General features: G+C 50.7%; 56 protein-coding genes (1 of these 56 only partly in view). 40 read left to right on the forward strand and 16 right to left on the reverse strand.

The window, feature by feature from the left end; translation table 11 throughout:
• Positions 1 to 87 precede the first annotated feature (87 nt).
• Positions 88 to 1,434 carry a glutamine synthetase family protein gene (locus JW499_RS03585; protein ID WP_205209310.1) on the reverse strand — a complete coding sequence of 449 codons (1,347 nt, stop codon included), beginning with the start codon at positions 1,432 to 1,434 and terminating at the stop codon, positions 88 to 90.
• 328 nt (positions 1,435 to 1,762) lie between these two features.
• On the opposite strand from JW499_RS03585, the gene JW499_RS03590 reads away from it, so the two are divergent.
• The 3 genes from JW499_RS03590 (at position 1,763) to JW499_RS03600 (ending at position 4,317) form a co-directional block, all read left to right on the forward strand.
• Positions 1,763 to 3,046, forward strand: coding sequence for an NAD(P)/FAD-dependent oxidoreductase (locus JW499_RS03590; RefSeq protein WP_205209312.1), 1,284 nt, complete (start codon positions 1,763 to 1,765; stop codon positions 3,044 to 3,046).
• Between the two features lie 145 nt (positions 3,047 to 3,191).
• The gene (locus JW499_RS03595; RefSeq protein WP_232846218.1) at positions 3,192 to 3,842 is read left to right on the forward strand and encodes a TetR/AcrR family transcriptional regulator; all 651 of its coding nucleotides are present in this window, start codon (positions 3,192 to 3,194) and stop codon (positions 3,840 to 3,842) included.
• Between the two features lie 166 nt (positions 3,843 to 4,008).
• Positions 4,009 to 4,317, forward strand: coding sequence for a YciI family protein (locus tag JW499_RS03600; RefSeq protein ID WP_205209315.1), 309 nt, complete (start codon positions 4,009 to 4,011; stop codon positions 4,315 to 4,317).
• 4 nt (positions 4,318 to 4,321) lie between these two features.
• Here the strand turns inward: JW499_RS03600 and JW499_RS03605 are convergent, their stop codons facing one another.
• From JW499_RS03605 to JW499_RS03615, 3 genes are all read right to left on the reverse strand, one after another.
• A complete protein-coding gene (locus JW499_RS03605; RefSeq protein ID WP_205209316.1) occupies positions 4,322 to 5,080 on the reverse strand; it encodes an alpha/beta fold hydrolase in 759 nt (252 codons plus the stop codon).
• A gap of 170 nt (positions 5,081 to 5,250) precedes the next feature.
• On the reverse strand, positions 5,251 to 5,469 hold the full coding sequence (locus JW499_RS03610; protein ID WP_205209317.1) for a Nif11-like leader peptide family natural product precursor: 219 nt from the start codon (positions 5,467 to 5,469) through the stop codon (positions 5,251 to 5,253).
• A gap of 300 nt (positions 5,470 to 5,769) precedes the next feature.
• Positions 5,770 to 5,994: a Nif11-like leader peptide family natural product precursor gene (locus tag JW499_RS03615; RefSeq protein WP_205209318.1), complete on the reverse strand. Its 225-nt coding sequence runs from the start codon at positions 5,992 to 5,994 to the stop codon at positions 5,770 to 5,772.
• A gap of 523 nt (positions 5,995 to 6,517) precedes the next feature.
• On the opposite strand from JW499_RS03615, the gene JW499_RS03620 reads away from it, so the two are divergent.
• The 3 genes from JW499_RS03620 to JW499_RS03630 all read left to right on the forward strand — a co-directional run bounded on the left by JW499_RS03620 (position 6,518) and on the right by JW499_RS03630 (position 7,695).
• Complete coding sequence (locus tag JW499_RS03620) at positions 6,518 to 6,757, forward strand: cysteine-rich CWC family protein (RefSeq protein ID WP_332874410.1); 240 nt, start codon at positions 6,518 to 6,520, stop codon at positions 6,755 to 6,757.
• Between the two features lie 96 nt (positions 6,758 to 6,853).
• A complete protein-coding gene (locus JW499_RS03625) occupies positions 6,854 to 7,117 on the forward strand; it encodes a hypothetical protein (RefSeq protein ID WP_205209319.1) in 264 nt (87 codons plus the stop codon).
• A gap of 77 nt (positions 7,118 to 7,194) precedes the next feature.
• On the forward strand, positions 7,195 to 7,695 hold the full coding sequence (locus tag JW499_RS03630) for a GNAT family N-acetyltransferase (RefSeq protein ID WP_205209320.1): 501 nt from the start codon (positions 7,195 to 7,197) through the stop codon (positions 7,693 to 7,695).
• A 30-nt stretch (positions 7,696 to 7,725) separates the two neighbouring features.
• Here JW499_RS03630 and JW499_RS03635 read toward each other — a convergent pair whose 3' ends face one another.
• Positions 7,726 to 8,199, reverse strand: coding sequence for a LabA-like NYN domain-containing protein (locus JW499_RS03635; protein WP_205209321.1), 474 nt, complete (start codon positions 8,197 to 8,199; stop codon positions 7,726 to 7,728).
• Between the two features lie 302 nt (positions 8,200 to 8,501).
• The gene (locus tag JW499_RS03640; RefSeq protein ID WP_205209322.1) at positions 8,502 to 9,422 is read right to left on the reverse strand and encodes a LysR family transcriptional regulator; all 921 of its coding nucleotides are present in this window, start codon (positions 9,420 to 9,422) and stop codon (positions 8,502 to 8,504) included.
• Positions 9,423 to 9,526: 104 nt separating this feature from the next.
• Between JW499_RS03640 and aptA the strand changes: the two genes are divergently transcribed.
• From aptA to JW499_RS03665, 5 genes are all read left to right on the forward strand, one after another.
• Positions 9,527 to 10,864 (forward strand): omega-aminotransferase AptA, encoded by a 1,338-nt coding sequence (gene aptA / locus JW499_RS03645; RefSeq protein ID WP_205209402.1) that lies wholly within the window; start codon positions 9,527 to 9,529, stop codon positions 10,862 to 10,864.
• A 104-nt stretch (positions 10,865 to 10,968) separates the two neighbouring features.
• Positions 10,969 to 12,459 (forward strand): CoA-acylating methylmalonate-semialdehyde dehydrogenase, encoded by a 1,491-nt coding sequence (locus JW499_RS03650; protein WP_205209323.1) that lies wholly within the window; start codon positions 10,969 to 10,971, stop codon positions 12,457 to 12,459.
• Positions 12,460 to 12,627: 168 nt separating this feature from the next.
• Entirely contained in the window at positions 12,628 to 13,497 is an 870-nt protein-coding gene (locus JW499_RS03655) for a DNA ligase (RefSeq protein ID WP_232846220.1), read from the forward strand.
• 237 nt (positions 13,498 to 13,734) lie between these two features.
• Positions 13,735 to 14,217, forward strand: a complete 483-nt coding sequence (locus tag JW499_RS03660) for a Crp/Fnr family transcriptional regulator (protein WP_205209324.1) — start codon at positions 13,735 to 13,737, stop codon at positions 14,215 to 14,217.
• 238 nt (positions 14,218 to 14,455) lie between these two features.
• Positions 14,456 to 14,914 (forward strand): DUF4231 domain-containing protein, encoded by a 459-nt coding sequence (locus tag JW499_RS03665; protein ID WP_205209325.1) that lies wholly within the window; start codon positions 14,456 to 14,458, stop codon positions 14,912 to 14,914.
• A 16-nt stretch (positions 14,915 to 14,930) separates the two neighbouring features.
• Here JW499_RS03665 and JW499_RS03670 read toward each other — a convergent pair whose 3' ends face one another.
• The 4 genes from JW499_RS03670 to JW499_RS03685 form a co-directional block, all read right to left on the reverse strand.
• Positions 14,931 to 15,890 (reverse strand): DMT family transporter, encoded by a 960-nt coding sequence (locus JW499_RS03670; protein WP_205209326.1) that lies wholly within the window; start codon positions 15,888 to 15,890, stop codon positions 14,931 to 14,933.
• A 77-nt stretch (positions 15,891 to 15,967) separates the two neighbouring features.
• Positions 15,968 to 17,476, reverse strand: coding sequence for a Na+/H+ antiporter NhaC family protein (locus JW499_RS03675; protein ID WP_205209327.1), 1,509 nt, complete (start codon positions 17,474 to 17,476; stop codon positions 15,968 to 15,970).
• A 160-nt stretch (positions 17,477 to 17,636) separates the two neighbouring features.
• The gene (locus JW499_RS03680; protein WP_205209328.1) at positions 17,637 to 18,920 is read right to left on the reverse strand and encodes an NAD(P)/FAD-dependent oxidoreductase; all 1,284 of its coding nucleotides are present in this window, start codon (positions 18,918 to 18,920) and stop codon (positions 17,637 to 17,639) included.
• A gap of 180 nt (positions 18,921 to 19,100) precedes the next feature.
• On the reverse strand, positions 19,101 to 20,039 hold the full coding sequence (locus tag JW499_RS03685) for a LysR family transcriptional regulator (RefSeq protein ID WP_205209329.1): 939 nt from the start codon (positions 20,037 to 20,039) through the stop codon (positions 19,101 to 19,103).
• Positions 20,040 to 20,243: 204 nt separating this feature from the next.
• Between JW499_RS03685 and JW499_RS03690 the strand changes: the two genes are divergently transcribed.
• Genes JW499_RS03690 through JW499_RS03705 form a run of 4 tightly spaced genes read left to right on the forward strand, consistent with a single transcriptional unit; the run spans position 20,244 to position 23,622 of the window.
• Positions 20,244 to 21,260, forward strand: coding sequence for a TRAP transporter substrate-binding protein (locus tag JW499_RS03690; RefSeq protein ID WP_091353070.1), 1,017 nt, complete (start codon positions 20,244 to 20,246; stop codon positions 21,258 to 21,260).
• 59 nt (positions 21,261 to 21,319) lie between these two features.
• The gene (locus JW499_RS03695) at positions 21,320 to 21,859 is read left to right on the forward strand and encodes a TRAP transporter small permease subunit (protein ID WP_205209330.1); all 540 of its coding nucleotides are present in this window, start codon (positions 21,320 to 21,322) and stop codon (positions 21,857 to 21,859) included.
• A complete protein-coding gene (locus JW499_RS03700; RefSeq protein WP_205209331.1) occupies positions 21,849 to 23,171 on the forward strand; it encodes a TRAP transporter large permease in 1,323 nt (440 codons plus the stop codon). Before JW499_RS03695 ends, JW499_RS03700 begins: the two co-directional genes overlap by 11 nt.
• Positions 23,172 to 23,181: 10 nt before the next feature.
• Positions 23,182 to 23,622, forward strand: a complete 441-nt coding sequence (locus JW499_RS03705) for a universal stress protein (RefSeq protein ID WP_205209332.1) — start codon at positions 23,182 to 23,184, stop codon at positions 23,620 to 23,622.
• Here the strand turns inward: JW499_RS03705 and JW499_RS03710 are convergent.
• The gene (locus JW499_RS03710; protein WP_205209333.1) at positions 23,611 to 24,531 is read right to left on the reverse strand and encodes a LysR family transcriptional regulator; all 921 of its coding nucleotides are present in this window, start codon (positions 24,529 to 24,531) and stop codon (positions 23,611 to 23,613) included. The two genes, JW499_RS03705 and JW499_RS03710, sit on opposite strands and share 12 nt — an antisense overlap.
• Positions 24,532 to 24,687: 156 nt before the next feature.
• Here JW499_RS03710 and JW499_RS03715 point away from each other — a divergent pair, with 156 nt between their 5' ends.
• From JW499_RS03715 to JW499_RS03725, 3 genes are all read left to right on the forward strand, one after another.
• Positions 24,688 to 26,154: an NAD-dependent succinate-semialdehyde dehydrogenase gene (locus JW499_RS03715; RefSeq protein ID WP_205209334.1), complete on the forward strand. Its 1,467-nt coding sequence runs from the start codon at positions 24,688 to 24,690 to the stop codon at positions 26,152 to 26,154.
• 23 nt (positions 26,155 to 26,177) lie between these two features.
• The gene (locus tag JW499_RS03720; protein ID WP_205209335.1) at positions 26,178 to 27,530 is read left to right on the forward strand and encodes an aminotransferase; all 1,353 of its coding nucleotides are present in this window, start codon (positions 26,178 to 26,180) and stop codon (positions 27,528 to 27,530) included.
• A 315-nt stretch (positions 27,531 to 27,845) separates the two neighbouring features.
• Positions 27,846 to 29,780, forward strand: a complete 1,935-nt coding sequence (locus JW499_RS03725) for a RecQ family ATP-dependent DNA helicase (protein WP_205209336.1) — start codon at positions 27,846 to 27,848, stop codon at positions 29,778 to 29,780.
• Here the strand turns inward: JW499_RS03725 and JW499_RS22615 are convergent.
• Positions 29,769 to 29,981: a DUF1289 domain-containing protein gene (locus JW499_RS22615; RefSeq protein ID WP_205209337.1), complete on the reverse strand. Its 213-nt coding sequence runs from the start codon at positions 29,979 to 29,981 to the stop codon at positions 29,769 to 29,771. The two genes, JW499_RS03725 and JW499_RS22615, sit on opposite strands and share 12 nt — an antisense overlap.
• A gap of 264 nt (positions 29,982 to 30,245) precedes the next feature.
• Between JW499_RS22615 and JW499_RS03735 the strand changes: the two genes are divergently transcribed.
• Both JW499_RS03735 and JW499_RS03740 read left to right on the forward strand, forming a co-directional pair.
• Positions 30,246 to 31,553, forward strand: a complete 1,308-nt coding sequence (locus JW499_RS03735; protein WP_232846221.1) for a surface lipoprotein assembly modifier — start codon at positions 30,246 to 30,248, stop codon at positions 31,551 to 31,553.
• A gap of 9 nt (positions 31,554 to 31,562) precedes the next feature.
• Positions 31,563 to 33,236, forward strand: coding sequence for a FecR family protein (locus JW499_RS03740; RefSeq protein WP_205209338.1), 1,674 nt, complete (start codon positions 31,563 to 31,565; stop codon positions 33,234 to 33,236).
• 35 nt (positions 33,237 to 33,271) lie between these two features.
• On the opposite strand, the gene JW499_RS03745 is transcribed toward JW499_RS03740, so the two are convergent.
• Positions 33,272 to 34,033 carry an MBL fold metallo-hydrolase gene (locus tag JW499_RS03745; RefSeq protein WP_205209339.1) on the reverse strand — a complete coding sequence of 254 codons (762 nt, stop codon included), beginning with the start codon at positions 34,031 to 34,033 and terminating at the stop codon, positions 33,272 to 33,274.
• Positions 34,034 to 34,279: 246 nt separating this feature from the next.
• Between JW499_RS03745 and JW499_RS03750 the strand changes: the two genes are divergently transcribed.
• A complete protein-coding gene (locus JW499_RS03750; RefSeq protein ID WP_205209340.1) occupies positions 34,280 to 36,475 on the forward strand; it encodes a CHASE2 domain-containing protein in 2,196 nt (731 codons plus the stop codon).
• Positions 36,476 to 36,489: 14 nt separating this feature from the next.
• On the opposite strand, the gene JW499_RS03755 is transcribed toward JW499_RS03750, so the two are convergent.
• A complete protein-coding gene (locus JW499_RS03755) occupies positions 36,490 to 38,085 on the reverse strand; it encodes an HD domain-containing phosphohydrolase (protein ID WP_205209341.1) in 1,596 nt (531 codons plus the stop codon).
• A 281-nt stretch (positions 38,086 to 38,366) separates the two neighbouring features.
• Here JW499_RS03755 and JW499_RS03760 point away from each other — a divergent pair, with 281 nt between their 5' ends.
• The 3 genes from JW499_RS03760 (at position 38,367) to JW499_RS03770 (ending at position 41,029) form a co-directional block, all read left to right on the forward strand.
• Positions 38,367 to 39,011, forward strand: coding sequence for a cupin domain-containing protein (locus JW499_RS03760; protein WP_205209342.1), 645 nt, complete (start codon positions 38,367 to 38,369; stop codon positions 39,009 to 39,011).
• 1 nt (position 39,012) lies between these two features.
• A complete protein-coding gene (locus JW499_RS03765) occupies positions 39,013 to 39,858 on the forward strand; it encodes an Nmad3 family putative nucleotide modification protein (protein ID WP_205209343.1) in 846 nt (281 codons plus the stop codon).
• A gap of 154 nt (positions 39,859 to 40,012) precedes the next feature.
• Positions 40,013 to 41,029 (forward strand): hypothetical protein, encoded by a 1,017-nt coding sequence (locus tag JW499_RS03770; RefSeq protein ID WP_205209344.1) that lies wholly within the window; start codon positions 40,013 to 40,015, stop codon positions 41,027 to 41,029.
• Between the two features lie 71 nt (positions 41,030 to 41,100).
• Here JW499_RS03770 and JW499_RS03775 read toward each other — a convergent pair whose 3' ends face one another.
• Positions 41,101 to 41,913 carry an AraC family transcriptional regulator gene (locus tag JW499_RS03775; RefSeq protein WP_205209345.1) on the reverse strand — a complete coding sequence of 271 codons (813 nt, stop codon included), beginning with the start codon at positions 41,911 to 41,913 and terminating at the stop codon, positions 41,101 to 41,103.
• A 126-nt stretch (positions 41,914 to 42,039) separates the two neighbouring features.
• Here JW499_RS03775 and lhpI point away from each other — a divergent pair, with 126 nt between their 5' ends.
• From lhpI to JW499_RS03805, 6 genes are all read left to right on the forward strand, one after another.
• Positions 42,040 to 43,005 carry a bifunctional Delta(1)-pyrroline-2-carboxylate/Delta(1)-piperideine-2-carboxylate reductase gene (gene lhpI / locus JW499_RS03780; protein ID WP_205209346.1) on the forward strand — a complete coding sequence of 322 codons (966 nt, stop codon included), beginning with the start codon at positions 42,040 to 42,042 and terminating at the stop codon, positions 43,003 to 43,005.
• 42 nt (positions 43,006 to 43,047) lie between these two features.
• The gene (locus JW499_RS03785; protein ID WP_205209347.1) at positions 43,048 to 44,325 is read left to right on the forward strand and encodes an NAD(P)/FAD-dependent oxidoreductase; all 1,278 of its coding nucleotides are present in this window, start codon (positions 43,048 to 43,050) and stop codon (positions 44,323 to 44,325) included.
• A gap of 191 nt (positions 44,326 to 44,516) precedes the next feature.
• Positions 44,517 to 45,281, forward strand: coding sequence for a TetR/AcrR family transcriptional regulator (locus tag JW499_RS03790; protein WP_205209348.1), 765 nt, complete (start codon positions 44,517 to 44,519; stop codon positions 45,279 to 45,281).
• A gap of 72 nt (positions 45,282 to 45,353) precedes the next feature.
• Entirely contained in the window at positions 45,354 to 47,675 is a 2,322-nt protein-coding gene (locus tag JW499_RS03795; RefSeq protein WP_205209349.1) for an efflux RND transporter permease subunit, read from the forward strand.
• Positions 47,672 to 48,460, forward strand: a complete 789-nt coding sequence (locus JW499_RS03800; RefSeq protein ID WP_205209350.1) for an outer membrane lipoprotein-sorting protein — start codon at positions 47,672 to 47,674, stop codon at positions 48,458 to 48,460. The genes JW499_RS03795 and JW499_RS03800 overlap by 4 nt, the downstream gene beginning before the upstream one ends.
• Before the next feature lies 1 nt (position 48,461).
• Complete coding sequence (locus JW499_RS03805) at positions 48,462 to 49,664, forward strand: hypothetical protein (RefSeq protein WP_205209351.1); 1,203 nt, start codon at positions 48,462 to 48,464, stop codon at positions 49,662 to 49,664.
• 34 nt (positions 49,665 to 49,698) lie between these two features.
• On the opposite strand, the gene JW499_RS03810 is transcribed toward JW499_RS03805, so the two are convergent.
• The gene (locus JW499_RS03810; protein ID WP_205209352.1) at positions 49,699 to 50,544 is read right to left on the reverse strand and encodes an ATP adenylyltransferase family protein; all 846 of its coding nucleotides are present in this window, start codon (positions 50,542 to 50,544) and stop codon (positions 49,699 to 49,701) included.
• 89 nt (positions 50,545 to 50,633) lie between these two features.
• Between JW499_RS03810 and JW499_RS03815 the strand changes: the two genes are divergently transcribed.
• The 10 genes from JW499_RS03815 to JW499_RS03860 form a co-directional block, all read left to right on the forward strand.
• Positions 50,634 to 51,095 (forward strand): flavodoxin family protein, encoded by a 462-nt coding sequence (locus JW499_RS03815; RefSeq protein ID WP_205209353.1) that lies wholly within the window; start codon positions 50,634 to 50,636, stop codon positions 51,093 to 51,095.
• A 105-nt stretch (positions 51,096 to 51,200) separates the two neighbouring features.
• Positions 51,201 to 51,437, forward strand: coding sequence for a hypothetical protein (locus JW499_RS03820; protein WP_205209354.1), 237 nt, complete (start codon positions 51,201 to 51,203; stop codon positions 51,435 to 51,437).
• A 279-nt stretch (positions 51,438 to 51,716) separates the two neighbouring features.
• A complete protein-coding gene (locus tag JW499_RS03825) occupies positions 51,717 to 52,847 on the forward strand; it encodes a hypothetical protein (protein WP_205209355.1) in 1,131 nt (376 codons plus the stop codon).
• Complete coding sequence (locus JW499_RS03830; protein WP_205209356.1) at positions 52,840 to 53,364, forward strand: hypothetical protein; 525 nt, start codon at positions 52,840 to 52,842, stop codon at positions 53,362 to 53,364. Before JW499_RS03825 ends, JW499_RS03830 begins: the two co-directional genes overlap by 8 nt.
• Before the next feature lie 18 nt (positions 53,365 to 53,382).
• The gene (locus tag JW499_RS03835) at positions 53,383 to 54,024 is read left to right on the forward strand and encodes a hypothetical protein (protein WP_205209357.1); all 642 of its coding nucleotides are present in this window, start codon (positions 53,383 to 53,385) and stop codon (positions 54,022 to 54,024) included.
• Positions 54,025 to 54,038: 14 nt separating this feature from the next.
• Positions 54,039 to 54,527 carry a hypothetical protein gene (locus JW499_RS03840; RefSeq protein WP_205209358.1) on the forward strand — a complete coding sequence of 163 codons (489 nt, stop codon included), beginning with the start codon at positions 54,039 to 54,041 and terminating at the stop codon, positions 54,525 to 54,527.
• A 38-nt stretch (positions 54,528 to 54,565) separates the two neighbouring features.
• Entirely contained in the window at positions 54,566 to 55,126 is a 561-nt protein-coding gene (locus tag JW499_RS03845) for a hypothetical protein (RefSeq protein WP_205209359.1), read from the forward strand.
• Positions 55,127 to 55,151: 25 nt separating this feature from the next.
• Positions 55,152 to 55,715, forward strand: a complete 564-nt coding sequence (locus JW499_RS03850) for a hypothetical protein (protein WP_091353143.1) — start codon at positions 55,152 to 55,154, stop codon at positions 55,713 to 55,715.
• Between the two features lie 49 nt (positions 55,716 to 55,764).
• On the forward strand, positions 55,765 to 56,676 hold the full coding sequence (locus tag JW499_RS03855) for a coiled-coil domain-containing protein (protein ID WP_205209360.1): 912 nt from the start codon (positions 55,765 to 55,767) through the stop codon (positions 56,674 to 56,676).
• Between the two features lie 21 nt (positions 56,677 to 56,697).
• On the forward strand, positions 56,698 to 56,804 hold the 5' end (the start) of the coding sequence (locus JW499_RS03860) for a hypothetical protein (protein ID WP_205209361.1). 559 nt of this gene lie beyond the right edge of the window; 107 of the gene's 666 nt are visible here — the first part of the coding sequence; its start codon is at positions 56,698 to 56,700; its stop codon lies off the right edge, out of view.

Raw genomic sequence — 56,804 nt, forward strand, 5'->3', positions numbered from 1 at the left:
CCGTGACTCCTTAACCCAGAATGACGCAGGTTAAGGAGTTACGGACTGTAAGCATAATTTCTTGTTTTTAAGTTTGTAAGCTTAGCTTTAAACAGTGAGTAACAGGTATTCACGCTCCCAGGAACTGATGACTTCGTGGAAGGTTTCAAACTCTGCCCGTTTGACGCCCAGATAAGCTTCAACGAATTCCGTACCCATGATTTCACCGAGTTCGGGACACTCTTCCAGCAGGCGCAATCCCTCACCAAGGGAACGGGCAACCTCGACGGTTTCATCTTCATCAGCGGCAAGATCGGTAACCGGTTTGCTGGGAGTGCATCCCTGTTCAAGGCCCAGATATCCGCACGCCAGACTGGCGGCTATCGCCAGGTAGGGGTTGCAGTCAGAGCCCGGGAAACGGTTTTCGATTCGTGTCGCTGCCAGTGGTGCGATAGGTACCCGGAGGCCGGTGGTGCGGTTATCGATGCCCCACTTAAAGTTAACCGGCGCAGCAATATCCGGTGCAAAACGGCGGTAGGAGTTCACATTGGGTGCATAGAATGAGATCGCTTGTGGCGTGTATTTCTGCAATCCGCCCAGATAGTGATAGAACTTCTCAGAGAACTCATTCTCTTTATCGCCGGCAAATATATTCTCACCGGTTTTAATATCGATCAGGCTCTGATGGATATGCATCGCACTGCCGGGCTCATGCTGCATCGGTTTGGCCATGAAGGTGGCATACATATTATGCTTCATGGCGGTTTCCCGCAGGGTGCGTTTGAACACAAATACCTGATCAGCCAGGTCCAGTGCATCACCGTGGAGGAAGTTTATCTCCATCTGCGCAGCACCTGATTCATGGATCAGGGTATCAACATCCAGCCCTTGTGCTTCGCAGTAACTGTATAGGGTGTCGATCACCGGATTAAATTCGTTAACCGCATCAATCCCATAAGACTGACGTGCTGTTTCTCTGCGACCGGAGCGGCCTGTAGCCGGTTTCAGTTCATAATCCGGATCGGTGTTTTTCTGAATCAGATAGAACTCGACTTCCGGAGCGATAACCGGACGCAACCCCTTTTGCTCGTAAAGCTTCAGTACCCTGCGAAGAACAGAACGGCTGGATAACGGGTGTAGCTGTCCATCGCTGGTGTAGCAATCGTTAATAACCTGTGCGGTGGGTTCGTCTGCCCAGGGCACTAATCGCAGTGTATTGGCGTCCGGCACCAGAACCATATCCCGGTCGGCCGGATCCACTATATCATAGTGGTTATCAGCCCATTCGCCTGTTACGGTTTGTACCAGCAGCGTTTCAGGAATCTTACCTCCTTTTTCTGCCAGGTACTTTTTAGTGGGGTAAAACTTACCCCGGGCGTTGCCGGTCATGTCCGGCAGGGTCGATTCGACCTCGGTAATCCCGTTTTCTTTGAGAAACCTTTCCACGGCTTCCATAAATCACCTACTTGTAGAGTTAATCCGATTGCCTGCTATTCACTACTTACTATAGAAGTAATGGATCTGAGTGCAGCGTTTACTGTGAAACTGTTCAAATAATATGTCGGCTGTGTGACCTTTTAAGTCGTCTGTTGTGTGACTATTAGTCGAAACATTATTCGGGTTTTAGGTTATTTCATGAATATTTAAAAATCAACACTAATTTTATATTTGTTACCGTTTTTCGGGGTTGTTGTTCAATTAAATTAGAATTATTATTCGGTTTGTTGTGTGGTCTTGTCTTTTTTATATCGGTTAATGTGGTTTTTTTATGGAGACCCCGAACATGAGTCTTAACAATTTTCAGCCCTCCTATTATGTTGCTTCGGCCAATGACAGGCCTGATTATCCTGCGTTAATAGGGGAGCAACAGGCTGATATCTGTATTATCGGTGCCGGTTATACCGGGCTGTCGGCGGCACTGCATCTGGCAGAGAAAGGCTACTCTGTGACCCTGCTGGAGAGTGAAACAGTGGGGTGGGGCGCGTCTGGTCGAAATGGTGGACAGGTCTGCCCTGGCCATAATATGGGACATGCTGAGCTGATTAAAAAAGTGGGTCAAAAAGCCGCTGATTCTTTATGGCAAAGTTCTCTTGATTCGGTGCAGCTGGTTAAAGATCTGATCGAACAGCATCAGATCCGTTGTGATCTGAAGCAGGGCGTGATGCATGTCTCTGCAAAGCCGGGGCATGTTGCAGAGATGTGCGAGAGCGTTGAGTATAAGCACCGGGTGCTGGGTTACGACAAGATCCGTTTTGTCCCTGATAGTGAAGTACAGGCGATGCTGGGTACAGATCGGTATTTTGGCGGTGAATACTGGGAGGAGGGGATTCACCTGCACCCGTTGAATTATGCCCTTGGTCTGGCATCTGCAGCGACCAAAGCCGGTGCGATTATCCATGAGCACAGCCGGGTGACCGGTTACACCACCGGAAAAGATGCAGAGGTATGCACCGACACAGGTGTTGTCAAAGCGAAATATATTCTGTTGGCCTGTAACGGCTATCTGGGCAAGCTTGAGCCTCGCATAGCCGGTAAAATTATGCCGATCAATAATTTTATCATTGCTACTGAGCCGCTGACGGATGAGCTGTGTCGCAAAATTAACCGCGATGATGTCGCCGTGGCAGATTCCCGGTTTGTAATCAATTATTTCAAACTGTCGGGAGACAACCGGTTGCTCTGGGGCGGGGGTGAGAACTACAGCAGCCGTTTTCCTAACGATATTCCGGCGTTTGTGCGGCCTTATATGTTGCAGTTCTACCCGGAGTTGAAGGATGTGAGGATCGACTATGGCTGGGGAGGAACCCTGGCCATAACCCTTAACCGAATGCCCCATTTCGACCGGATAGATGACAACCTCTTCGTCGCGCAGGGATATTCCGGCCATGGCGTAGCGCTGGCAACGCTGGGTGGAAAACTGATGGCTGAAGCGATCAGTGGTTCTGCAGAGAGGTTTGATCTGTTTACCCGAGTGCCCACACCGACATTCCCGGGCGGAACGTTGCTGCGCTGGCCCGGCCTGGTGGCGGGCATGCTGTATTATTCGATGCGTGACCGTTTCTTCTGAGCTGACGTGTCATACGGAAACCAGTGTTAATGCGCCCGGTTTTAATAACCCGATGTTTTCAGAACCCGGATAATTCAGTCTATAATGCCCGCCAATCAGAGCACGTTAACCAGAGAGAGTTGAGTTGGAAGAGCAGGAACCGAAATTGACAGAGAATCGCCGGGTAAAAGCGGCCCCTGATCTGGCTCCGCGAAATGCGCCGGTTCAGGGGCGTTCTAAGCTACGTTCAAAGCAGATTATTGATATCACCGGAGAACTGCTGGAACGGGTTGGACTGGATGATCTGAATACGATTCTGATCGCTAAAGAGGTGGGGATCTCGGTCGGCTCCCTGTATCACTACTTCCCGAATAAGCACGCTATTCTCTATGCGATGGGGTCGCGCTGGCTGGAAACCGTCGAAGCAGCACTGGATGAGATCGCCCGCTGGCCGGTTGAAGAGCTGCCGCTGGACACACTGGTTGAGCGGATGCTGGCACTGAAACTGAAAACCTACAAACAGCAGAAAGCGATCCTGACACTGGTGCAGGCGATGTTCTCCGTGCCCGAGTTGCGGGAGCTGGATGAACAGCACGACGAGCTGGAAATTTCACGGATGGCTGAGGTGTTCAAACGGATCGGCATTAACCGCCATCTGAAAGAGCGGGAGCGTCTGGGACGCCTCTACCTTGAGGTCACCCACAGTGTCATGCTGGTGGTGGTGAATCAAAAAGGCGAGCGGGCAAAGCGCACCCTCGCGGATCTGAAAATGATCATCTGCAATCTGCTGGGACAATACTCACCGGAAAATCATTAAGGCTACCACCGCTAACGGTCGACGGAACCAGCCCGATTTCTGTTCTCTTTTATAAAGTTGATCAGGTTTTACTAGCGTTTTTCGGCGAAATATCAGGGACGGGTTAAACTGAAATAGCCGACATATGTCTGCTACAGCAGCCGCTTAGCGATTAAGGGAGCGTCTTATGCTACAGTATATGATCACCTATATCGGAGGGGACAAACCCGCAACTGTCGAAGAGGGACAACAGCATTACGCCCTCTATAAGGACTGGCTCCGTTCTCTGGGCAGTGTGGTGCTTAATCCTGCCACACCTTTCAGAATCACCCATACAGTCAATCCAGACGGCAGTGTCAGCATTGGCAGTGCATCATCGATGTCGGGGTATTCCGTCATTGAGGTGGACTCGATGGAAACCGCCGTTAAGGCGGTTAAAAGATGTCCGTTTCTGGGAATTAATGGCTCGCTGGAAGTGTCTGAGCTGGTGACTTAGAGACTCAGCCTTCTGTCTGATTGAATCCGGGATAGCGCTCGGTTGGAGCGTTTGTTATCTCTAACCACTCTGTCAGCGCCTGAGTGACCGCTTCCGGCTGCTCCATTGTCGACATATGGCCCGATTGAGCGATCACCTGAACCCTGCTGTGAACAACCAGTTCAGCCATCGCCTCATGCTGACTGACCGGGCTCCAGAGATCATCGCTGCCGCAGATAAACAGAGTAGGGCAGCTCAGTGACCGTAATACTTCAGTGGCATCAGGGCGGTTTAAAAGAGCGGTTTGCTGAGCTTCAAATTGAGCAACTGTTTTGCGTTCAATCATATCGAGAATGGTGTTACACAGTTTTGTGTCTTTAAGATGTTGCGGCAGCACCATCCCCTGCATCCACTCCTGACCCATCGTTCGCATGCCATGATGGCGGGCTTTCTCAATCAGCGCCATTCGCCCGGCCCGTTCTTTTTCCCCGGCGGCGCTGGGTGCCAGCGGCAGATAACCGGTATCCATCAATAACAGATGACTGAGCCTTTGCGGTGCTTGACGGGCTACCTCCAGCGCCACTCTGCCGCCCATCGAGTGACCAGCAAGTACACATGACTCGGGTGCAAGATCAAGTGTTATACGGGCCATCTCGGCCAGACTATCGGCGTTACCGTAATCGATCACCTGACATTCGTATCCTTGCTGGATCAGATCATCAACCTGACTCTGCCAGACCGCATGATCACAGATTAAACCTGGCAAAAAAACAAGGGCAGACATCGCTTCTCTCCGTCAATTAAGGGATAAGCTTGTTTGTATCATCTGCTCAGGGGTTTCACCAGAAATTTAAGAAGAGGCTTCAAACAGACCGGACGATATCCGGTTAACATCGCTTCCAGTAGTCATTCCTGATAACGGAAGCGTTCAATAGCAGAGGTCAGAAGAGTCTCTTAAACCCGTAACAGGGCCTTCGCCAGCCGTTCAGACAGCTGATCTTCAGTGAACTGAGGTTCGTTTGGTGGATAAAGACTATCTTCATCAAAATCAAAACCATTCTCACGGGCCAGGGCAAACATCTCTTTCATCTTAATGCAGCCTTTTAGTTTTTCACCCACATCCGGGGATGTTCTGGCCAGGTTGGAAAAATCGGCAATTTGCTGGATCGACATAATATTGCTCTCTCAATTTAATTTAGGTGGATGGTAAGCGGAAAGTGGAGATTCCACTGTTTCCTGAATCGAGAAGGGGTTTGCAATCTATATACCGATTACAGATATCTGGTTGTCTTTAATGAGTCAATTAAAACAATAGTTTATATCGGTTTTGTTTGAGTGTGCCTTGTCAGCACTATGACATTTCTATCGCTGCTGAAGCGTTCCTTACAAAAATACAGGATACGCTGTCACTTCACGACTGACTGTACATCCGGTCGGTCAGTAGTAAAGTAACACTGTACCGGGCTTTTATTCTCATGCATAAAAACGCAGCAGAACTTTCACGAGCCGGTCAGACAGTTGATCCTCGGTAAACTGGGGCTTGTTGGGTGGATAGAGACTGTCTTCCTCGAAAAAGAAGCCAAGATCCTGTGCCAGTGCAAGCATATCGGTTAACCGGTGGCAATTTTTGAGTTTCCTGCTCAGCTCAGGTGTTTGCCTGGCTTTACTGGAAAATGCAGCGATCTGATGTGTCAACATAACGGTACTCTCCTGTTGTTAGACAGAACGTATTGAGTGAATACGCTAATCACGATTTAGGCTCTGTCTACCCTTCTGCAAAATACATTCCTCCGATGATCGCTGTAATAAGTGCTTATAATCCATAGTGTTACTGATATATATCAAAAGCTGGCTATATGATCATTACGACAGATATTCAGAATTGAGGGGTTTGCGACAAACACACTGAGCTTTTCTGAAACAGTGGGGGCGCTGCGGTCAGGCTGTTCCTGTGCTGCTGGCAAGTCGTCACATAAGGGTGTGCCACTCGCTGGAAAAAGCGGGATTGCTACTGGCCTGGTTTTTGGTAGGAGCCGCTTCCAGCGGCGATAAAAGTACTACAACAGGAACTACTCTGAGCACCCGGACAACAGTCTGAGTGTCTGTAAAATCGGGGAAGATTGTTTTTGCACGATCAATGGGTCAGTGTAAATGGATCTGGCGCTATTGATTTATCTGGTCAGTACTTAGTTAAAAGAAGTATGGTTTACACTGGTATTGAGTGTTTCCGTTGCCAGAGGTTTCTTGTGAATATAACCCCGACAGGATTGATCCACACCTATGCCCTCTGTGTCATCAGGATAACCGGTGCGGGAATCTATCTTCCTGTGGTTCTGATGCGAGTTGCTGGTGTCGCTCGCCTGATATCTCGTTTCCACAGACGCTATTAGATAGGGTGCCTGAGGAGGCTAAAGGCAGGGCGTGTATATGCAGATCCTGTGCTGCAAATAGAGTTAAATGACTATACTAGACTGGTCTGAGTTATTTGATTTATAGTCAGTGATACGGGCTCAGGTGGTCTTGTTTCGCCTGCTGCTGAAAGCCTGAGGACTAGGAAATGCCTAAAAATACGCATAAACGAAAAGCATCAGCTCACTCAAAATCTAAAACGATCAAAAAGAACAAACCATCAGCAGGAAGATCCTCAAACCCGAAAGTATTTGTCGGAGTGGGGGGGCTCCTTGTGGCGCTGGGGCTCTATATGTTGTTGTTCAAAGCGCATGGTAATGCAATGACCGGCTTTGCTATGCTCGCGATTATTATTGGTGTGGTGACGGCCATCATTGCCATTTTTTCTGCCCCTGATAAGAAAGCCGGTTAGCTGTACAATGACTCCTTAAACTGGGGGGGCACAGCGCTTTTGTCAGCAATTTAGCTTTTATGTTTCAGGGGAATTGAATGATCAGAGAGATGACAAAATCAGATTTTGAATCGTTTTGGTCTGTGTTTTCAAGTGTCATTCAGGCACAGGAAACCTACGCATTCGACCCGGATATGACCTTAGATGAGGCATATCATCTGTGGTGCGAGATTCCGCTGAAAACCTATGTGTTTGTAGATAACGATGTTGTTTTAGGGTCGTACTACATTAAGTCAAACGGAATGGGCCCGGGTAAGCATATTTGTAACTGTGGTTACATGGTTGCAGATGTTGCCAGGGGTAAAGGTATCACCCGCAAAATGTGTGAACACTCTCAACAGCAAGCACTTTCACTGAACTTTGACGCGATGCAGTTTAATAGTGTTGTGTCTACCAATGAAGTGGCCGTCCAGCTTTGGCAAAAGCTCGGCTTCAATATTATCGGTACGATCCCTAAGGGTTATAAACACGGTAAACTTGGCTATGTTGATAGCTACGTCATGCACAAGCAGTTACGAACACATAGCGAATGCTTGTAGCAAGTGACGAGGTCACGTCTGGTAACTGCTTCAAAGAAGCATCTCTTCTTCGATAGGAAAAAACTCAGTCGCAGAGCTGATCAGAGAGTTAGCGGTCAGCGCCGGTACTCCATAGACCTGCGCTTTAACACCATACTTCCGTTTTATCCGTTCCAGCAGCAGATCAAAATCCCCGTCGCCGGATAGCAGGATGATGGTATCGACTTCTGGTGCGGTGTCCATCACATCGATGGCGATGCCGACATCCCAGTCGCCTTTGGCGGAGCCGTCACTGCGCTGGATGTAGGGCTTCAGTCTGACGTTGAAACCGATATGCTTCAGGGCGTTCTGAAACTTCAGCTGGCTGTCATCGCCCCGATGGATGGCGTAGGCATTGGCGATGATAATCTCACCTTCAGCACTAATTTTTTGCCACAGTTTGCGGTAGTTAAACTGCCGCCCATAGGCCTGGCGGGTGGTGTAATAGATGTTCTGCACATCAACAAAAACAGCGATTCGGTTCACAGGTGTTCCTTTTTTATATCTATATCAGGCAAGCAGGTTCTTATGTTTGCAGGATTCCAATCGCCGCGAGGGCGAGCCTCCCACAAAAGCAAGCTCTATGTTTGTTCGGCGGTTTAAACCACTTCTGATTTTTTGCACATCAACAAAGACAGCGATCCGGTTCACAGGTGTTCCTTAAGTTTTTAATCTTTTTCTAGCAAGCGGCGTAGCCGTGTCGAGCAAGTCGCGAAGCGACGTTCTGGCTACTGCTCTTATCCGCGAAGCGACGTTCTAGCTACTGCTCTTATCCGCGCAGTCGCGTTCTAGCGGCTGCTTTCCAGTTCTTCCATAAACGCATCCCGGATCAGGTTGTTACGTGCGCCTTTGCGGGTGATGGTGGTGTAGTGGGTGGTAAAGCTGCGCTTTTCCGGTTGAATCGCTTTGAGCCGTCCCTCTCTGAGCCACTGTTTGGCGTAGTGGGTGGGCAGAAAACCGATAAAGCTACCACTGAGAATGAGGAAAGCGATCCCTTCACGATCAGTTGAGCTGGCGCTGGCTTTGAGCAGCGCCTGTTGCTGTTTTATCTCGGCTGACTGAGGGTAGGCGGGCAGCACCGCATCATACTGAGACAGCTCGCTATCACTCAGAGTGCTGTTGTCGTGTTCAAACAGCGGATGTTCGCTGCTGCAATAGAGTAGCGACTGTTCGTCATAGAGAGGAAAGTAGTTGAGGCCCGGCAGACTGCGCTGTTCGGATACCACGCCGACCAGCAACTGACCGTCTAATACGCCGGACTCTATATCCTTGGGGGGGATCATGCGGATATTGATAACAACTTCCGGCCCCCGGGCTTTCAGCGCCGCCAGGGCGCGGGTGATGCGCATCTGCGGCACGGTGACCATATTGTCGGTGATGCCGATGTTCAGTTCACCCTTCAGTTCGGTGTTGATGGCGTTGATCCGGGCGCGAAAGTTTTCCAGGCCTCCCAGCAGCTGCAGGGTGGCGTCGTATACCTCTTCGCCCTGTTCTGTGAGTGCAAAGCCAGCGCGGCCACGGTTACACAGGCGCATATTGAGCAGGCTTTCCAGCTCAGATATGGCTAGACTGATAGCCGGGCGGCTGATATTCAGTTCCACCTCGGCGGCAGAGAAGCCACCGCTTTCGACCACCGCTTTATAGATCCGCAGCAGGCGAATATGAGCATCACCAAGCTGACGGGGTAACAGGTTTTCTGTACGGCTCATATTACGTAATCTTATGCTTAACTTTGAGTTAATATTTGTGAATTTAATAAACTTAATCGTTGGCGATAATAGAGTCAACAACTGAATAACCTGAGAATAAAATGATGACTGATGATCTGAAACGTTGTGGCCTTTCCCAGGAGCAGCTTGATGCTCACTGGATGCCTTTCACAGCTAACCGTAGCTTTAAACAGGACCCGCGCCTGATTGTAGCGGCAGAGGGTAACTATTATACCACTGCAGATGGTCGTAAGATTTTTGATGGTTTGTCAGGATTGTGGACCTGTGGTGCCGGTCACAGTCGTCCGGAGATCACCGAAGCGGTGAGCAAACAGGTGAAAGAGCTGGATTACTCTCCGGCGTTTCAGTTTGGTCATCCCAAATCATTTGAGCTGGCTCACCGCGTTACCGAGTTGATGCCGAAAGGCCTTAACCGGGTGTTTTTTACCGGTTCAGGTTCTGAATCGGTTGAAACTGCACTGAAGATCGCCCGCGCTTACTGGCGTAAAAAAGGTCAGGGCGGTAAAACCCGTCTGGTGGGTCGTTCCAAGGGTTACCACGGGGTTAACTTTGGTGGTATCAGCGTCGGTGGTATCAGCCCTAACCGGGCGATCTTCGGTCAGGGCATCGATGCGATCCATCTGCCCCATACCATGCTTGAAGAGAATCTGTTTACCCAGGGAATGCCTGAAACCGGCGCTCACCTGGCAAACGATCTGGAACAGCAGATCATGGTGCACGATGCCTCTAATATCGCTGCGGTGATTGTTGAGCCGATGGCCGGTTCTACCGGGGTGATTCCGCCGCCGGTTGGCTATCTGAAACGTCTGCGGGAGATCTGTGATAAACACAATATTCTGCTGATCTTTGATGAAGTGATCACTGCGTTTGGCCGTGTCGGATCTAACACCGGTGCAGAGGAGTTTGGTGTAACCCCGGATCTGATGACGGTTGCCAAACAGCTGACCAACGGTGTGATTCCGATGGGGGCTGTTATTGCTAAACAGGAGATCTACGATACCTTTATGGCTGAGGGCGGCCCTGACTACATGCTGGAACTGCCCCACGGTTATACCTATTCGGCGCATCCGGTTGCCTGTGCTGCCGGTCTGGCGTCACTGGATATTCTCGCCAATGACAAGCTGATTGAGCGGTCTAAGTCGATTGCACCTCAGTTCCAGGAGATGGTTCACAGTCTCAAGGGTACGAAGTATGTGTCTGATATCCGCAACTACGGTCTGGCTGCAGGTCTGACCATTGAGGCCGCTCCGGGTGAGCCTGCGCTGCGTCCTTATCAGATCGCGATGAAGTGCTGGGAGAAAGGTTTTTATGTTCGCTACGGCGGCGATACCATTCAACTGGGGCTGCCGTTTACCGTAGAAGTTGATGAGATTGATAGCCTGATTAATGCGTTGGGTGAGTCGATTAATGAGTTGAGTTAACAGAGCGTTTATTAAGAGCTCCTGAGTTAAGGGGGCTGATAAAGGCTGGTTTTTTGATTTTTCTGTGCCATCGGCGCAGCAATACAGAGTAAAGAGATATTATTATGACAGTTGTAGGCCATTTAATTAACGGTGAGATGCGTACCGACGCCGCCCGTACACAGCCCGTTTATAACCCGTCCACCGGTGAAGAGAGCAAACAGGTTGCCCTGGCATCTGTGGCCACTGTTGAAGAGGCGATTGCCGCGGCGGAACAGGCCTTTCCTGCGTGGCGTAACACCCCTCCGGCAAAGCGTGCACAGGTGATGTACCGTTTCAAAGCGTTGCTGGAAGAGCATGCTGATAAGATCTGCCAGCTGATCGGCGAAGAGCATGGCAAGATCGCCCATGATGCGGCCGGTGAGCTGCAACGGGGGATTGAAAACGTTGAGTACGCCTGTGGTGCGCCAGAGCTGCTGAAGGGCGAGCACAGCCGCAATGTTGGCCCCGGTATAGATTCCTGGAGTGAATTTCAGCCGCTGGGTGTGGTGGCGGGTATTACCCCGTTCAACTTCCCGGCGATGGTGCCATTGTGGATGTACCCCATGGCAATTGTCTGCGGTAACACCTTTGTCCTGAAGCCTTCTGAACGTGATCCATCCTCGACACTGTTTATTGCTCAGTTGTTGGAGGAAGCGGGTCTGCCTAAAGGGGTTATCAACGTTGTAAATGGTGATAAAGAAGCGGTAGACGTCTTGCTGACCGATACCCGTGTGAAAGCGGTCAGCTTTGTGGGTTCAACACCAATTGCGGAATATATTTACAGCACTGCGAATGCAAATGGTAAACGCTGTCAGGCGCTGGGTGGTGCGAAGAACCACGCCATCGTCATGCCGGATGCGGATATGGACAACGCGGTGAATCAGCTGCTGGGTGCGGCGTTTGGCTCCTCCGGTGAGCGTTGCATGGCGTTGTCTGTGGCGGTTGCGGTGGGTGATGAAGCGGCAGATACGCTGGTGTCGAAGATGCGTGCGGCGATGGAGCCTCTGAAAGTGGGTGCCTACAGCAATCGTGACAACGACTTTGGTCCGGTGATCACCCGGGCGCATCAGTTGAAAGTGAACGGTTATATCGATAGCGCTGAAGCCGATGGTGCGAAGATTGTTGTTGATGGTCGCAATCCTTCCGTTGACGGCTTTGATGGCGGTTTCTTTGTCGGTGCAACACTGATCGATGCGGTGACGGCTGATATGCAGAGCTATCAGGAAGAGATCTTCGGGCCGGTATTGCAGGTTGTGCGTGTCAATACCATGGAAGAGGCGATGCAGCTGATCAATGATCACGAATATGGTAACGGTACCTGCATCTTTACCCGTGACGGTGAAGCGGCACGTTACTTCTCTGACAATATTCAGGTGGGTATGGTCGGTATTAACGTGCCCCTGCCGGTGCCGGTCTCTTACCACAGTTTCGGTGGCTGGAAACGTTCACTGTTTGGTGATCTGCATGCCTATGGGCCTGACGCGGTACGTTTTTACACCAAGCGTAAGACAATTACTCAGCGCTGGCCGTCCAGTGGTGTTCGCGAAGGAGTATCTTTCGCTTTCCCTAGTTAAGCCCCCATAGGGCCTCAGTTTTACATCTGGGTTTCATTTGTTCGAGAGATTATGCCGGTCCGGTTAAACTGGGCCGGCTTTTTTATGCATCAATTAAATTTTCTGCTAGGGTTAATTATCAGCACGCTTCATGGACGAAGTCCGTTTTATCTGCTCAGGGAGGGCGAAATGGTGTTTATCCGTTACTGTCATATCTTATTTAACTGCCTGATCGTTGTGGTCAGTTCTCTTGTTGTGCCGGCCAGTTTTGCCGATAAGCCAAAACTGCAGCTGGCGACAATCTATCAATCGGGTTCTGATGTCTCCGCTTACTGGGTAAGTGAGAAACTTGATGGTGTGCGAGGTTACTGGGATGGGAAACAGCTGTTAACCCGGCAGGGTTATCCGATCACAGCGCCGCAGTGGTTTATCGCTAATTTGCCCCAACAACCGCTGGATGGCGAATTATGGATAGGGCGAGGGCAGTTTGATGCAGTTTCAGCACTCGTGAGAAGCTCTCCGGGCGACAATCTTGCGCTTTGGTCTCAACAGTGGAGACAAGTGAAATATATGTTGTTCGATCTGCCGCAGTCTTCTGGGACTTTTAGTGATCGACTGACTCAATTGAGAAGCATTGTAAGTGATATAGATCGGGACTGGGTTCAGCTAATTGATCAGAGGCGGTTAGCCTCTGATACTGAGTTAATGGCCTTTTTGGAACAGGTTGTTGCCAGTGGCGGCGAAGGGTTGATGTTGCATCATGAAGATGCAATATATAAGCAGGGACGCAGCTCGAATTTGCTTAAGCTAAAACTGTGGCAAGATGCTGAAGCGAGAGTGATCGGTTATGAGCCGGGTAAAGGGAAGTATGTTGGCATGCTGGGGGCGTTGCTGGTTGAAACGCCAACCGGAGTGCGCTTTAAACTCGGCAGTGGGTTTACTGATCAACAACGAAAAAATCCGCCAGAAATCGGTAGTTTGGTGACTTACAAGTACACTGGGATCAACGATAATGGTGTGCCGCGTTTCGCCAGTTTTATGCGGATCAGGCGGTTATAGCGTAAGCTCTGAGGCCGCCTCGACAGTCATCACTATCAATTGTTGATTTGGACGAGGCGTAACCGGTAATCATTCCGAAAAGCAGTGGTGTTCAAACGTCGGGTTGTTGCCTAACCTACAGACAGGGTATTCAGTACTGACGGGGATAATTTCTCGCTATTCCCTCGTGGGTATCTTATATTTTGGTTTTCCATTCTATAATAGTGTTGTCTAATATTGCATTGCGGAAAATTAACCATGAACGTTGTATCGTTCGATGAGCTCCAACAGCAGTTCCCTGAAGCATTCTGCCAGCATCTGTCTATGTTTGGCGCTTTGTCCGAAGAAAGCCTGAATTTTTTACTGCAACAGGGATCTCTGTTAGCTGTTCAGCGCGGCGATAAGCTTTTCTGTCGCGGTGATAACTCAGATAAGTTTTATGTAATTCTCAATGCCTCAGTGCGTTTTTATCAGGATCGTGATAACGATGGAGAGAGGGTGCCGCTGCGTCTCTATGTAGCGGGAGAGCAGATCGGCTTTGTCGGCATGATCGGACTGCATCAGCGCCGGGGGGACGCGATTGTCGAGCAGGAGGGCTATCTGCTGGAGATCAGTTCTGCACTGTTTCATCAGTTGTGTGAAGCGTATCCGGAGATGTTTATGATCTTCCTGATCAATATTACCCGGGAGATGAGCCGTGAAATCAGTCATCTGGACGAGATGTATGTGGCTAAAAGCTGATCAGAATCCTTCATTATTCCATCAAGCATCAGACTATTTCAGCACCCCCCGATTAAAACCGCCTTATTATCCGCGTTACTCTCTCAACTTTTCTCAATAAGCGTTTCTTCCACGCCTGTCGTTGCAAGGGCAGCTTCAGAGACTCTGGACTATTATCAAACAGAGTGAACTGCCGCCAACCGGGATATCTTGTCCAACCCGGTATGGAGAGGGGCAAAGGCTGAGCAGGAGAGTATCTATGGCACAGCAACAGTTTGTGCTTGATGAGCTGGATAGAAAAATAGAGATGTTCAGGCGTAACTCTTCGGAGCACAAGGCGCTGCACAGGCGCTTGCGGTATGGTGCTTTTGCGCTGACCGCTGTGTTATCAGTGCTCTCCGGTCTGGCCCTCTATCTGCCTGAGAAAGCCCCGGCGCTGAATATCGCCATTCTCGCTTGTTCCGGCATCGCAGGCATTCTGGCTTCCCTGGAAGGGTTGCGTAAGGCCGATGAGTTGTGGATACATGAACGCACTACCTATTACTCCCTGTGTGATCTGAGACGTGAACTGATGTTTCAGATTAAAAGCGATACCCTGGATTCCGAGCAACTGGATGCGTTCTTTAACCGGTTTCAGACAGTCCTGACCAACTCCGGTGAGAAATGGAGTTCGGGGATCGTTCAGGGCAATCATACAGCCACGGGTGTTACTGAATAGCCCGGTGCCTGCCCTATTAATCGGTCACCGATGTGGTCTGATCCAGCGGCTCAAGCTTCACTTTGCGCTTGCGATCCCCAAGCTCTGAGATCAGCATCGCCGCGATAATCAGGCCGGCGCCTATCATCCCCAGTGTCCCGAGTTTCTCATTCAGGAAGAACCAGGCTGACAGATAGGCAAACACCGGTTCAGTGGCAAAGATCAGCGCTACTTTGTGCGATTCTAAAACCTGCTGGCTGGCCGATTGCGCCCAATAGGCATAACCGGTACCCATAATCCCGGCGACCAGAGCGGCAATGATGACCGTAGGGTTCATAGCCAGATCTTGCCAGTCCAGCGGGGGAGAACCCGGATGATAAAATGCGGGATCCGCGCTGGTTACTGCGCCAATGGTGCTGTAAAGCGCCACCGCCAGCAGTTGCAGAATACTCAGAGGTACAACCGGAAGAGAGTCCACAAATCGTCCGGTCAGGAGTATATGCACGGCAAAGCCAAATGCACATACCAGAACCAGTAAGTCTCCGTGGTTAAACTCCAGTTTATCACCCATCGTTAGCAGATAGAGCCCCGTGGTTGCGATAATAACCCCGGCCCAGACGGCGGGCGATGCCCGTTTGCGAAACAGCAAAAATCCCAACAGAGGAACCAGCGGAACATTCAGTCCGGTGATAAATCCGGCATTGGAGACGGAGGTGTAGTGCATCCCTTCAGTCTGAGTGTAAAAGCTGATAAACAGCAGTGAACCCAGCAGGGCACTGGCTCCCAGAAGCGGCCACCATCGGACCCCCTTCAACTGATGACGGTTGAACCAGAGCAGAGGGGTTAACGATAAAGCCGCCAGCAGGAAACGGATCGCATTGAACGTGTGGGTAGGAATATCCTCTATCGCAAGATCGATCAGAACGAATTCAACTCCCCAGATGAAGCTGACTAACAGGAGCATTAGGGTGGCGGTACGGGAAGATCTGATAAGCATGGGTCATCCTTTTCTATCATCAGAAAATGGAGGCCGGGCCTCCATTTTCTGGTCAGTATCGCTAATCGGCAGATCACTCAGCTCATGATGAAACCCAGTGCCAGCAGGGATATAAAACCGACTCCGGCCCCGATCAGCGCATAGGGAATCTGACTCAGGGCATGCTGCATTGGGGTACAGCCGGAGCCCTGAGAGGAGAGTACAGTAGAGTCACTAAAGAAGCAGGCATGGCTGCCAAATGCGGATGCGGACAGCAGTGCGCCAACGGTTAATGGCATTGACATATCCATGCTGAGCGCCATCGGGATGACTATTGGCAGGGAAACCACGAAGACTCCCCAGCTGGAGCCGGTGGCAAACACCACGGCCGCCATAGATGCGAATACCAGTGCTGGCAACATCTCTTTCGACAGGAAGGGGGTCAGTGAGTCGATAATATAGGGGGTCATGCCTAACTGGTCGTTGATCTCTTTAACCATAAAGCCGGCACAGACCACGGCTATCGGATGCAGCATGACTTTAAATCCATCCAGCATCGAATCGACCAGTTGGCTGAATGTCAGCAGGCGTTGCCAGAAATAGAGGACCATGGTGAACATCGACGCGACCAGTGCGCCCAGCAGCAGGTCTATCTCGTAATAAACGCTGGCCCCGACCAGCACTATCATCGGCAGTAAAAAGTTGAGCAGGCCGATAACCGGTGAGGTCTTCTTCATGAATGATGTATCGAAGCCGTCCTGTTGGATGCCTTCAGGAATGGGCTGTCCCGCCTGAGCGCGGGACTCCGCTTTCTTCATTTCACCAAAATCGCCGAGCACTCCGATAGCCACCAGGAAAACAACCAGCAGGGCTGCCCAGCCATACACCATGTAGGGGATCGATTCGATGTAGAGGGACATCCCCTGTCCCTCGGGGGCTGCGCCGTTTTCCTCCAGCAGGGCTGCAAAATAGACTGCCCAGGTGGAAACCGGCACCAGGATACAGACCGGTGCCGCCGTTGAGTCCACCAGAAACGCCAGCTTTTCACGGGAGATTTTATAGCGATCGGTAAGGGGTTTCATCGAGGCTGAGACTGCCAGTGAATTGAGGTAATCATCAATGAATACCATGATGCCCAGTACGCAGGTGGTGAGCATGGTGGCGCGTTTGGTTTTGATGCGCTTAGCCAGCATCTCGCCAAAGCTGAGAACGCTGCCTCCGCGTTCCAGCATATTGATCAGACCTCCCATCATACCGCAGACCAGCACGATCCAGGCGATCGTTTCATCCATAACAACAGAGATCGACAGATCGCCAAGGCCTGTGACAACCTGAGTAGGATTGAGTAGCAGCAGACCAGCAATAATACCGGCAAAAATGGATTCCAGCGGTTTCTTCGTGATTACCGCAACAAACAGAATAAGCAGTGCGGGTAGCAGGCTGTAAAAACCATAGGGCTCGCCTTCGACATGCTGGGTCGAAAGGTAGGCAAAAAATGCCATAATCGCGCCATAGAATAGCAGCCATTTTTGCGGACTGTTTGTAGCTTCCTGGCTTACGCCACCCATCTTGTTCAGACTTTCAGCCTGGGCGAACTCCGTACTCATTTAGCACCCTTTTTATCATTGTAAGTATCATTTTCAGTCTGCTTGCAGTCGGTTGTTCCAGACTGTTGCAAGAAGCTCTGAATGTTCGCTCTTTTTTTGAGCAGTTAAGGAAGGCGCGATCTAACACAGCCAGCGCCGTTTAAAACGAATGGTATCGTGATCAGATGCCCAGCTTGTCACGCAGGGTGTAATACCAGGCTCCCATTGCCGTGTATGGGATGCGGAAGGTACGACCGCCGGGGAAGGGGTATTGCGGTAAACCTGCAAACACATCAAAGCGTTCAGCCTGTCCCTGAATCGCGTCGCAGAGTACTTTGCCCGCCAGGTGTGAGCTGGTCACACCGTGGCCGCTGTAGCCCTGAGCGTAGTAAATATTATTGCCGATACGACCAAACTGGGGCAGTCGCATCAGTGTCAGCAGGAAGTTACCGGTCCAGGCATAATCGATTTTAACCCCTTTTAGCTGAGGGAAGGTTTTCAGCATATTCGGGACGATCAGCGATTCAATTTTGTCCGGTTCGCGGGCACCGTAGGTCACGCCGCCGCCATAGATCAGGCGGCCATCGCCAGAGAGGCGGAAGTAATCCAGCAGATAGTTACAGTCTTCGACACAGTTATCCTGTGGCAACAGCTCTTTCTGCTGAGCCTTATTCAGCGGTGCGGTGGTAATCACCTGGGTGCCGCAGGGCATCGCTTTCTGTTGCAGTTTAGGAATCAGTCCGCCGAGATAAGCATTGCCTGCCACAATGACGAAATCAGCGCTGACGGAACCTTTTTCGGTATTGATAATAGCTTTATCACCCTCCTGAACCCCGGTAACCGCAGAGTCTTCATAGATAACACCGCCCAGGCTTTCCAGTGCTGCCGCTTCGCCCAGCACCAGATTAAGGGGGTGAAAATGACCCCCGCTCTTGTCCAGCAGTCCGCCTTTATAGCGCGTGGATCCGACATGGTTCTGAAGGGTGCTTGCAGATAACATCTCCAGCCGGGTATGCCCATGGGCTTCCCAAAGTGCTTTTTTCTGCTCCATCTCATGCAGCTGTTTGGTGTTACAGGCGGCGAAGATCCCGCCATCTTTCAGATCGCAATCTATGTTGTACTGAGCGACAAAACGGCGAATGATTCTGCCGCCTTCAAAAGCCATTTTGCCCATCTCGGTGCCGGTATGTTTACCGTAATGTTTTTCGATAAAGTCGATATCTCGGCTGTAGCTGTGGACAATCTGGCCGCCATTCCGGCCTGACGCACCAAAGCCAATGCGGCTGGCTTCCAGTACGACAACTTTGAATCCCTGTTCAGCCAGATGTAGTGCTGATGACAGGCCGGTATAGCCGGCCCCGATAACGCAAACATCAGCGGTGATATTGTCATTTAATGGTGCGCGAAACGATTTATCGTTGGCAGAAGCGGCATAGTATGACGTGGTGTGAGATGGAACAGCCATATAAAAACCCTGTATTACGACCCGACCCGGGTATTGCAGATTATGTGCCGGGACATAACGTTGAGGTCCGCAGCTTTCATATGTCACTACGATAATAGTTACTGTAAAGGGGAGATATACCTATGAGGGGATAGATTGGCTGTCATGGGCGTGCTGTACCGTAAAGGAACAGCACAATGATCAGTAGGGCGGGGCATTCTCCGCATCTTTGTGAATCATTCTGATTGAATGCAGAAACATATCCCGGGCCCGGTTGGGTTGCGCCGATTTTCTTGAGATAACCGCCACCCCGAGACGAAAATGTTTAATCGGTTGCGCAACAGGTTTCAACAGCCCCTGCTCGACATAGGGGCGGGCCACTTCTGCCGGTAAGAAGCTGATATAACAGCCCGACAACAGCATCGCTATCCGGGATTCGTAGTGATAGGAGGAGGCTGACAGGTTCATCTGAGCCAACTGGTGATAGATCTCCTCATGGGGTTTGAGTCCCGCATGAACCAGTTTGTAGCTATTGATAACCTTCTCGGTGATCTGCCCGGGCGGTAGATTAAACAGCGGGTGCTCTTTACCGCAGTAAACGTAGTTTTCGTCGGTAAACAGATGGATATAGTTAAGCCCTTCAAACTTCCGGTGATAGGGGATCATGGCGAGATCCAACTGATTATTGAGCACCATCTTTTCCATCACTTTCATATGATCAACTTCCACCTGAAGCTCTACATCGGGGGCTTGCTGATAAAAATGGCGGAAGATCTCCGGCAGCCGGAACCGGGCATCGGTGCTGAAGGTGTCGCTCAGGGCAATTCTGAGTTTTCCCGCAGGGCTCTCACCCAGGTTATTGATAGTGCTGCGAAACTGCTCCAGACGATTGAGTAGTTGAGAAGTCTGGTCATAGACAACCTTGCCTTCAGGGGTCAGGGAAAAACCGGCTCGTCCCCGTTTGCAGAGTTTAATATTGAGGCGGTCTTCGAGGGCCGCAATATGGTTGCTGATCGTGGGGCGGCTGATATTCAGCTCGGTTTCGGCAGCGGAAAATCCGCCGCATTCAACAACGGCTTTGAATATTTTTAGCTGCTTTATTTCAATATCGCCCAGCTGACCCAGTGCAAACTTCGTCATTCCGGCTACCCTGTATGGTGGTGGTTATGAGCGGCACAGGAACCTGTAACCGTTCGTTTTTTTATACCTAATAACGGTCTTTACGTAAAGTTTTGTCAACGTTTGAGTGGAATTTTTGTGATTTATCCTATGTCTGTAATTTGTAAGGATAGGGCTATAGAGAGTTGATTTCGCGATATAAAACTAACAATCACTGGGTGAAGTATGATCAAAAACCTTAAGAAAAAACTATCCACATCTGCACTGGCTGTGACACTGGGGCTGAGTACGCTGGCTGCTAATGTGTCGGCTGCAGACTTCAACTGGCGTTTCAGCAACCTGTATGGTCGCGGAACCGCGTTTGGTGAAGTTTACGAGAGTCTGGCTAAAAACATTGAAACCATGTCTGATGGCCGTATCAAGGTTCAGGTTCTCTACTCAGGTGAAGGGGTTGGTACCAGTGGTTTGCTGGGTGCGGTTAAATCCGGTCTGGTAACGATGGGCGCTCCTTTCCAGTCAATGCACGCCGGTGAACTGCCTGCAGGTGTTGTTGAGATCGGTCTGCCGGGTGGTACCGATGATCCTGCTGAACTGCAGTCGCTGTTCCATGAAAAAGGCTGGGATAAAGTCCTGACTAAAGCCTATGGATCACAAGGGCTGGTATGGCTCGAGCCTTACATTCAGCCACCTGTATACGTTCTGACTAAAGAGCCTATCAACTCTGTTGCCGACTTCAAAGGTCTGAAAATCCGTGCGCCGGGTGCTTACGGTAAGTTCCTGCGTAACCTGGGTGCATCCCCTGTTTCACTGTCCTGGAGCGAAATCTACACCTCTCTGGCAACCGGTGTTATCGATGGTTCTATCGGTAGCAACATGATCGATCACCGCGATGGTAACCATGTTGAAGTAGCTAAGTACATGTACAAGCTGCCACTGGCGGGTGCACAGGTTCTGCCAATCGTGGTTAATCGTGCTGCCTGGAAGAAACTGCCTGAAGATCTGCAGGCGGTTGTTCGCAAAGCGACTGAAATGCATGCTGCTGATCAACTGCGTCTGTCTAAGAAGTGGGAAGCAGAAGCGGTTGCTGAGATGGAAGCGAAAGGTCTTAAATGGAGCCCTGAGCCAAGCGAAGCTGATAAGAAAGCATGGGCAGAAGCCGGTGCGGGTCTGTGGGACGAATATGCTGCTGCAGATAAGTACAGCAAAGAGCTGATCGATATCCTGCGCGCTAACAGCAAGTAAGCATTTTGAATTAGCAAAAAGGGGTGCTGTCGTGCCCCTTTTTTGTTGCAGGTACTTCTATGCTAAAAAAAATACTGACAAATATCTGTGTTTCTATCGATTGGGTGGTGCGGCAGGCTGGCCGAACCGCAGCATTCATTATGCCAGTACTGGCACTGGTGGTCGCATTTGAAGTGTTCTCCCGATACATTTTGGGTAAACCGACCATCTGGGCGTTTGATCTGTCACTGTTTATGTTTGGTTATCTTGCCGCTTTAGGGGGCGCCTATGCGCAGCAGAAGCGTGCACATATTAATGTCGATATCCTTTATCTCAAGGTTTCACACCGCACCCGTTGTGTATTCAATCTGATCTCTTTTTCACTGGCTATCTTCTTTCTGGTGATCATCGTGATGATGAGTATCGGTAAGTATGAAGAGGCGATCGAGTTTGATTATCGTCGCCAGAGTGAGTGGGCGCCGCCGATGTTCCATTTCTGGATCATGATGATGATTGCCTGCGGCCTGTTTATTGCGCAACTGGTAAGAGATATGTTGGCTGAGGCGTATTTTTTGCTGACCGGTCATGCACTTATTGAGGAGAACAGTGATGGAAATTGAGCTGTTAACCGTAGTTCTTCTGCTATGTATTCTGGTGTTTTTTGCGCTTGGTGCCCAGGTGGGGCTGGCACTGGGAGGCATCGCTATGGCCGTGGGGTATATGACCTGGGGCGATGGCATTTTCAACGTGATTCCCACCACGCTTGAGTCAACTTACTTCAGTTTTATTCTGCTGGCGATCCCTCTGTATATCTATATGGGGCAGTTGCTGACTAAATCGGGCATCGGTGATGCGATGTTCAATTTCAGCCAGATGCTGATTGGCCGGGTACGTGGTTCCCTCGCTATCAGTGTTATCGGCGTCTGCTCTATGATCGGGGCGATGGTAGGTATTATCGGCGCGGGCATTATGACTTCAGGTAGTATTGCACTGCGGCCAATGCTGGAACGGGGCTATAACAAACGCCTGGCACTGGGGGTCATCATGGCCGGCGGTGGTCTGGGTATCCTGATTCCGCCGAGCATTCCGATGATTATGTTTGCGGCCTCAACTCAGAACTCCGTTGGCCGGATGTTCCTTGGGGCGATGATGCCGGCACTGCTGACGGTAGTGATGATGATTCTCTATGTCGCGATCAGTTGCTGGTTATTCCCTGACCGTGCTCCGCGGGATATGGACAATAAGGATATCGTCAAACTGGAAGGCAAAGAGAAGTTCAGAATTGCCCGTGATGGCCTGTTCTCGATGCTGCTGATCGTTGCGGTACTGGGCAGTATTATTACCGGTATTGCCACGCCAACAGAGTCCGGAGCAATCGGTGTGGTTGGGGCGATTATTCTGGCGATTGTGTTTAAGCGTTTCAAAGTCGATATGTTCCTTCAGTCGGGCTTTCAGACTGCCACTCTGGTCAGCGTGGCGATGTGGATCATCTTTGGTGCATCGGTGTTCAGTAACTTCCATCTGCTGATGGGGGTGCAGAGCATGGTGGCTGATTTCACCGGTAAACTGGATCTGCCACCCATTATGATCATCATAATGTTCCAGCTGATTATGCTGATGCTGGGTTTCATTATCGATGAGTTCATTATCGTACTGATGTGCGCACCGCTGTTTACACCGATTGCCGTTTCGCTGGGTTATGACCCGATCTGGTTTGGTGTGCTGATGATCCTGAATATTCTGATCGCCGTGCAGACACCACCCTACGGTTTTGCGCTCTTCTACCTGAAAGGGATCGCTCCCGCCGGTATCGGTATGTCAGAGATCTATAAATCTGTGACCCCGTTTATCATGCTTAACCTGACAGTACTGATTCTCTGCATGGTGTTCCCGCAGATCGTACTCTGGTTGCCGAATTTAGTGATGGGCTAAGGAGTTAACTATGTACAGCAATATTCTTATCCCGCTGGATCTGTCCCATAAAGAGCAGGTAGTGGATCTGGCCCGGATTGCAATGGCATTAGCGGCAGGTAAACCGGCGCAGGTCAATCTGTTGTATGTCGATCAGAGTTTTGTTCACAGAGCAGGCGATCCTCAGTTTGACCGCGCTCTGCATGAGGGCCACCGTAAGGAGGCTCTCAAAGAGATGGAAGAGCTGTTAGGAGATCTGCCGGTTAATACTGCGGTGAATACCATCTACCGTGATGGTACCGCCCATGATCAGATTCTGGAAACCGCGGAGCAACTGGGCTCGGATGTGATTGTAATGATGGCTCGCAAGCCTGGTATCAGCAGTTACTTCATCGGTTCAAATGCTGAGCGGGTCGTGCGTCACGCCCCCTGCTCGGTGTTTATTGTGCGTTGCGATGAATCAGACAGCTGATTCAGCCAGACACTCGGTGAACAACTGAATGATGAGTTTGTTGTGTTGCCGGTTACGCCACAGAGCTTTGAAAGTGTTGCGATAACCATAGCGTTCTGCGAACAGGGGCCGGAGTGCTTTTTCCAGACTCCAGTTGCTGACCAGGTGGCGGGGCAGGAACCCCAGATAGTGGCCACTGAGAATCAGGCTGGCCCTGGCTTCCTGATGGTGAGCGATGGCCTGCTTATTCCAGAGCATCATATCCGGATGGATCTCCCGGCCTGGCATCAGTCTGGGAGATTCGACAAAGCGGTAGTGGCGTAGTTCGGCGATCGTTATCTCCTCTTTATTAAACAGAGGGTGGTCCTGGGCGCAGTAGAGCAGCATCTCCTCATCAAACAGCTTTATCTCTGAGAGTTCAGGGTAGGGCTGACTGGTAACGGTGATGCCGATATCGACCTGATTATTGAGTAGAGCCGTGATGACATCATCGGAGCTCATGGTGCTGATCTGAATTCTGACCTCCGGGGCTTCAACCGAAAAACGGCTGAGAGCCTGCATGATAGAGGCGTTATGCGCCCCCAGCATATGTTCGGCAAACCCCAGGTGTAGGTTGCCGAGAATACGGTTGTGGCTCTGGTTTATGGTGTTTTTGAACTGATCGAGTGCGCTGAGCAGTTCCAGGGTGGCGTTATACACCGTTTGTCCCTGCTCGGTGAGAGAAAATCCGGCACGGCCGCGTTCGCACAAGCGCATATCCAGTCGCTTTTCCAGATCGGAGATGTAATTGGAAATAGTTGAGTTGGCAAGGTTGAGATGGATCTCTGCCGGAGTAAATCCACCACATTCAACGACAGATTTAAACACTTTCAGCAGGCGAAGATCCATATCAGCCAACTGGCCGGAGAGGGCGGCTTTTCTGCGTCCCATCGGGTATACCTCAAAGAGTAGGGTTGAGAGTGTGCTGTTTACAATTGAATATGCAAAAGTAAATATTTGTAATTAATTATATAAGCAAAAGATTTGGCGATCTATAAATAGCTCTATATTGCGGTTGAATCCACCAACCCAGGCAGGAGACAGATAATGACAATACAACTTCAAGATCCATCGCTACTAAAAACTCAGGCGTTTATTGATGGCCTTTGGATGGATAGTGACAGTGGTGAAACCTTCGCTGTGACCGATCCTGCTACGGGTCAGCCTCTGGCTGATGTTGCCAGTGTCGGTGCAACTGAAACCCGTCGGGCTATCGCGGCGGCTGAGCGGGCGATGACGGAGTGGACAGCACTGCCTGCGAAGAGTCGCAGTGAAATTCTGGAAAAGTGGCATCGGCTGATTATTGAGAATACCGAAGACCTGGCTGTGATTATGACCGCCGAGCAGGGTAAAACCCTGGCGGAGTCCCGGGGTGAAGTGGCCTATGGTGCCTCCTTTATCAAATGGTTTGCTGAGGAGGGAAAACGGGTCTACGGCGATATTATTCCTACCCCGCAAACGGATCGTCGGGGTGTAGTGGTTAAGCAGCCGGTGGGTGTGGTTGCCGCGATTACCCCATGGAACTTTCCTAATGCGATGATTACCCGTAAAGCAGGCCCTGCGTTAGCGGTGGGTTGTGCCATTGTGTTGAAGCCTGCCGCGGAGACGCCGTTGTCAGCGCTGGCACTGGTAGAGCTGGCCAATCGTGCCGGGCTGCCTGCTGGTTTATTTAATGTTGTTCCTGGAAGTGATGCGCCATCGATCGGCGGTGAGATGACCTCTAATCCAACGGTTAAGAAAGTCACGTTTACCGGCTCGACTCCGGTAGGCAAGCTGTTGATGCAGCAGTGTGCGAATACCGTTAAGCGTACCTCTATGGAACTGGGCGGAAACGCTCCGGTGGTGATTTTTGATGATGCCGATCTGGATCTGGCAGTTGCCGGTGCGTTGACCGCTAAATACCGTAACTCCGGACAGACCTGTATCTGTGCCAACCGTTTGCTGGTTCAGGAAGGTATCTACGATGCCTTTGTTGAAAAATTTGCCGCTGCGGTCAGCGAGTTTCGTATTGGTAATGGTTTTGATGCCAGCACCACCCATGGCCCGGTAATTAGCGAGAAAGCGGCGAAAGAGATCGATGCCAAGGTGCAAAATGCGGTAGCCGAAGGGGCAACGGTGGTGATTGGTGGTCAGCCGGGTGAGCAGGGCGGCTGTTTCTATCAGCCAACCGTACTGACTAATGTGAACGATTCAATGCGGGTGTTCCGCGAAGAGATTTTTGGTCCGGTCGCGCCGGTATTCAAATTTAAAACGGAAGAAGATGCCGTGCGCATGGCAAATGATACCGAGTTTGGCCTGGCTGCCTATCTCTATACCGAGAGTATGGGCCGCAGCTGGCGTGTATCAGAAGCGCTTGAATATGGCATGGTCGGTGTCAATGAAACAGCGATCAGTTCGGAAGTGATTCCCTTTGGTGGTGTTAAAGAATCGGGTCAGGGCCGTGAGGGTTCTAAATATGGTCTGGATGACTACCTGGAAACAAAGTATATCTGTTTTGGTGCATTGCAGCGTTAAGCTGTGAGCCGTGGAGAAGCGTTATGAGTAATCTTATCTATCCAACAACTAACTTTAAAGCGACAGAAACCCTGACGATTGAGCGGGGCGATGGTGCCTATGTTTACGATAACGAAGGCAATCAGTATCTGGAAGGTCTCGCCGGATTGTGGTGTACCTCGCTGGGTTATAACAACCGTGAGCTGATCGATACGGCTGCCGAGCAGATGGGTAAGCTGTCTTACTCCCACATGTTTGGCGGGAAGACGCATCAGGTGGGTATGGATCTGGCCGATAAATTAACGGCGATGGTGCCGGTTGAAAACGCTAAGGTGTTTTTCGGCAATTCCGGTAGTGATGCCAATGACAGTCATGTGAAGATGCTGCGTTATTACTTCAACGCAATTGGTAAGCCGGAAAAATTCAAGATTATCGCCCGTGAACGCTCATACCACGGGGTCACTGTTGCTGCAGCGTCCCTGACCGGATTGCCACCGAATCACACCCACTTCAGCCTGCCGTTTGATGCGCTGGGTGTGTTGCGTACTGATGCCCCGCACTACTTCCGTGGTGCGCTGCCGGGTGAATCTGAAGCGCAGTTTGTTGATCGTATTGTTAATAATCTGGAGCAGCTGATCCTGAAAGAGGGGGCCGATACTATCGCCGCCTTTATCGCTGAGCCGATTACCGGTGCCAGTGGCGTTATTGTGCCGCCGGCGGGCTACTACGAAAAAGTACAAGCGGTGCTGAATAAGTATGACATCCTCTTCTGGGCGGATGAAGTGATCACCGGTTTTGGTCGTACCGGTAATGATTTTGGTTGTACTACTGTGGGTATTGAAAAACCTGCACTGATGACGCTGGCGAAGCAGCTGTCATCCGCCTATATGCCGATCAGTGCCTCTGTGATTCGTGGTGATATGTATGAAGCGATGATTGAGCCGAGTAGCCAGGTTGGGGTCTTCGGTCATGGTTATACTTACTCAGGTCACCCTGTTGCGGCTGCTGTTTCACTGAAAACGCTGGAAATTTACGAGCGTGACAACATCTTTGCTCATGCGGCTAAGGTGGGTGAGTATATGCAGAAACGTCTGGGCGAATTCAGAGATCATCCACTGGTAGGCGAAGTTCGTGGCGCGGGTATGATCGGTGCCGTTGAGATGGTATCCGACAAGAAAACCGGTGCTGGCTTTGAAGGCGGCGCTGTTGGCTATTTTGCCATGCAGGCCTGTCAGAACCACGGCATGATCACCCGCGCAGTGGCTGGCAACTCGCTGGCTTTCTGTCCGCCGCTGATTGTTTCTGAAGCGCAGATCGATGAGATGGTTGAAAAACTGGGTAAAGCGCTGGATGAAACACTGGACTTTGTTACCCGCGAAGGCCTGATTGCTGCCTGATGCCGATATAGTTTCTTGCTTGCATGATCGGGCTGGTGTGGAACTGGCTGGCCCGGTAACCCTCCACAGTTCTATTGCAGCTTCTATGCTTTTCGGAGTATCGGGTTGCTTCTTGAGTAAAGCACTGATCCTGACGGATCTCTTTTTTGGGGGCGTCTGCCCCCTGTTTTTATTAAAAAAGAGTATGCTGAGGGCTCCCTTCATGGTGAAAATTTTCTTGCCCCGTTAATATTCTGATGTCGTGCCTCAACGATACCGCTATACTGCCTTACTGTATTCAGGGATTGAATTTCAGCTTTATATTAAGGACAGAGCATGGACACCGACACCGCTATTTATACCCCCCTAAAAACTATTTTTGGCTTTGAGCAGTTTCGTCCGGGTCAGGAACAAACGGTGACTCAGCTACTGCAGGGACACTCCTCTCTGGCGATCTTTCCCACCGGCTCCGGTAAATCGCTTTGCTATCAGCTCACCGCGACTCAGTTACCCCATCTGACCCTGGTGGTCTCGCCCCTGCTGGCACTGATGAAAGATCAACTGACCTTTCTGGCCAGTAAGGGGATACCGGCCGCCAGTATAGATTCAACCCTGACGCCGGAGCAAAACCGGCAGGTGATGGGTGATGTTCGTAACGGCATCACCAAAATTCTGATGGTCTCGGTTGAGCGTTTTAAGAATGAGCGTTTCCGACAGTTTATTCAGTCAGTGCCGGTGTCGATGCTGGTGGTCGATGAGGCGCACTGTATCTCCGAGTGGGGACATAATTTCCGTCCCGATTATCTGAAGTTACCAACCTATCGCCAGGCGCTGAATATTCCGCTGGTACTGCTATTAACCGCTACAGCGACCCGTCAGGTGAAGCTGGATATGGCGCGGAAATTTGATATTACAGAAGCACATATCGTGCAGACCGGCTTCTACCGGTCTAATCTGGATCTTTCAGTGTTGCCGGTCACCTCAGAGGAAAAATGTCAGCGTCTGGCTGAACTGGTTGGTCAGCAGCAGGGCGCTGGAATTGTCTATGTGACTCTACAGCACACTGCTGAAGAGGTTGCCGGTTATCTGGTACAGCAGGGGGTGAGTGCATCAGCCTATCATGCCGGTTTTGAAGATCAGAAGCGGCAACAAATACAAGCTGACTTTATGGCAGGGCGTATCGGTGTGATTATCGCCACTATCGCTTTTGGTATGGGGATCGATAAAAGCAATATTCGCTTCGTTATACACTATGATCTGCCCAAGTCGATTGAAAACTATAGTCAGGAAATTGGCAGGGCAGGACGGGATGGATTGCCATCTGCCTGTATCACTCTGGCTAATCTGGATGGCCTGAATACCGTCGAAAACTTTGTCTATGGGGATACCCCGGAACTGAGTGGCATTGAGTTTGTGCTCGATAATATTCGTACTGAGTGTCAGGGTGAACAATGGGAACTACAGTTAAGTGCTTTATCCACGGCCAGTAATATCCGCCAGTTGCCGCTGAAAACATTACTGGTGCAACTGGAGCTACTTGGTGTTCTACAGCCTCTGTATGCTTACTTTGCCGACTTCAAATACAAACTGTTACAACCAGCAGTATCGATTCTTGAACGTTTTAATGGTGAGCGAAAGGCGTTTCTGGAAGCGGTGCTGACGCATACCCAATTCAAGCGGGTGTGGGGCACTCTGGAGTTCGGGGCTCTGTTTAAGGCCTATAACTGCGACCGTCAGCGGGTGGTTGCCGCATTAGATTATCTGCAGGAGCAGCGATTAATCGAGCTGGAAACGAAAAAAGTCACTGATGTTTATCAGGTGAGTCAGCAAGCGCTGTCTGCCCCCGCTTTGGGGCAACAGCTGTATGATTATTTTATCGATAAAGAGCGAAAAGAGATTGCCCGGATTGCTGCGCTGGTAAGGTTCTTCGAACTGGATAGCTGTCTTAGTCGCAATCTGGCGCTCTATTTTGATGATCACCAGAGCGCTGCACACTGCGGTCACTGCTCTGTTTGTCGTGGTCATCCTGCCGTACTTGAGTATTCCGAATCGCCCCGCTGGCCATCCGACCAGCAGTTGATCGCGGACCTGACCGGTTTGTGTCAGCATCTTTCGGGTACGGTAACCCTGGATACCCAGTGCCGCTTTCTGGCCGGAATCAGCGTGCCGTTATTTACCCGCAACAAAGTGCGGCAATTGAGTGGATTCGCGAGTTGTGAGCGTCTGAGATATGCCGACATTCGAAAAAAAGTAGAGCAGTTATCGGTTTAAACGGTTTTGTCGTCTGGTAGTGCATAACGCTAAAATTTTTCGTTTTTCGTACTCTGTCGCGCTATGCCAGATCAGTATTTCGTTGAGGGTTCGGTAACATCCCATACAGATATCATCGCTATCCAGGCAGCAGTTGCGAATACAGGGTGAGGCCAGCCTGTGCGCATTTGCTGCAGAAAGATGGAGGTGGGATGTTTTCATCTTTCGATATCTTCCGGGTTCATAAGTATTCAGGTTTGGCGCATGGTCTTTTATGGCCGTTGACTGAGCACCAGCAGCCAGTATCAGACGTTTAACCGTTTAACATAAAGCAACACTACTCAAAATCACACTTAAACAGGCCTGTTTTGTTTGAATAATTCTTACCGGTAGTAGTAATGTAGTCTATATCTAGTAGTTTGTTGTTTAATTAAGCTCTATGTTCGGCTATTTATGCGGCAGATTGATGAAAATTCCGGAGTCTAAATGTTGATTAAACTGACAGGGATCGCGCTGTTAACAGGACTGTTTTGTACTCACGGCTATGCTTCCGAGAGTGGTGCCGCGCTGATCAAAGCGTTGCTGGATGAAGGGCGCTTCAATGAAGCGTACGATCTTTCGATGACCTATCTGCAGGGGTTTGAAGGCGATCCGGAGTTCGACTTTCAATATGGTGTTGCTGCCATCGACAGTGGTAATGTCAGCGAAGGTGTTTTTGCCCTCGAGCGGGTTGCATTTTCCGATCCGAAAAACCCTCTGGTGCGGCTTGAACTGGCCCGGGGCTACTATCTGTTACAGCAGTTTGATAAGGCTCAACAACTGTTTGAACAGGTGCTGTTACTCAATCCGCCGGACAATGTCCGTATCCGTATCGCACAATATCTGGATCTGATTGAGAAGAAGCAATCCTTTCCCGCGACCCGGGTTAAAAGCTTCGTTGAGATCTGGCGCGGCTATGACAGCAATATTAATTCCGGCCCCGAGTCGCAGACCCGTTTAGTGACGCTTACCAGCGATGCACTTGGCAGGGGAAACCAGTTTAACCGACTGCGAATGGGCACAACGATTGAGCATCAGTATGTGGCTGACCGGCAACTGGATTTTACCCTGAAAGGCGATTTCACACGCTACGATGACGAAATGGCACAGGACTACACTACCCTGTCTGTGTCGGGTGGGCATACCTGGATAGAACATCAGAACCGTTATCGACTGGGCGTTGATCTGCAGCATTTCAGTCGTGACGGTCAGCGTTACCGTGATCTGTTGGGCATAAATGGCAGCTGGACTCATTCACCGGATAATCAGTCACAGCTGCGCTTATATGGCGGGATAAATCTGTTGGAATATGCTGAAGATAGCTGGAAAGATGCAACTCAGTATTATCTTGCAGGAAATTATCTGTTTACCGGCCGGGGCAACTGGAACCCCCTTTGGTTTGCCGGTGGTTTTGTTGGCCAGGAAACCCCGGATACCGCCGGAGTACTGGCAGATTCACAGGTTGGCCGTGTTTTCTGGGGATCCAATATTGGTGTTCAGTTAGAGCCCGGTAACGACCTTACCCTGACTCCTGTATTGACCTATCAGTCCAGCCACTACGCAGGTGATGACTGGATATATCAAGTCCGACGTCAAGACAACTTCGCCATTCTGAATATCAGTCTTGAATGGGCCGTCGAGAAAAACTGGACCGTATTGGCTGATTTAAGCTCTTACCATGCGGATTCCAATATTGAGCTATATGAGTATGACCGTCATCAGGGGATGCTGGGTCTGCGCTATAGCTTCAAGTGAGGTAGATTTATGAAGTCTATGCTGTTTAGCCTGATATTAATGTTGTGCTCGGGAGCGGTCTCTGCCGCCGAAGCTGTTGCCAGTGTGATATTGAGTTTCGGTGAGAATGTTGCGGTGGCTGCAGATGGTAGTGAGAGGGTGTTGAAACGGCACTCTGACATCTATGCCAATGATTTATTAAAAACCGGACCAGGAGGGCGGCTGCAGTTGCGGTTCAGCGATAACTCCCGGCTGGCGCTGAAAGCTGCTACTGAGTTTCGTATTGCGGAGTATCAGTTTGAGCAAAAGAAGCCGGAGGAGGGTAAAGCCCTCTTTCAGTTGCTAAAAGGGGGGATGCGGACGATTTCAGGTCAGATTGGCAAGCCGAACAAAGACAATTATCGTCTGGAAACGACGGTGGCCACCATCGGTATTCGTGGCACTCATTATGGTGTTGAATACACCGATAAGGGTATCTATTGTGAAACCGTCGAGGGTGCCATTCAGGTTACCAATGATCATCAGACTATTCTGGTAAGTGCCGGGGAAGGCGCCTGGTGGGGTACTAATGGCGATGTGAGAAAGGGCAATGCAACCGGGCAGACAGGGGATTATATCCTGCGCAAAAAAGTCCACTCTGATGCACTCACCTCCAATGAGCAAAACGAAGAGTCAGAGGAAGACAACAAACTGACGGGCACCATTCCGGCGACGGACCCCGAACTTGAAGGGGACTATTCCGATGATGGGCGTTCCGGCCAGCCGGAACTGCCCGATCCTACCGGTAATAGTAGCAGAGCACCGGATGGCGCTCTGGTTGCTGTTGCCTTTACCCGGGATGATAAGGCCAAAGGGTACCTGTCCGGGAATGGCTCGGTTGTGGCGGGCAGCGCTTCTGCTATCGCTATCGATAACAGTGCCGGTGGTCTGGTGACGGGTATCAGCTACAAGGACAATAAGCCGAATACCACGCTCCATGCCTGCTCCCCCTGTATTTTTACCGGTGGTGACGACACCGGCTTTGTCTCCGGCAGCGGTACTGCAACCCTGGGGGGGGCTGAGATCTCCTGGGGGCGCTGGAATGCAGGGTTTGAGCTGAAAGAGAATAATACCGTTCAGACTCTGGCGGGTGGTTTCCACTACATGTATAGCGATAGCCTGACGACTCAGGCACAGCTTGATGCGCTGACAACGGCGCGCAGTGGCTCTTATCTGTATACCTTTACCAATGGCTCAACCAGTTTGACTGCGCCGCAGATCGAAACCGGGGCGAGCGGATCACTGGTTGGATATGGCAGCGGTGCAGTCGCCCCTGGACGTGTTTACGGGGGGACCTATGTGCTGGTGAACTGGGATTCGCTTGAGATCGAACAGGTTAGTATTAAAGCCGATGTAAATGATGGCACCGGTATTCGCAGCTTTAACCTGACTGAGGCGGTTGATAAGCAGGGTGCCAGTGTGAAAACATCGCTGAATGATGTCCTGCAGGGAGGGGAGTTAACGCTTGCCGGTAGCTGCAGTGGCGGCCAGTGCACCGTGGCAGGGAACGATACTACGATGAGTGGTCAGATGACCTTTGATCTGGTTGGAAGTCGGGCCGATGGTGCGATTTCCTCTTATGGTGCATCAGGGTCCAGCCCTGTAAATCAGGATATTACGGTGGTTGGAACGGTGCTGCTGGATAGCAGTGGTCCAGCCCCTTAACGTCCCCTTGCCTTAATGGATCATTGAACCTTTGATCAATCCAGGGTGATGACCTCGCCCTGATGCAGCCGGTCGATCTGCCGCTGTGGTAACAGCCGGCGGCACTGTTGCATGATGCTATCTTCCACTCCCGGCTTCAGGTGGGTTATCGCTATACGGGGATTGTGCTCCAACTGGTCCAACTGACCAGTCAGCAGTGATGGTGTGAGATGGCCACTGGCTCTGGCTAACTTGTCGGACTCATCAGCAAAGGATACATCGATAATCAGCAGATCGGGTTTGCGCTGATTCAGAATAGGCCAGAGTTTATCATTGGTGCCAGTATCGCCGGTAAACACAAAGCTGTTGTGGCCATTATTAATCAGGTAGCCGACGGTCGGGGTTGGATGTTCCGCCGGTATGACTTCGACCGTTTTATCCTGAATTGTCAGCACGTCGCCGACCTCAATCGGGTGCAGATTGATGATGGGCTGCTGTTCGGGAAGCTGGGTGTAGTCGGGCCAGATAGTCCAGTTAAAAACATGCTGTTCAAGTGCGCTGATCACCGCCGGTTGAGCGTATACATTGACAGGCTTCCGGTGACTATCAAAGATGGTGGCCAGCATCAGCGGCAAGCCGATAATGTGGTCCAGATGGCCGTGGGTAATAACGACATCGCGGATACCCAGCAGTCGTTCCATCGATAGCAGCTCGACCCCGGTGCCGGCATCCAGCAGAAGGGAGTCATCTATCAGAAACGTTGTGGTTTTCAGTCCCGGACCAATACCACCGCTACATCCCAGAATCTCAATTTTCACGTATATCTCCGACTGTGCAGACACAGGCTTTTCATTCTAATACCCCGGCATACTGTTTCTTTTATAACACAGAGGCCGCTTGGCATACAGTTAGCTTAAACCATTATAGAGATAAGTTCTGTACTAAAAATGAGAGGTTCGCTACAACCTGGGGCTGGTTGCAGGATATGATAGGGGGGAGCTCAATTAAGGTCAGATAGCCTGGGGCTGGATAACCCCTGTTGATATTCACTATCGGTATAAGCAATGAAACAGCGCAAAACCCGTACACTGATGGGCATCATACTGACGTTGTTGATGTTGATTCCTGTCTTTCAGGACAGCCGACCTGCCTTGCTGCAGCGTTTTGAGTACGATCTCTATGATATTCGTCTGAAGCACTTTGCAAAGCGGGAACAGGACCCGCGTATTGTTATCGTTGATGTGGATGAAAAGAGTCTTGCTGAGCAGGGACGGTGGCCCTGGAACCGGGCGAAGCTTGCACAGTTGCTGGACCAGCTGTTTGATCATTATGGTGTCGCTATCGCGGGATTTGACATGGTGTTCTCCGAAGCCGATAGCAGTATCGATCTGGAGCAATTAGCAACGCTGTTGCTGGAGGCGGATCAGATTCCCGATCTGCAGCGCATTTTAAAACAGCTTAATCCTGACCAGCGGCTGGCAGCAGCCATCCGCGAGCGTCCGGTGGTGCTGGGCTACTCCTTCGACCGCAGTGATCGTCAGCTGCAGGCCGGTGATCCCGGCATCGCGGTGGTTCATTCGTCCCCTTTGCTTGATCAGCAACCGATCCCCCGGGCTTCCGGTATTATTGCCAGCGTTGATGGGCTCCACAGTCAACAGGCTTATAGCGGCTTTTTCGACAACCCGATGGTGGACAGTGACGGGGTTTACCGCAGGGTGCCTATGTTGCAGATGTATCAGGGGCAGTATTATCCCTCGCTTTCGCTGGCGATCTGGCTGGCGCTGTTTGATGAGCGACAGGTAATCCCGGAATTCGAAGCCGATCTTTTTGGTGATCATCAGGCATTAGTGTCGATCAGTGCTGGTGGTCAGAAGATCCCTGTGGATAGTTCTGCAGCTATGCTGGTGCCTTATCGGGGCGGAAAAGGCAGCTTTCCCTACATCTCGGCAACGGATGTGATGAATGGCCTGGCGGAGCCTGCCCAGCTAAACGGCGCGATCGTGCTGATCGGTACCAGTGCGGCAGGTTTACTTGATCTTCGGGTCACCCCTGTCAGTAGCCGTTATCCCGGAGTGGAAGTACATGCCAACATTCTCTCGGGGTTGCTGGATAATCGCATTTTCAGCGAACCGGATTACACCGTCGCGGTGGAAATTATGCAGTTACTGATCAGTGGCATTTTGTTGTCGGTTCTGATCCCCCGCAGCTCAGTTACCTCCTCAACCCTGATTACTCTGGGGTGGGCTGCCTGTCTGACCGCTTTCAACCTGTATGCCTGGCAGAGTCTTTACTGGGTTCTTCCTCTGGGTTACACACTGTTTCTGGTGTTACTGCTTTATCTGTTTCAGCAAACCACCGGCTACTTTTTCGAAACACGCAATGTAAAACAGCTGGCGGGACAGTTTGGTCACTATATTCCCCCCGAAGTAGTGCGGGAGCTGGGTAGGCAGGAAGAGGGGGTACATCTGAGCGGTGAAAACCGGGATATGACGATTTTTTTCTCTGATATCAGGGGGTTTACGCGTATCTCTGAACAGTTGACACCGCAGCAACTGACCCGAATGATGAATATCTATCTGACCGAAATGACCCATATTATTCATCAGCAACATGGTACGGTTGATAAATATATTGGCGATGCGGTTATGGCGTTCTGGGGGGCACCACTGAAGGATGATGATCATGCCCGGCACGGCCTGGATGCTGCGCTGGCGATGCTGCAGCAACTGCCAATCGTTAATCAGCGTTTAGTTGCTGAGGGGCTGCCTGAAGTTGAAATAGGTATCGGTCTGCATGCTGGTATCATGAGTGTCGGCAACATGGGCTCTGAGTTTCGCATGGCCTATACCGTGATGGGGGATGCGGTCAATCTCGCCTCCCGGCTGGAGGGCCTGACCCGGTTTTACGGCTGTCCGTTGCTGGTCAGCGGCGAACTTTGTGAACGCTTGCCCGGTTATCTCTACAGGCAGATCGATCGGGTGCAGGTGAAAGGGCGCCTCGAGCCAGTCGAGCTGTTTCAGCCGATCTCTGTCGCTAACACTGAGGACGCTGATCTGGCCGAGCGGGTGGCGTCGTTTAATCAGGGGGTTGCTCTTTATCGTGAGCAACAGTGGGCGTCTGCCCGGGAACGGTTTCAGCAATGGCTGACGCATGCTCCATCCGACAGCGTCGCAACGATCTATCTGCAGCGTATCGCTGAGTTAGAACAAAACAGTCCTGGAAAAGAGTGGCATGCTGTGTTCAGTCATCAGCTAAAATAGCCCGCGGCTGTCCGTTACTGAACAAGCCCGGGAAGGGTGGTCAGATCAACCTGATCGATCTGTCTGGGGGCCATATGGCGGTTAGCGTATTCAAGATAGGCTCCGCTCTCAACAAAGATAGTGAACAGATTCGCGTCGAGGTGATCATCCTCAACCATGCGGCCGATGATGTTCATCGCCTGAGATAACAGCATCCCCTTTTTATAGGGGCGGTCCGGGGAGGTCAGCGCTTCAAATATATCAGCAATACACATAATTCTGGCACGTAACGATATCTGATCACCTTTCAATCCTCTGGGGTAGCCGCTTCCGTCCAGGTGTTCATGATGATTGCAGGCAATCTCAGGCACCTGGGCTAAGTGCTTTGGGTAGGGAAGGGACTCCAGCATATCGATAGTGACTTTGATATGGTCCCGCATCACCTGAATCTCGCTGGGCAGCAAAGTGCCTTTGCGAATACAGAGGTTTTCTGTCTCATCTTCCGTCAGCAGCTGGCGCAGGTTACCATCGTTGTCGGTCCAGGTTATTGCCGCAATCTGTCTGATGCGGTCGACATCCTCATCAGCCATAAATTCAGAACCGGTGTTACTCTGTTTCAGGAAAGCGATCTCCTCGTCGAGTTTACTGCACCGCTCTTCCATCTGCTTCTCCGCAAGCTTAGCTTCCGCAGCGGAAAGCCCGTGTAGCCTGCGGTAATGATCCAGCTGCAGCTGCAGTTTATATTCACGGAAGCGGGATTCCAGCAGCTCGATGCGATCAAACATCGTGTGCAGCTTAGTGGCTTTGTCGATAATGTATTCGGGAGAGGTTATTTTGCCGCAGTCGTGAAGCCAGGCTGCAATACGCAGTTCATACATCTCCTGGTTATTAAACTGTGTATCAGCATATTTGTTTCTGACACTTTCGTTGACCGCTTCAGCCAGTAACATAGCGATCTCCGGGACCTGCTCACAGTGCTTCCCGGTCACCGGGGATTTGTGGTCAATGGCGCGTCCCATCAGTTTGATAAAGGATTCAAACAGCTCTCTCTGAGCATCAATCAGTCGTCGTTTTGTCAGTACGGTAGCGGCCAGAGAAGCCAGGGATTCGACCAGATGTTGCTGGTCCGCCGGGAAGGCGATCACCTGATTATCGGCGTTCATCGCATTGATCAGCTGGAGAACACCGATAATCTCACCTTCATGGTCCACCAGAGGTACACAGAGGAAGGATTTTGATCGATAGTTCAACTGCTTATCAAATTTACGCGTACCGGAGAAATCGTATTTATCGGAGCTGTAAGCATCCGCAATATTGATCGTTTCCCGCTGCACAAATGTTTGTACCACTACTAAGTTGGACGCTTGCTTCTGAGAGTTATAAATCTCTACTGTGGGCATATCCCGGGGTTTGCGGTGGATACCCAGTGAGCGGTTATGGAGAATGGTAAAATGGAGTTCGTTGTCATTCTCTTCATTGCGGGTATAGAGGGTGCCGCCATCTGAATTGGTCAGATACATACAGCCCAGAATAATCCTGTCCAGTAACCTGATATGATCTGTTTCAGTGGTCAGAGCAGTTGTCAGATCTGCAAGCTGATTGATGATTTCATGTGTATCCAGATGATGCATGTTTCTAACCAGTGATAGTCCTTGGGTTGAGTTAAATGTGACGTTGCTTGGGCTCAGTGTCAAGGTGAATAAAGCGCGAAACCGACTAATCGGGATAAGATTGTGATGAAAAGCTGAATATTGTCTATATCCAATGATTTTCTGCGTTTTTTGCGCTACTCCTTTGATAAATTGAGTTTTGAATCCCTGGGATAAGACCGCTTACAACGCAAGCTTGGGCTGCATCTATTGCGGTATACTCGCGTTTTTATAGCAGTATCAGAAAACCTTGAGGAGCTGTTATGCTGAATATGGATTTCAACCAGTCGGTGAGTATTAGCACTCATCGACAGGGCTGGGTTGCCAGTCCTATGCCGGGTGTCTGGCGTAAACTGCTGGCGCGGGAGGACGCAGAGCAGGGGCATGCGACCAGTATTGTGCGTTATGATCCGGGAGCCAGTTTCTCCTCTCATGAGCATCCGAAAGGTGAAGAGATTCTGGTACTGCAGGGCGTGTTTTCTGATCAGAGTGGTGACTATGCTGCAGGCACCTATTTTCGTAACCCTGAAGGGTTTAGTCATGCACCTTTCAGTTGTGAAGGCTGCATTATTCTGGTGAAACTGCATCAGTTTCAGCCGGATGACCGGGCGCATCTGACTGTTCAGACTAATACAGTGTCATGGGTATGGACAGATAGTGTACTGCAACGACTGGATCTGCATCAGCATAACGATGAGCAGGTGTTTATGCTCAAGAGTCAGGCCGATGTGGAACTGGATCTGAGCAACGCCCTAAAGGGGCTGGAGCTGTTTGTGATTGAAGGAGAACTGTTTGAAAATCAGCAGCTCTTTTCGCAGGGCTGCTGGATTCGTCGTCCCCGTGCCGTTCACCGCTATCGTTTAGGCCCCGATACGCGGGTATGGATCAAGGTTAACCATCTGTACTGATATGCGTATTATTTTTAGCCGTAAAGGGTTTGATTCCTCGTCAGGCGGGTGCCCCAGCCCTGTGTTACCGGATGGGCGACTCGTCACACTGCCGATTCCCGATACCGGATCAAAGATCTGTTACCGTGATCTGCACATTGAAGGTATCAATACCGGACGTCTGGTATCACAGCTGAGCGGCGCCAAAATCAAAAGTAGCAGTACCGCTCATCTTGATCCCGATCTTATCAAAGGCCACTTGCCAAGGCTGGCAGGCTGGTGCCCATCGTTGGGGCAAACCGGATCAGCTCAGGGACATCTGAGAAACCAACAGGTTCAGCCCGGTGATCTGTTCCTCTTTTTTGGTCTGTTTCGCGAGGCTGAAATTTATCGGCGTCGCTGGCGCTTTATCTCCGGGACGACTGCCCGCCATCTGTTATGGGGGTGGTTACAGATCGATGAGATTGTGCCGGTTGATCGTCTGACGCCGGGAGAGCGTCCCTGGCTGCAGGACCATCCCCATCTGCACGGCGTTCCCGATAGTCATAACACCCTCTATCTGGCACGTCGGTCTCTCTCTTTACCGGGGTTGCAGCATATCCCCGGCAGCGGAGTTTTTGAGCGGTTTGCGTCAAAACTGCAATTGACACTGCCTGGCTCTCCTAAGCCCAGTATATGGCAGTTACCGACCTGGTTTTACCCTGCCGATCGCCCACCACTGAGCTATCACCACAACCCTGAACGGTGGCATCTAAAGCCGCAGCACTGCGTGCTAAAGGCAGTTGCCCGGGGACAGGAGTTTGTTCTGCAAGCCAGCCATTACCCGGAAAGCGGTGACTGGCTGCGTCAACTGTTTGCAGCCGACTAACTAAATTGTGAAGTGCTTAAGCACCGGGTTCCGGATTTATATATGTATAGAAATACTATTGATTGTTGATATTTACATTGTGCTGTATAGCCTCAGATAATCTTAATATAATGGAGTAATATGAAAAGCATCTTGGACACAAGGGATTGAAACTTTGAGAAAATGTATCCTGCATATCGGCATGCATAAAACCGGCAGCTCAACAATACAGGACTATCTCCAAACACATCGTACTCAGTTAGGTGAGGGGGTTGTCTATGCAGATTTAGGGCCTGCAAATCACTCAGGTGCATTTCAATATGCTTTTCTGGACAACCCCCATGGTCAGGGTATGATTGCCAGGAAAAATTTCTCTAAAGAAAAAGTTGATAAACTTGTTGAAAGCTTCAAGTCAAAGATAATTTCTGCGTTGGAAGCAGATTACAATACCTTGATATTCTCAGGTGAAGGGATTTTAAATCTCAGCGAATCAAATTTGTTTACTCTGAAAAAACTTATTAGCTTGTATGTAGATGAGATAATAGTTGTTGCTTATGTGAGGCCTGTAATTTCATATATGACCAGTGCTTTTCAACAAATGTTAAAAACACACTCAGCTGAATTGTCTCCTGCTATATATCCGAAATATAAACAGAGGTTCCTAAAGTTTGAGTCTGTTTTCTTTGGCCAGGTAGAGTATCGTTTGTTTGATTCAGCTAGTCTTAATGATGGAGATGTGCTGAGTGATTTTTGTAAACGATTCGATCTGCCGTTTCTGAAGTCTGAGCCAAGCAACCGCTCTCTGAGTTCACTGGCAATTAAGTTCCTCTATCATGTACAAAAAATAAGGCTTGCGGAACGATCGTCTTTAATTAATGTTGAACTTATTGAAGCATCTCTGGCCGGAGTCGGGAGTGACAAGTTTGTAATACCGGAAACTATTGCTGACAAAGCCCTGCTGGATATGTCTGAAGATATTCTCTGGATGTCTCAGCGTGTCGTTTGTCCTGAGAAAATTAGTTATAAAGATACTGCTATGGTTACCAATGATGTATCGTTAAATATTATATCTGAAGATGATAGAGCAGAGTTGTTGAGGCTTTCTTATAATAAAAGATTTGATAACTATGTAATAAGAATAACAGGGTTAAGTATAGAGCAGGTAGTGGATAAGTGCTTTAGTGTGAGGTGATTCGCTAAAAGATTATTTTTCTGATGTTTTAATACTGTCCGCCTTAAATATGTCTCCTCACTGTATAAAAATTATCTGCTGTATCGTTTCAGTTTTCTTGCTGTACCGGGTGTTATTCCAAAGAAACGTTTGAACGCCCGGGAGAACCCCGATACCTCTGAGAACCCCAGTTCATCTGCCAGAACACCCTGAGGTGCATCGCTGTTTTGCAGCAGAAAGCGGGCCCGGTGCATGCGCCGTGTCATGATGTATTGCTGAGGTGTCTGAGAAAGCTCTTTCTGACAGAGATAATAGAAATGGCTTTCGCTGAGGTTCAGGGCGTTAGCCAGCTCCATATTGCCCGGTGGCGAAGAGAGTCGCTGATCGATATAGCTGTTCAGTTTGCTTCGGTTGAGTCGTGGATTTTTGCTGTCTGTGACGGGCGTTGCTGAGTATTGCTGGCATAGCTGGGTGATAAACAGGGTAATGATCTGACAATTGATCTGATAACGGCTTTGGTCACTGATCTGCTGGCCGCTTTTGGCGAGCTGGCTCGCCGCAAAATCCAGCATCGGTAACATCTGCGGGGAAAGGGTGATGAACTCGGGTTGTTTCAGTATGGTCTCTTTGAAGGAGAGATTACAGCTCTGCTCCAACGCCTGAATATAGGGGTCAAAGGGTGCCAGATCGATCACCAGAAGTTCACTCTCCTCATTCAGACCACTAAACAGATGGGGTTCACCATCGGGTGCTATGGCCAGCGTGCCAGTGGCGATCTGCCCGCTCTGCCGGGTGAATTCGCACTCCATCCTGCCATTCAGACCAATCAGAATCTGCGCGAAGTCATGCAGATGTTCTCCACTCTGACGGGCAATAAGGTTGCGACGGGCCAGGCTCTCTTTCATACGACCAATATTCCGGTTAACTCGATATGCTTCAGAGTCTGAGACAATAAATCGGTAGTCTGAGACAACTCCTTGAGCTTATTTCCAGCTAACATTACTGAAAACGGCTAAATAAGAGAAGCAGTTATGCAACTGAACGCGAAACAGGTCCGTGATGCACTGCCCTGGGATCGATTGATCGAAGCACTTAATGAGATTTTTACCAAACAGGTTTCTGCCCCTGTTCGCCATCATCATAGCATCAATGTGCCCAATGAGCCTCAGGCTACCCTGTTGCTCATGCCTGCCTGGCTGGAAGGCGAGTATCTGGGGGTGAAACTGGTCAACGTTTTCCCCGGTAACAGTGCCCGTGGTCTGCCTGGCTTGAACAGTCATTATATCCTGTCGTCCGCAAAAACTGGCGAGCCGCTGGCCCGGCTGGATGCCAACGAACTGACTGCACGGCGAACCGCTGCTGCTTCTGCGATGGCATCCGCGTATCTTTCCCGCGAGGACTCAACTGAACTGTTAATGGTAGGGGCCGGGCGGATGAGTCGCTACCTGATACCGGCGCATTTGAGTGTACGGCCGATTGCCAGCGTGCGGGTGTGGAACCGTAATGAGGCTACGGCAGCAAATTTAGTCGCAGAGCTGAAAGCCGACGGTATTCAGGCGCGGGTCTGTCCTGCGGAGCAACTGGAAGCCGCTGCGAAAACAGCCGATATCATCAGCTGTGCGACACTCTCTACCACCCCTCTGATTAAAGGTGAGTGGCTCAAGCCCGGTGCTCATCTGGATCTGGTAGGGAGTTTTACCCCCACGATGCGAGAGACTGATAACATTGCGATGCAACGCTGCTCGGTATTTGTCGATGTGCGTGCCGGGGCTCTGAGTGAAACCGGCGATCTGATTATTCCGATCAGGGAGGGGGCTATTAGCGAAGAGATTATCAAAGCAGAGTTTGCGGAACTGTGCAGCGGTCAGCATAAAGGACGGGCTGAACTGGACGATCCGCAAAATGCTATCACCCTGTTTAAATCGGTGGGTGATTCCCGTGAAGATCTGGCTGCGGCGGTGCTGGCGTATCAGCAGACCGAGCAGTATCAGAATTGATTCCGGCTGAACACCAGCCCGTCAGATTTTAGGAAAAAGCAGATGGCATTATCAGAGATGGCGCAGAACGATGAACACTCCAATGGTTCGGTTGCGGTTATTGGCGCGGGAGTGGTCGGGCTCTGCTGTGCCCTGGAAGCTCAGCGTAAGGGTTATCAGGTGACGCTGTTTGATCGCGATGAAGTGGGGTTGGGAGCCTCATTTGGTAATGCAGGATATCTGGCGACTGAGTTGATTGAGCCGCTTTCAAATCCGCAAACCCTGCGCTCAGCGCTGTCACTGTGGTTGAATCCGAAAGGACCGCTATTTTTGCCGCTGCAATATCTTACGCGCATTATCCCCTGGCTGTTCCGTTTTGTTGGTGCATCGGCGATAGAAACGCTGCAGCGTAGTCGCAAAGGCCTGATTCAGCTTAACCGCGAGGCGATTGCGGCCTGGCAGCGTTGTCTTACGGATATTGACGCCACTGAGCAGATTATAAAGTCTGGTTATCTGCTGGTGTGGGAATCGGCCGATAAAATCGAGGCCGCCCGCCAGCATCAGGCCTGGTTGAGGGACAACAGTATTGACGCAGAGCTGGTTCAGGGAGAACGGTTGGCGCAACTGGAGCCTGAGTTGGCCAAAACCGTGAGTCATGCGCTGTTTTTTCCGGATGCCTGCCGTGTCAGAGAACCTTATCTGCTGTGCACGCGGTTGTTTTCGGCTTTTATCGAGCGCGGCGGTGTGTTTATTCAGCAAAGCGTTACGCAGGTCAGGCCATCCGGCCGGCAGGTGACAGTCTTCACTGAACCGCAGGATTATCGCTATGACACTGCGATGATCTGCGCAGGTGCCTGGAGTAAAACGCTATTGAGTGATATGGGGATTAACGTGCCGCTGGAGGCTGAGCGGGGCTATCATCTGACGATCCCTGAAGCTGGTTTCATGCTCAGACATACGATCGGTTCCGCCGAACGGCGTTTTGTCATGGGGCCGCTGGAGAGTGGTTTGCGGGTGGTGGGGATGACCGAGCTGGGGGGGCTGAAGCTTCATCCCTTTAAGCAGCGCTTCGATGTGTTGCGTTACCATAGCCGTCAGCTTCTGCCAGGCCTGAATACTCCTGAGCTTGAAGTCAGCGAGTGGATGGGGCACCGGCCAACGCTGCCAGACTCGCTGCCGGTGATTGATCAGCATCCGCAACACCCGCAGATCTTGTTTGCTTTTGGTAACCAGCATCTGGGGTTAACTCAGGCCGCCGTTACCGCTGAACTGACGCTCAAACTGCTGCAGAAAGAGGTCAGTATGATTGATATGAGCCTGTTTAAGGTGAACCGCTTTTGAATCGATGACGGGGGCAGCAGCGTTATGATGTAATTGTATCCTGGAACCGTTTTAATCCCCCTGCTGAAAGCGGCGCAATGGCCCCTATTTAATTTTAACGACTAAATTTCATTGGATTGTCATCATTTTTAACTTGCAGACGGCGCTTTATTTTCTATAATTGACGAATCGTCATTTATGTAGAGGTCTGTATGAGTCCACGCCAAATCGATAGTCAAACCCGTGATCAACGTGAAGAGGAGTTGCTGGATGCAGCGATGATTCTGATCGGTGCTCAGGGAGTAGAAGGGTTGACGATGGATAAACTGGTGAGTGCAGTGCCGTATTCTAAAGGCACCGTATACGGCCATTTCAGCGGAAAAGAGGACCTGTTGCTGGGGCTGTGTAACCGCGGTATGGCGCTTTTAGTCAGCATGTTCAAAAGGGCTGAGTCGTTTGAAGGTGTCACCCGGGAGCGGCTGTTGGCCTGGATCTATGGTTATCAGCTTTATGCCCGTCTGTACCCCATGTTTTTTATGCTGGTTATCACCGCTAAAGCACCGGGTGTGGCAGAAAAGGCCTCAGAGCGACAGCGCGAGAAGCATATTCAGCTTCAGGCATTACTGAGCGAAGGGCTGCTTGGGCTTATTCGGCAGGCACTGGAAACCGCTGAATGTGGGAACCCATTGAATATGACTGCTGAGCAGATCGCGTTTGCTAACTGGTCGGCATCGTTTGGCTCAATCTCTTTACTCAGTAGAGGGACTGACAGGTGCAATATCCGTGCAGGTCTGGCGTTAGAGGAATCTCTACTGGCCAATGTCAGTCTTGTTCTGGATGGCCTGAACTGGCGCCCTTTGTCTTCCCAGTTTGACTACAACACCAGTCTTGAACGAATCCGTTGTGAGATCTTTGCCGACGAAGTTGCGCTGTTAACAGCGGGAGAGATGAACCATGAGCGTTGCAGCAGTCTATAGACTGCGATTTAGCCGACGGCGTAGCCGTTTTTTTAAATATAACACTGACGAATCGTCACTAAAGGCCTCACGATGAAGGAAAAATTGTTTGCTGTAGTTTTGCGTCACCCGGTTTTGATTCTGCTGGCCTGTCTTGTGTTGACCGTTTTGGCAACAGTAGGTGGAAAAAATCTGGTTTTTAAAAGTGATTACCGGGTGTTTTTTAGTGAAGAAAATCCCCAGTTAGTGGCTTATGAGTCGATCCAGAATATCTTTAACAAGAGTGACAATGTCGCTTTTATTGTGATTCCGGCCGACGGGGATATCTACACCCCTGAACATCTGCAACTGCTCAGACAGATTACCACCGATGCCTGGCAGATACCCTATTCTACCCGGGTTGATTCGATTGCAAACTATCAGCATACCTGGGCGGAAGAGGACGATATGATCGTTGAGGATCTGGTCTCAGAGGGCCAGCCGCTGGACCCGTCTGCCCTCGACCGGATACGAGAGATTGTTAATACTGAGCCGATACTGCTGAACAAGATTGCATCGGTTAAAGGCCAGGTGTCACTGGTGAATGTGACCGTGCAGATGCCGATGATCGATCCGGTGGCTGAGGTGCCTGAGGTTGTTGCCAGGGTGCGCGAAATTCAGCAGAAGTATATGGCGGAAAACCCGGGACTGGAGATCAAACTGTCCGGCATCGTGATGATGAACAACAGCTTCGCCGAGTCTGCACTGAAAGATAATGCTACCCTGATCCCTATCATGTTTGGCGTGGTGGTGCTGACGATGCTGGTGTTGTTGCGTACGTTCAGCGGCACCTTTTCAACAGTCATTATTATTGCTGCCAGTATCGCTGCTGCAATGGGGCTGGCCGGCTGGAGCGGGATGTTTCTCACCGGGCCATCGGCCAGTGCGCCAACGATGATTCTGACGCTGGCGGTAGCGGATTGTATCCATATTCTCAGTACCATGTTTTATGAGATGCGTCGCGGTATCGCGAAACGCGATGCGTTGCTGGATAGCCTGCGGATCAACTTTCAGCCGGTGATGCTCACCAGCGTGACCACTGCGATCGGATTTCTGAGTATGAACTTTTCTGACTCTCCTCCTTTCCGTGATCTGGGCAACATTGTTGCGGTAGGGGTGATGCTGGCGTTTCTTTTCTCCATCACGCTGTTTCCGGCGCTGCTGATGGTATTGCCGGTGCGGGTCAGAAAGACCCGGGAAGAGGATCGTGACTGGACCCGTTCACTGGCAGCGTTTGTCACTTCCAAGCGTCGTATTCTGCTACCGGGGATGAGTGTCTTTATGCTGTTGTTGATCGCGTTTTTGCCGATGAACCAGCTCAATGATGATTTTGTGAAATATTTCGATACCTCTGTGCCGTTTCGTCAGGCCACCGACTATATGCAGGATAATCTGTCGGGTATGACCATGATGGAGATCTCCATAGACTCCGGTGAGTCCAGTGGTATCAATGATCCGGCGTTTCTGAAAAAACTGGGAGTCTTCAGTGACTGGTTGCGATCCCAGCCGGAGACCGATCATGTTAGTACCCTGACAGATACACTGAGGCGGTTGAATAAAAATATGCATGGGGATGATCAGAGCTACTATCGTCTGCCCGAGGACCGGGAGTTGTCGGCTCAGTATCTGTTGCTCTATGAGATGTCGTTGCCCTATGGACTTGACCTCAATAATCAGCTGAATGTAGATAAATCCTCGGTGCGCGTAGTCGGCACATTTAAGAATCTTACCAGTAATGAACTGGTGTCACTGGAGGAGCGGGTGCAGAACTGGTTTGCCAGAAATGCCCCTGAATATCAGGTGCAGACTACCGGCCCGAACCTGATGTTTGCTCATATCAGTCAGCGGAATATTAAGAGTATGCTGTCAGGTATCGCACTGGCTCTGGTGCTGATCTCTCTGCTGCTGGGCTTTGCTCTACGCTCCGTTCGTTTTGGTCTGATCTCTCTGCTGCCAAATCTGGCACCTGCAGCGATGGGGTTCGGCTTGTGGTATCTGATCGATGGTCAGGTGGGACTGGGCCTCTCCGTTGTGGCGGGTATGACACTGGGGATTGTGGTGGATGATACGGTCCATTTTCTGAGTAAATACCTGTACGCCCGACGCCATCGGGATGCAGACTCTGTTGCCGCCGTTCAGTACGCTTTTGGCAGTGTTGGCCGGGCGCTCTGGATTACGACATTTGTCCTGGTGTGCGGCTTTATGGTGCTGGCACAGTCCAGCTTTAAACTGAATGCCGATATGGGGTTCCTCACGGCACTGACAATCCTGATTGCACTGGTGGTGGATTTTCTCTTTTTGCCTCCATTGTTGATGGTGTTCGATAAAACTAAGATTGAAACGCCCGCTACAACCTCTCAAGGAGTTGAACGATGAATCTGACTAAATCTTTTTATCTGCTGCTGTCACTGACTATTTTTAGTGGCCCGGTATTGGCTCAGACGCCTGAGGAGCGAGGGCTGGAGATCGCCAGAGAAGTAAAACAGCGGGATTTTGGCTGGGCCGATATGCAGGCCGAAATGTTAATGGTGTTGCGTAATAAACAGGGAGAAGAGAGCGTTCGGGAGATCCGTATCAAGTCGCTGGAACAAGAGGGCGATGGTGATAAGAGCCTGACGATATTCGATAAACCCCTGGATGTAAAAGGCACTGCATTTCTGAGCTTTTCCCACCCGCTTGAAGCGGATGATCAGTGGCTCTATCTGCCAGCGCTGAAGCGGGTAAAGCGGATCTCATCCCGAAACAAGTCCGGCCCGTTTATGGGATCGGAGTTTGCCTACGAGGACCTGTCTTCATTTGAGATTGAAAAATACAGTTACAAATACATCAGGGATGAATCCTGTGAGGGGGGCACCTGCTTTGTGGTAGAGCAATACCCGGTGGACAAAGATTCCGGTTATACACGACGGGTGGCCTGGATCGATCAGGATCAATACCGGGTCTGGAAAGTGGAATTTTATGATCGTAAGAACAGTTTGCTGAAAACCCTGAATTTCAAAGGTTACCAGCAATATCTGGACAAATACTGGCGGGCAGATCTGCAACAGATGATCAATCATCAGACGGGTAAAAGTACCGATCTGAAATGGAGTGGATATCAGTTCAGGGTTGGCCTGAATGACTCTGACTTCAATAAAAACACCCTGAAGCGGGCCCGCTGATATGTGTAAACGTGTATGGCTCTCCGGGTTATCGGTGTTGCTGCTCAGTGGCTCTGCGGCAGCGGATGAGGTGTTTTTTGAATACAGCGGCAGGCTTTCCGGTGAGCTGCAGGGCTATTTCCATGAGGGGCAGTTTAATGGTCAGGGGTATCACAGCAATGCTTCGCTGGCGCTGGAACCTGAACTGTACTGGGAGTTTAACGGAGGTAATGACTCCGTTGTGTTTACCCCCTTTTACCGGCTGGATCAGCGCGACGATGAGCGTACCCATGGTGATATCCGTGAGCTGAGCTGGATCCATGTGGGCGACGACTGGGAGCTGCGTTCAGGACTGCGTAAAGTGTTCTGGGGGGTGACTGAGTTTAACCATCTGGTGGATGTGATCAATCAGACCGATGCCGTGGAAGATAGCGATGGCGAAGACAAGCTGGGTCAGCCGATGGTCAATCTGTCTCTGGTGCGGGACTGGGGTATCGTCGACCTGTTTGTGTTGCCGGGGTTCCGCGAGCGTAGTTTCGCCGGGCACGAAGGCCGGACCCGTTCGGGGCTGGTGGTGGACACCGCTAACGTTCGCTATGAGGCTGGTGATGGCGATCAGCATATTGATACGGCTGTGCGCTGGAGTCAGAGTTTTGATCTGTTCGATGTCGGCCTGTACTGGTTTAACGGCACTAACCGTGATCCCCGTTTAGAGGCAGCACTCATTCAGGGTAAACCGGTGCTGGTGCCGGTCTATGAGCAGATGGATCAGATCGGCTTTGATGGTCAGGCAACTCTTGACAGCTGGTTGTGGAAGCTCGAACTGTTGTGGCGTGATACCCCTTCAGACCGTTACAGCGCGATGCAGGCCGGGGTTGAATATAGCTTCTATGGTGTCAGTGACACCACCACTGATGTCGGCGTGCTGGTGGAGTATGGCTGGGATGAACGGGGGATCGATGCGGATACTATTTTCCAGAATGATCTGTTCTTAGGTAGCCGTATAGCTCTGAATGATGCCGCCAGTACTGAGTTTCTGGTTGGGCTTGGCTATGATCTTGATTTTGATAGCCGTAGTCTGTTTCTGGAAGCCAGCAGCCGCTTTGGAGAACGCTGGAAACTGAGTCTTGATGCCCGGTTGTTTGATGCCCGGGATAACCGCGATCTGATGGTTAATATTGAGCAGGATGATCTGCTGCAACTGACCGCTGATTACTATTTTTAGGTGCCTGGTTTTTAACTGCACAGACGACCGGAATTTACTGTGTAACAAAACCAAGTGCCTGAGAGATTCCCGCCGCTTTCAACGCGTCAGCCTGGGTCTGGTTTTTAACCAGCAGAGCGCCGCAAAAAGCCAGGGCATTGAATGAGACTCCGGCGAAGGATTCGCTGCTGCGGGGCACCAGCATCAGCCATTCCCGGCAAAGCAGCAGGTTGTAAGCCATCTTTGCCTGCCGGGTTGAGTGGCGGATCTGCAGACGTTGCAGAAGGATCAGGTAATGGTTATGCAACCATTGCACGGTGTCCTGAGTGTCACCGATATTATCCGGCAGGCGCACCCGGGCGTGCCGGAAGGGCAGTTCAGCGTCCGGTTCCGGGATAGCAGAAAAGCAATTTAATGTATTGCTCAGTGGCAGATCAGTCGGTCTGACGGGAATCAGTTGCAGATGTTTATGGGGCTGACTGGCTCCCGCTACCCGGCCACCATTATAGAAAACAACGCCGTCAATCTCGCGAAGTGCCATCAATGCTGCCCTGAAATCTGATAGCGTCAGCAGGTGAGTCTGAGGCTCAAAATTCCGGGTCACCAGCAGCAGGTGGTTATCGATGACACTGAATTTGTTTAACAGACAGATATGTTTCGCACCGATGTCAGCCACATAAAGTTCGGGATCATAGGGTTTAAACGGGTTAACAGAGCGGTTTGCAGCCTGTTTAATCCGCCGGTCATTTTCTTTAGATTGCAGGCTGCTGAGCGTTCTTAACTGATAACTAAAGGGCGCTTCATACACTGTTTCAATCGTCGTACTGATTGGTTGCAGGGCGCCGCTGTTAAGGGCTGCCTGAGTGGTAGCCAGGGTTTTCTGCCAGAGTGAAAGGGTCATGCGCTAGCTCCGGATACGATCAGGTTTTCAGATTACGCAGGCGAAATGCTGTTGTATAGTAAAGACAGATTATCCGCCAGAGAAAAAAGATGAAACAGTTACTGCTGGTGGCCCATGCCCCTTCCGAAAACACCCGGCTAATGGCAGAGGCCACTTTAAAAGGGGCCCGACATCCGGATATTGACGCAGTGCAATGTCGCTGGGTTGAGCCGCTGAAGGCGACACCGGAAGATGTTCTGGGCTGCGATGCAATTATTCTGGGAACGACTGAGAATCTGGGCTATATGAGTGGCGCGCTGAAAGATTTTTTTGATCGCTGCTATTACCCCTGTCTGGAGACAAAGCAGGGCTTGCCCTGTGCTCTCTATGTTCGCGCAGGTCATGATGGTACCGGTACCTGTCGCGCCGTAGAAACCATCTGTACCGGTTTGCGCTGGCACTGGATTCAGCCCCCTTTGGTGTGCAAGGGGGATTGGCAGGAAGAATTTTTACAGCAGTGTGAGGGGCTCGGTATGACCATGGCGGCAGGTTTAGAAATGGGAATTTATTGATCTGTGTCGCAGTTTTCTGATCAGAAAATAGTCAGCCTGATTGTGCAGTGCGGAAGCTGGTATTATACTTACGTCTGAATGTTGATCAGATCAGGAGATACGCCCATGAAGCAATCGGTGTTTACCGGAATAGAGTGCGATGATCGCCGTATAGCCAGCGAGCTTCAGGCGATGGGATACTATGATGAGTATGGTTCAGAGTCCCAGTCTGCTGTTAGCAGAGTGATCGATGCTGTCGGTAATTTTGTCACCTGGATGCGCTGGAAAGGCGAAGTGGGTGTATATGGTTGCCGCGTAGGTGCTGATTATGCCCGCTACATGGAAGCGAAAGTCAGCGCCTGATTGTCAGTTCCCCTCTCTCTTAAAAGCCGCTCCCTGAGCGGTTTTTTTTATTACTTTTATTCTCTCCGCCGAAAAAAACAAATTTCAAACTTTTGTTTGATTACTCAGAAATATCTCCTATGCTTTTTTTACCTGTCTGGATCAGAGATAAAACAATAAAGATACAGGCCTGCCCGAGAGATATGAAACTCTAGAAGTTTGATGGTTACGCTTTACGTCACTCTTAGAAACGTCCCTGGTTACAGGCGGTATCCTTACTTTATTCAGGGTGAATCTATCGTGCATCAGGAAAGCTATCAGCAGGATCGCTACCAGGTAAGGGTTCTGGGTGTAGGAAATGCAGATGTTCTGTCGATCGGACGTTTTCATCAACGTCTGGGGTTAAGCAAACAGGATTGTATACGCCGTATTCTGACGGCCCCGTCAGTTTTACAGTCGGAGCTTGATATCAGTTCAGCAGAAGCGATGGTCAATGTACTCAGGGGCGCTGATCTGCCCTGTGAGCTGGTGCCCCAGAGTGAACAGCTTACCCCGTCTCAGGAACGTTTTGAAATAGCGGTCTATATCACCGACTTTACCCATATCACCTCGTTTATTACCGATCTTGCGCTGTTCACCGGGCAGGGGAGTGAAGAGTTGCTTCGTTGTCTCGTTAAAACTCCCGCCATCATTCTCGGAAACCTTTCGGAAAAAGTTGCCGCAGAGTTGATAACCCGTTTCAGTAAACCCGGTATTGAGTTGATCAGGTCCTGTAGCGCAACCGCCAGATATACGGTGGTTGCCTATGCTCCGGGGGGAGATCAGAGCCTGGCTGACTACTATCGGACGTTTGGTTTGCAGCGGGCAGGCGATCAGGCTGAACAGACCCAGTGCTGGCAACTGACTGATCTGACACTGGAGAAAGCCCAAACCCTTTGGCAGCAAGCCAATGAGCTGCATCTGCCGCTGGTGATTCATAATCAGGATTATTACCGCTTTGATCTGCTGCTTAAATCGGTCCCCCTTGATGCCGCGGCAAGACAGCAAGTCTCCCGGGTGCTGGCAGAGGCGCTGGGGATACCCCAACATCTGCATCTGCGACTTTTTGAACAGCTGCCCATGGTACTGAAACGCTGCATCAGGATTAACGATTATGACTCTGTACTGACCTCTCTGGCGGCGCAGGGATGTGACGTCACAGCAGAGTGGGTTGGTGGCTTCCGTTTTGATCTGCGGTTTGACACGGGGGAGCAGCGTTCCCGGTTAGAAAAATTGTGCGCCGCGATTATGGGACGCCCCCTTACATTTACAGAATCAGGTGCCGGCTGGTCGGTGAAGGCCGATGCCAATCTGCATCAGGGGTTGTGGATTCAGTACGAGGCAGCCCAGTCAGGTATTCATTGCAGACTGATGAGAAGTGGACATGAGTAACTCAGAGATCCCCAAAGTTAAACTTGATGCCGTTCTTGAGCAGGTAGGCAAAAGCCTGCGTCAACAAAAGTATGAAGCCGCTCTGCTGATGCTGCAAAAACTGTTGCAGGCCGGTATGGCGCAGCAGTTTCCCCTGTTACTGCAGCGTTATATTTCAGAGTTGGTGTTTGAGTGTCTGGAACTGGCGGGAGAGGACCAGGCGGCGCTGGAGTATTGCGAACGGGCGATAGCCGAGTATGAAGAGAAGCGGGATTGTACCTCTGCAGCGGTAGCCAATGATCTTGCACTGCTCAGGTTTCGCAGAATCTGCCTGTTGGTCAAGCTGGATCAGCATCTGCAAGCCCGAGACGCCGTAGACGCGTTTCAACACTCCCGTTCATTACAGGACAAAATCCGATATCACAAACTGTTTACACGCATTCTGAAATACTCCAGCGCAACAAGAAATCAGCTGTTGAGAGAGCAGAAACAGATGGGTTCGTTTCAGCTGTCACAACAATTAATCGTGTCTGCATAACTCAGCGAGGTCAGGGAGATGAATTTTGATAATCAGGTAGCCGGGATGACACCGGGACAGGCGCTGATGGATGTGCCTATCCCGAAGTTAATTGAGAACACCGCCAAAGCGATAGCGGCTGCACAGTATGAACTTGATTCTACCTCAGTACGTGCGGCAACCATGCTGAGTGAAACCCGGATCAGTTTTAACGATGTCGATGGCACCTCCCGGGAACGGAGTCTGCTGGAACTGGGTTTTATCCCTCAGTTTTACCATTTTAAAGAGACGGAGATGGAGTTCAAAGTGACCATCTCTGTGCGGGTTGAAGCCGGTATCGATTTTGGTGTGGAAGCAGGGCTCGGCACTACCGAGAGTGCGGGTTTGCCTGTCGCTTTTGCCGGCACTATCTCTTTCGATCTGCATCATAAATATGAGTTCGATATGGAAGCGGTTTCACGGATAAAAACCACCATGAAATCGGTTCCACCCCCTCAGGCGTTTCTTGATGCTATTCGTAATCATGCCGCCTCGGGTGGGGGATCAATCACTGCGCCTGATGGCCCGGCGCCAACGCCAGATCCGGTTGAGCCTGCGCCTGCAGATCCTGCCGATCCGACACCGGCAGACCCCTCAGATCCGGCAGACCCTGCTGATCCAACCCCGGCTGATCCTGGCTGACAGAGGATTGATCTATGTCCAATAACAAAGTGATGGCCTCACTGGAAAAATCTCCACTCCCGGGGCTTCTGACCCAACTGGGTACAGCAATCGCCTCTGCACAGAGAGAGCTGGACAACAATTCGATCCGGATGGCGATGCAACTGGGCGATGCTGAAGAGCATGGTGTTGATATTGGCGATGGTGAGAAGGTTTCACTGATATCACTGGGGTTTGCTCCGGTGTTTTATCATTTCAATGAGGCCACCATCGATATCAGAGTGTCGCTGTCAACATCGACCACCACTGAAACCAAATTTGGCACCTCTGCAACCGTTGGTGGTGCTTACTACTTTGTCATGTTTGCGGCGACGGTCAGTGCCGAATTCAGCAATAAATACAGTTTTTCGTCCGAGGCCAGCAGCTCAATTACTGCCCGGATCTCGTCCATTCCACCGCCCAATGCCTTTCAGAACTGGATTGCCAGCAGGCAGCAGGCTGCTCAGCCCACTGATACCGAATAAAGATGATCTAACAGCTACAGGTTAGCAAGGAGAGAACTATGTCGATCGGTCAGGAACTGCTCAATGTCCCCATGGGGGAGATGATAAGAGAGATGGCATTTGCAATTGCAGATGCTCAGTATGAACTGGATGAGGCCAGTATCCGCGTAGCTCAGATGATGGGCGGGCGGGTGCCTATTCTGGATGAGACCGGCACGGTTACCGGAACCGAAGATACGCGGGTCTATTTTGGTACCGATGAGGATGATAAGGCGCAGAAAGTCAGTATGCTGGAACTGGGATTTTCACCAACGTTTTATCAGTTCACCAATAATATTATCGAAGTCAAAATAGCAATCAAAATCGTTCGTGAAAGCTCCTATACCCGCAATACCAAAACTACCGGTACCAGCCGTAGTAAGCCCGCTTTTGGTGGCTTTTTTGGCGGTAGTTCCAAGCTGAGAACCACCACCGTGGATGCAACCTATTCCAGTAAATACAGTTATAGCGCTGAAGGGGCGAGTCTGTTGCGTTGCAATCTGGTGCCTATTCCACCCCCGGCCATTTTTGAAGAGCGGGTAAGAGACCTGTTTGAGACGGATGAAGAAGCCGATGGTTAATCACGCAAACTAAAGGAGAGCAGTTATGGCCAGACCAAGTATCGGACGTGAACTGAGCGATGTCCCCTTTGGCGAGATGATCACCAGCATGGGGCTTGCGATTGCTGAAGCGCAGTATGCGATGGATGAAACCAGTCTCAGACTGGCCCAGATGATGGGCGGTGAGTATGAGGTGCCAGAAGTTGATCCGATTACTGGTGATATAACCACCGTCACCAAGAAATCGCTGGTGAAGTTTGATGGTGAGGAGATGTCGCTGATTGAGCTTGGGTTTACCCCAACCTTCTATCAGTTCACTGAATCACTGATAGAGATAAAAGTCTCGATCAGCTTCACGCAGAGTTCAGAGTTTGAGCGCAAATCATCCACTAAAACCATCAGTGCGATGGCTGGTGGTTTCTTAGGCATGGGGATGGCGCGGGCCAGAACAACATCGGTCAGTGCCCGGTATGCCAATAAGTTTAACTATAGCGCCGAAGGCTCAAGCCTGATGAGAACCAAAATCTTACCCACCCCTGCACCCGCTGTACTGGAGGAGCGGATCAGGGCGATTGTAGAACGAAACAAGCCAGCACCTGCTGATGGCTAGGCTGTTAAGGGATGAGCTGTTAAAGGATGAGTTTTAAGAGAATAGTCTGATGGCGACCGAGTATCTTGACTGGACCTCGCTCGAAGCTGTAGCCGAACCAACTGATGGTCAACCAGCGTTAGATTCATCCGGGTGGGATAGCAGCAACAGTGAGCAGCCCCGGCAGCGAGTGTTAACCGACCTGCTGGAGATGGACGATGTTCCGGATGAGCTGAAACAGCTGGTCAATCGTCAGCGGGAGCTGGAACAGCAGCTGGATCAACTGACGGGCAGCGCGCCGTTGCCGGACTGGAATGAACAGCGCTTTGTGATGCCCCAGCATAGTGCTGAATCCCGGTTGGCGGATAAACACACCGCGCAGCGTCTGGAGGAAAATCGCAGCCGTGTCAGGCAGCAGCTTAATCAACGACAGCTATCACGCTTGCAACTTGAACGGGGGCTGAAAGAGGCTGAGCTCGCCCGGCACGAAAAACTCAGGCAGAAAAAAAGTCAGACTCTGCAGTTGCAGCAGCGTCTGAGTCAACTGGAACTGGAAAAGCAGAGGGCGCAACGGCATAAGGCGTTGATCAGGTTAAAAGAGCTGCAGCGGCAACTTGATCAGAACTATCAGCGTCAGCAGCGAATATTGAAACGTGCGTTACACCAGCGTCAGGAAATGAGACTGGCAACGGCACGGGATCTGGCTAAAAGGCAGCGTCTGCAACAGGCCCGTGTGGCTCAGCGGCAGGACCAGCAGCAATGGCAGGCCAGGAGAACCCGATTGCAGATGATGCAGAAAGCGGCTCTGGCAGAGGCGCGGATACAGGCGCGGCAGCAGCAGGATATGCTTGAATCGCTTATCCGCCGTGCTGAAACACAGCGAGAGCAACGCCTGGCCGAATTATCCCGGCAGCGGCAAGCGGTTCGCGCGGAAGAGAGACGAAAGGCTGCCAAACAGGAACGAATGCAATTTTTCAGTTGATCAGGACCTGGAGAGATTTGAATGGATGATGTAGCGAAAGGGCAAAATCTGGATGATTTTCTGATCAATCTGGCGGATGGGCTGAGTAAGGCTCAAAGCCGGTTGAATCAATATCCGGTCATGAATGC

This window comes from Amphritea pacifica (assembly GCF_016924145.1).
Classification (GTDB): domain Bacteria; phylum Pseudomonadota; class Gammaproteobacteria; order Pseudomonadales; family Balneatricaceae; genus Amphritea; species Amphritea pacifica.

Excerpts from the sequence above, each read along its gene's own strand:
- JW499_RS03585 (WP_205209310.1), bottom strand. The coding sequence starts at position 1,434 with ATGGAAGCCGTGGAAAGGTTTCTCAAAGAAAACGGGATTACCGAGGTC.
- JW499_RS03590 (WP_205209312.1), top strand. The coding sequence starts at position 1,763 with ATGAGTCTTAACAATTTTCAGCCCTCCTATTATGTTGCTTCGGCCAAT.
- JW499_RS03600 (WP_205209315.1), top strand. The coding sequence starts at position 4,009 with ATGCTACAGTATATGATCACCTATATCGGAGGGGACAAACCCGCAACT.
- JW499_RS03605 (WP_205209316.1), bottom strand. The coding sequence starts at position 5,080 with ATGTCTGCCCTTGTTTTTTTGCCAGGTTTAATCTGTGATCATGCGGTC.
- JW499_RS03610 (WP_205209317.1), bottom strand. The coding sequence starts at position 5,469 with ATGTCGATCCAGCAAATTGCCGATTTTTCCAACCTGGCCAGAACATCC.
- JW499_RS03615 (WP_205209318.1), bottom strand. The coding sequence starts at position 5,994 with ATGTTGACACATCAGATCGCTGCATTTTCCAGTAAAGCCAGGCAAACA.
- JW499_RS03625 (WP_205209319.1), top strand. The coding sequence starts at position 6,854 with ATGCCTAAAAATACGCATAAACGAAAAGCATCAGCTCACTCAAAATCT.
- JW499_RS03630 (WP_205209320.1), top strand. The coding sequence starts at position 7,195 with ATGATCAGAGAGATGACAAAATCAGATTTTGAATCGTTTTGGTCTGTG.
- JW499_RS03640 (WP_205209322.1), bottom strand. The coding sequence starts at position 9,422 with ATGAGCCGTACAGAAAACCTGTTACCCCGTCAGCTTGGTGATGCTCAT.
- aptA (WP_205209402.1), top strand. The coding sequence starts at position 9,527 with ATGACTGATGATCTGAAACGTTGTGGCCTTTCCCAGGAGCAGCTTGAT.
- JW499_RS03650 (WP_205209323.1), top strand. The coding sequence starts at position 10,969 with ATGACAGTTGTAGGCCATTTAATTAACGGTGAGATGCGTACCGACGCC.
- JW499_RS03655 (WP_232846220.1), top strand. The coding sequence starts at position 12,628 with ATGGTGTTTATCCGTTACTGTCATATCTTATTTAACTGCCTGATCGTT.
- JW499_RS03660 (WP_205209324.1), top strand. The coding sequence starts at position 13,735 with ATGAACGTTGTATCGTTCGATGAGCTCCAACAGCAGTTCCCTGAAGCA.
- JW499_RS03665 (WP_205209325.1), top strand. The coding sequence starts at position 14,456 with ATGGCACAGCAACAGTTTGTGCTTGATGAGCTGGATAGAAAAATAGAG.
- JW499_RS03670 (WP_205209326.1), bottom strand. The coding sequence starts at position 15,890 with ATGCTTATCAGATCTTCCCGTACCGCCACCCTAATGCTCCTGTTAGTC.
- JW499_RS03675 (WP_205209327.1), bottom strand. The coding sequence starts at position 17,476 with ATGAGTACGGAGTTCGCCCAGGCTGAAAGTCTGAACAAGATGGGTGGC.
- JW499_RS03680 (WP_205209328.1), bottom strand. The coding sequence starts at position 18,920 with ATGGCTGTTCCATCTCACACCACGTCATACTATGCCGCTTCTGCCAAC.
- JW499_RS03685 (WP_205209329.1), bottom strand. The coding sequence starts at position 20,039 with ATGACGAAGTTTGCACTGGGTCAGCTGGGCGATATTGAAATAAAGCAG.
- JW499_RS03690 (WP_091353070.1), top strand. The coding sequence starts at position 20,244 with ATGATCAAAAACCTTAAGAAAAAACTATCCACATCTGCACTGGCTGTG.
- JW499_RS03695 (WP_205209330.1), top strand. The coding sequence starts at position 21,320 with ATGCTAAAAAAAATACTGACAAATATCTGTGTTTCTATCGATTGGGTG.
- JW499_RS03700 (WP_205209331.1), top strand. The coding sequence starts at position 21,849 with ATGGAAATTGAGCTGTTAACCGTAGTTCTTCTGCTATGTATTCTGGTG.
- JW499_RS03705 (WP_205209332.1), top strand. The coding sequence starts at position 23,182 with ATGTACAGCAATATTCTTATCCCGCTGGATCTGTCCCATAAAGAGCAG.
- JW499_RS03710 (WP_205209333.1), bottom strand. The coding sequence starts at position 24,531 with ATGGGACGCAGAAAAGCCGCCCTCTCCGGCCAGTTGGCTGATATGGAT.
- JW499_RS03715 (WP_205209334.1), top strand. The coding sequence starts at position 24,688 with ATGACAATACAACTTCAAGATCCATCGCTACTAAAAACTCAGGCGTTT.
- JW499_RS03720 (WP_205209335.1), top strand. The coding sequence starts at position 26,178 with ATGAGTAATCTTATCTATCCAACAACTAACTTTAAAGCGACAGAAACC.
- JW499_RS03725 (WP_205209336.1), top strand. The coding sequence starts at position 27,846 with ATGGACACCGACACCGCTATTTATACCCCCCTAAAAACTATTTTTGGC.
- JW499_RS22615 (WP_205209337.1), bottom strand. The coding sequence starts at position 29,981 with ATGAAAACATCCCACCTCCATCTTTCTGCAGCAAATGCGCACAGGCTG.
- JW499_RS03735 (WP_232846221.1), top strand. The coding sequence starts at position 30,246 with ATGTTGATTAAACTGACAGGGATCGCGCTGTTAACAGGACTGTTTTGT.
- JW499_RS03740 (WP_205209338.1), top strand. The coding sequence starts at position 31,563 with ATGAAGTCTATGCTGTTTAGCCTGATATTAATGTTGTGCTCGGGAGCG.
- JW499_RS03750 (WP_205209340.1), top strand. The coding sequence starts at position 34,280 with ATGAAACAGCGCAAAACCCGTACACTGATGGGCATCATACTGACGTTG.
- JW499_RS03755 (WP_205209341.1), bottom strand. The coding sequence starts at position 38,085 with ATGCATCATCTGGATACACATGAAATCATCAATCAGCTTGCAGATCTG.
- JW499_RS03760 (WP_205209342.1), top strand. The coding sequence starts at position 38,367 with ATGCTGAATATGGATTTCAACCAGTCGGTGAGTATTAGCACTCATCGA.
- JW499_RS03765 (WP_205209343.1), top strand. The coding sequence starts at position 39,013 with ATGCGTATTATTTTTAGCCGTAAAGGGTTTGATTCCTCGTCAGGCGGG.
- JW499_RS03775 (WP_205209345.1), bottom strand. The coding sequence starts at position 41,913 with ATGAAAGAGAGCCTGGCCCGTCGCAACCTTATTGCCCGTCAGAGTGGA.
- lhpI (WP_205209346.1), top strand. The coding sequence starts at position 42,040 with ATGCAACTGAACGCGAAACAGGTCCGTGATGCACTGCCCTGGGATCGA.
- JW499_RS03785 (WP_205209347.1), top strand. The coding sequence starts at position 43,048 with ATGGCATTATCAGAGATGGCGCAGAACGATGAACACTCCAATGGTTCG.
- JW499_RS03790 (WP_205209348.1), top strand. The coding sequence starts at position 44,517 with ATGAGTCCACGCCAAATCGATAGTCAAACCCGTGATCAACGTGAAGAG.
- JW499_RS03795 (WP_205209349.1), top strand. The coding sequence starts at position 45,354 with ATGAAGGAAAAATTGTTTGCTGTAGTTTTGCGTCACCCGGTTTTGATT.
- JW499_RS03800 (WP_205209350.1), top strand. The coding sequence starts at position 47,672 with ATGAATCTGACTAAATCTTTTTATCTGCTGCTGTCACTGACTATTTTT.
- JW499_RS03805 (WP_205209351.1), top strand. The coding sequence starts at position 48,462 with ATGTGTAAACGTGTATGGCTCTCCGGGTTATCGGTGTTGCTGCTCAGT.
- JW499_RS03810 (WP_205209352.1), bottom strand. The coding sequence starts at position 50,544 with ATGACCCTTTCACTCTGGCAGAAAACCCTGGCTACCACTCAGGCAGCC.
- JW499_RS03815 (WP_205209353.1), top strand. The coding sequence starts at position 50,634 with ATGAAACAGTTACTGCTGGTGGCCCATGCCCCTTCCGAAAACACCCGG.
- JW499_RS03820 (WP_205209354.1), top strand. The coding sequence starts at position 51,201 with ATGAAGCAATCGGTGTTTACCGGAATAGAGTGCGATGATCGCCGTATA.
- JW499_RS03830 (WP_205209356.1), top strand. The coding sequence starts at position 52,840 with ATGAGTAACTCAGAGATCCCCAAAGTTAAACTTGATGCCGTTCTTGAG.
- JW499_RS03835 (WP_205209357.1), top strand. The coding sequence starts at position 53,383 with ATGAATTTTGATAATCAGGTAGCCGGGATGACACCGGGACAGGCGCTG.
- JW499_RS03840 (WP_205209358.1), top strand. The coding sequence starts at position 54,039 with ATGTCCAATAACAAAGTGATGGCCTCACTGGAAAAATCTCCACTCCCG.
- JW499_RS03845 (WP_205209359.1), top strand. The coding sequence starts at position 54,566 with ATGTCGATCGGTCAGGAACTGCTCAATGTCCCCATGGGGGAGATGATA.
- JW499_RS03850 (WP_091353143.1), top strand. The coding sequence starts at position 55,152 with ATGGCCAGACCAAGTATCGGACGTGAACTGAGCGATGTCCCCTTTGGC.
- JW499_RS03855 (WP_205209360.1), top strand. The coding sequence starts at position 55,765 with ATGGCGACCGAGTATCTTGACTGGACCTCGCTCGAAGCTGTAGCCGAA.